Origin of the sequence: Sedimentitalea xiamensis (assembly GCF_030164465.1) — a bacterium.
GTDB classification, from domain to species: Bacteria; Pseudomonadota; Alphaproteobacteria; order Rhodobacterales; family Rhodobacteraceae; genus Sedimentitalea; species Sedimentitalea xiamensis.
Window position 1 is genome coordinate 1 of record NZ_JASNJE010000037.1, and the last position, 43002, is coordinate 43002.

Genomic DNA, 43002 nt, shown 5'->3' on the forward strand with positions numbered 1-43002 from the left:
CGTTCTTTCGCCCTGGTGCTTGGTCAGCCCGTTTTGGACATCCCCAATTGATCCGGACATTGGCGTATGGTCTTGGGATCAGGCACTAAGGATAACGACGGCCAGCGGGACGGGTGATACCCGACGACTTCCCCCAGCACCTCTCCTGCGGCGCCGTCGGGTGGGCGTGTATCTGCGACCGCGGCAAGCGTCAGCGCCAGATCGACCGTGTGCACTCGGCGCGAGACCCGTTGCGGCGCGAGGCCGAAACCGGCAAAGGCGATGGGCACATGGGTGTCATAACGCCAGGGCGAACCGTGGGTAACCGTGACCGAAAGACCGTCGAAATCGTTGATGAACCAGCCGGGACTGGTCACCAGATAGATGTCGCCCGACCGGTCGGGGTTGTAGTTGTTGGCGACCGCCCGCATCAGCGCATTGTCCGGCAGGGCACCGATGCGCAGGCGGGACGACGGCACGGCGAGGGCGATGCCTTCGAAGGCCGACAGTTCTTCGGCGATGGCGGTCTCCAGCGCGACAAGGTCGATGTCGTCGCGGCTGTGCACCTCGTCCGAGAGGGTGAGATAGGGGTGGTCATAGCCCGCAATCAGCGGACCGCTAAGGCCAAAGCGCGCGCGGATGCGGTCGGCGGCAGGCTGGGTGGCCCAGTGCTCGGGGTTGACGTAGCCGCCCATCTCTCCCAACTCGGCCAGGTATCCCGGTGCCTCAGGTGTGCCGTGATCGGCGGAGAGCGCGATCAGGGTGTTCTCAAGCCCGATCTCGGCGTCGATGAAAGCAAAGAGATCGGCCAGGGTGCGGTCGAGCCGCAGCAGGTTTTCCTCGGTCTCCAGGCTGGAGGGGCCGAAACCGTGGCCGACATAATCAGTCGCCGAGAAGCTGACCGAGAGGTAATCGGTGACGTCATCCTGGCCCAGGCCCTCGGCGGTGATCAGCGTCTTGGCAAAATCGGCGGTGATCTCATCACCGGCAGGGCTGAAGGTGAGGAGCGTGGGGAAATAGGGATCGTTCTTCCACGAGAGCGGATCGACAGTCGAATAGGGGTGCGGGAAGGTGCGCCCGAAACCGGCAAGGTCGGTTTCCCATTCCTGATCGTCGCGGTCTCCGAAGAGGTAGCTGTCGATGGGATGGATCAGCTCCCACGAGGTGCCGAGATAGTTTTGCAGAAAATCCTTGGCGTTCCAACCGGTCACCCAGTCAGGGTAGCTGTCGTAGTAATAGCTGGAGGTGACGAATTCCCCGGCGGATTTAGAGAACCAGAACGCCTTGCCGGTGTGACCCGCCATCGAGACGGCGCCGCGATCCTTGACCGAGACGCCAAAGACCTTGGCGCGGCCCTGGGTGGCGATGGTCAGTTCATCGGAGAAGGTGGTGGTCAGGATGGCGCGGGGTGAGCGGCCATCGGAGCTGGCGGCAAGCTGGGTGGGGTCGACCTCAGTATCGGGGTTCACGTCAGCGCCCTGGGTGAGGAGTGGATAGTCGGCGTCCTCGACATTGTAGATGGTGCGCCCGGTCGCGCGGTCGAACCAGAGGTTGCCGACCATGCCATGGGCCGCCGGATGCGCGCCGGTGGCCAGCGTGGTGTGGCCGACGACGGTTTCAGTATTGGCGTGGGCGTGGTGGGCGTTGCCATAGTAGACGCCCTGATCCATCAGATAGCGGAAACCGCCCGGCCCGAATTGGTCGTAGTGGCGGAACGGCAGGTCGCCGCGCAGTTGGTCGACGGTGATCTGGAGGATGAGGTGCGGCTTGTCCTCGGCTATTACACCGTTCGCCAAGGAAAACGCCAGGAAGACGGCGCAACTGGCCGTTTGGACAGGTGGCTTTATCAACATCGAAGGCTCCTTCCTCTCTGCGGTCGGCCCGCCCGGTGCGCGGGCCGTGGCGTTATCAGTTTACGGGCAGGACATCCGGGAAGGTCCAGCTGCCGTCGAGGATTTCGGCGCGCGGCTGGTAGAGCCGGACCGTGTAGTTCCAGCCCGGTGTGAGGGGGATGCAGTTGATCCGGCCGTCATCGCAGCCGCCGAAATGGATGGTGTAGGAGCCGTCCTCATTCGGGGTGGCCGAGGTGTTGTTGTAGCTGTTCCGCCCCAGATCGTTGGGCGCGAGGAAGCCGTCGGCGTCATAGACGGTGATCGACCAGAACGCGTCCACCGGCACGTCGCGCAGCGTCACTGCATGGGGGGTCTCGCCGTCATTCATGTCGACAGCGTCGACAAAGGCACTGGCCGTCGTGGCCGGCTGCCCTGCCCAGCCCGCCATCCCGATCAGATGGCCAAGCGGGTCCACCTCGTCGCGACGGCCAAAGGCGATGTTGGCATCGAGGCCGACGGCAGCGGCGAGGTCGCTGACCGCCTTCCGCGCTGCCGCAAGGGCTTCGAGGTCCCAGTCCGGTGCCTCGAAGGGGCCGCTTCCCCCGCCTTTGAGGCGTATTCCGTCCTGCACGGCATGTGCCCGGGCGGCATCGTCGGGATCGCCCGCGTCGATGAAGGTACGGAACAGGAGCATCGCGAAGCGGGTCCCGACCTCGTCCTCGGTCAGTTCATAGGCGCCGGGTTGGGCATAGGCGAAGTTGTAATGGTCCTGGCTGATCACCAGCACGGACTGGAACCGCCCGTCGCCCTCGGGCAGCGTCACCGTCACTGGCTCGGACAGGTCGATGATGGCGGCCGAATACAAGGTGTCCTGGTTGGGTCGGATGATCGGCTGCGGTTTGTCGGCGGAGGTTACTTCGCGCTCATGGGCGATCTCGCCGACACCGGTTCCGTTGTTCTTCATGGAGAGCCGGAACATCGTGTCGCTCTCGGCGCGCATGAGGTTCTGGATCGTGATGTCCTCGGCGAGGACCGGCATTGGTGCGCAGAGCGCAATGGCAAGAAGAAGATTTCGCATTTTTTCTGTCCTTTCCGTCAGTTCGCCGGCTGGACTTCGGGGAAGGTCCACGACCCGTCGAGGACCTCCGGAGCCGCCCGGTAGAGCCGCACGGTGTATTGCCACCCCTCGACGAGCGGCAGGCAATTCACGCGCCCGTCCTCGCAGCCGCCCAGGTGAACGGTCATGCTGCCGTCCTCATTGTACGCCCCGCTGACGGAATTGACGACATAGGCGCCGAGTGCGTTCGGCGCGAAATAACGGCTCGCATCATAGACGCTGACCGACCAGAAATCCTTGACCGGAACCTCTGCAGGTACCTCGATTTTGTATTCCCCAACCGGCAGGTTCGGCGCGATCCCGAGATAGAGCGCCTCATCCTCGGGCAACCCGCCCCAGCCTCCGGCCGTGCCGATGAAATGCCGCACCGGATCGACATCCTCCTTCCTGCCGAACATGCGGAAACTGTTCGGCAGGTAGGCGCCGACACCGACTGCGGCCTTCACAAGCCCCATGTAGCTCTCTTCGTCATAGGGCGGGACGATGAAGGGCTCGGAAGAGGCGGCCTCGATCGACATCTGGTCCTGGATCAAATGCACGGCGGCCAGATCCGCCGGGTCGTTCGCATCCAGCAGCACGCGCAGGTAGACGGCGACATAGGGCGTGTGGAACGTGTCCATGTCGAGCGCATAGGTGCCGCCGCCGTGGAAGACCTTGTTGAGGTAGTGATCCTGGTTGATGACCATCGCCGACATGTAGCGGTCGCCGACATCCGGAAGGGTGAATGTGGCGCCCTCGCTGGTATCGATGATCGCCGTGCTGTAGAGCGTATCCCGGTTCGCGCTGATGGTCGTCTGATTGTCGACGGGCATCATATCGCGGAAGTGGTAGAACTTGTTCACCCCTCCGGCGAGGGCAACATATTTGCCGAACTCAATGTCTGTCGCGGCACGGATAAAGTTGTCCACCGTGACCGGGATTTCCCTGCTGTCGGCAAGTTGGTCCACTGTGGTGTCGAAGTTCTGGGCGTGAGCGGGACCAGAGACGATCGCGGCCAGGAATGTCAGAACCACAAATGTGCGCATTGCCAATTGTCTACCTTTCATGAGTTGCCTCCCAAGTCTTCGTTTCCCACGCGTTTTATCATAGTGTTGCCGGTCATTTTGTGACAAAGGGACGCCATGAGACAGAAGTTGGTCAACATCATCGAACTGGCGCACGTCGTCGACATTCTCGACGGCTTCGCCCGGAAAGACGTAGTCGACAGTGCGCTCCGATCGGCTGGTCTCGACCGCAAGATGCTGTCAGAAGGAACCGGGTTTGTTTCCTACGCAGCTGAGGCCGTCATTCTGGAGTCCGTCGCCCGCGCGATAGGCGATCGCCATCTGGGTGCCAGGGTTGGCCAAGCCTTCGATTACCTGGCCTACGGAGCCTATGCGAACTACGTGCTGGGCGCACCCGATCTGAGAATTGCGCTCGATCGTGGCCGCCGCGCGTTGTCGCTGACGCATCCTGGCTCTGAAATCGTCATCCGACGGACTGACACGCACGTGGTTGTCGGACGAGACTCGAAGGGCATGTCGGTCGTCGGCCACCGGCATCTCGACGAAGGGGCGCTGTTCGTCATTTCAAAGGTGGTCAGGTATTTCCTCGGGGCGGACTGGCGGCCCGATTGGTTCGAGCTTCCCGATGTGCATAGCGATGACAAGTCAAAGCTGGCAGACCTGCTCGGCGCACCTGTGAGGACGGGAGCCCAGTCACCATATGTCGCGCTTCGGCCTGGCGACCTTGACACGCGAAACCCGCACCCCTTGCAGTCTCGGAAGACTATTACATTGGGGGACCTGGGTGCGCTCATGGGGGTTGAGCCGATTCAGTCCATCGAAGGCGCGGTTCTGCAAATCATGCGCGCTCATCTTCCGACAAGTGTGCTTTCCGAGAGCAAAGTTGCGGCCCATCTTGCGATCGGCCCCAGGTCACTTCAGAGGGCCCTTAGGGCGGAAGGGACGTCATACAGGACAATCCGTTCCATGCTCATCGAGGAACAGGCGCGTGAAATGCTTCAGAAATCTGACATTCCGGTCGAACGGATCGCCGGAATGCTGGGATACAAAGAGCCGAAAAGCTTTCGCCGTGCGTTCAGGGAGTGGACCGGCTCTTCGCCAAAGAGCTTCCGGGGAAACCGAAACGCAAACACTTGAGTCGTTGCCGCTGATCACATTCGCAAATACACATGGATTATCTAGAAACCCAAGGCTTTCCGGAATCTACCAAACAAGATAAATTTCCGAATTCTTTGGACCTCCGCTTCGTCCGCTCTGCCGACCTTTTGCCGTTCTTGAGATTGTGCGGCCGCGGCGAATGGCAGGTCCGGTGACGCCGCACCGCAGAGACTGCAAACGGGGTGAAGATCCGGAAAGGGCCGGTTTCGACGGTCTGAATCCATGCCGCGCGTGTGACATGTCGTTCCCGGACAGCGGCCGAAATGCGCAGCGTGCTGCACTGGTGCCTTCACGCGGGACGCTCGTCGTCTGCTCTCTTCAGCCAGATTTCACGCCGGACCAGAAGCCGAGTTTTCGCGGATGTTTGGCCTTCAGTTCCGCCGCGAATGCCTCGTGGTCGACAAATCGGCCATAGCTCCCGATATCCCCGTCGGCACTGGCGCATTCAGAGAAATGCCGGATCGCGTGCTTGTAGCGGGTGGATTTGGCCTTGTCCAAAGTGTAGCGGATCATGGCGCGGCGGCACAACATGGCGGCGAGCGGATGTTCATGCTGCAACGCGTCCGCCGCAGGGGTGAGGGCGGAATAGGCATCACCGTCCAGTTCATCGCCGCGCGCGGTGATCAGGTCAGCCGCCAGCCCGAGATCGGGCCAGTCCAGGAAGAACGCAAGCGCCGCCTCAAAATCCCGATGCCCAAGGGCAAGATCCTTGGCCTTCTGCTCCATCTCGATATCGTCGAAATCAGGCAGGGCTTTCAGGAGGTCGCGCAGATAACCCGGAGCAAGGACCGTGCTGAACTTCTGCCAGCGAAAGGCGTGCAATTCTTCCTTGCGGTCGAGCGCGCTGAGCGCGGCAACATAGGCTTCATCCCAATCAAGCGGGATGTAACGCCTGCCCGCCTTGTCGCGTGCGGTTTCAAGAATGGGCAAGGCTTCGGCGGCACGGTCCGCGGCGATCAGGCGTGTGGCGGCAGAGGCGGCGAAGGCCGGGTTCTCCAGCCGTTCGACATCGAACTGCGACAGATAGGCATCAACATCGCCTTCCAGATCGGCGATTTCCTGGCGCCAGCGTCGGAGTTCATCGGCTTTGCGTTGTGCCGGCCAGTCCGTGTCGAGCGCATAGCCGGCCCGCCCGACGCCGACAAAGACCGCGCGGCTTTCCATTGTGTCTTCCGGTAAGGGGGCCGCCTCATAGGCGTCAACGGCTTGTTTCAGCGCGGCAATGCCTTCGGGTTTCAGCGCTGATCCGACATGGTCCAGGAGCCCGTCCCATTCGCCATAGCCATTGTCCGACATGGCGGCGAAGATGCGGTCGGCCAGCGCCGGCTGGTTCGGTTGCACGCGCGGAGCCAGATCCGCAAACCGGGTGAGGGCATCGTTGAAGACGGCGCCGATGCTGCCATTGCTGTCATCTGCCCGCTCATGAACCGACGGTGCCAGTTCGATGAACGTCCAGAGAAGATCGAAGGCGGTATCGGGCGCGTCCGGCGCGATCCTGTCGGCGATCATGGTCAGTTGCGTATCCAGATCGCGGACGAGAGGCCGGGTCCGGTTCCACTCGATATAGCTGGTCGAACGCCGGATGGTGGCGATCCGCTTGCGCACCTCATGCGCCAGCGCGTCGGGCCCGGCGGCATGGGTCAACTCCAGCCTGAGCCGGCGCTTGATCTCGGCACTGCCCTCGCCCAGTTCAAGACACAGATCGGCCAGCCGATCGGCACCGAGGGCCGCCAGGTTCTTCTTGTTCAGAGCTTTCCTTGACATGGGATACGGATACGCTGGCGAAACAACCGGTGCAATCGGCTCGGACGCAGCGGATCAGGTCGTGCTGAAAAATTCTTTCAGTGCGGCTTTGGCGGCAGCAAGGCCTTCATCGGTCAGGACAAGCGATTTGGCGCGACCAACCGGGTCGTGAACAAAACCCTTCTCGTGCAGCCGGTCTGTGATCGTCCAGTCGATCCCTTTCCAGACCCGGCGTCCGTCATGCAGCGTCAGGCTCAGAATGGCCAACGCGGCCCGGTCCAGTTTCTCTGTATCAAGCTCCATGGCATCCCTTCCTTCGAAATGTCGGCGCACAACCATCACGCCGCCTGTCCACGTTTCCAGTCATGCGCTACATGGAGCAGGACGGCGTGACGCTCCGGCAGAGTAGCAGAAGAGCCGTACGATCCGGAAGAATCCGATGATATAGAAATAAATCCATAGTATAATATTGTTTCCATCGGTATTTTCTTGCAAGATGGCGTCAGTCCATCACAGCAAGGGGAGCCGTGGGCCGTGAATTCCGAACCCGAACCGAACGTGGTCACCGAGCAAGAGCTACGCAGCCTGGCCGAAGAGGGTCAGCCCGTTGAGGTCGTGTGCAAGGCTGTTCCGGAGCGAAGAGGACCGAGCTGGCATGGCAACTGGATCATGCGGACGGTGAGCGGGGATGGCCGGGAAAGACACCTGGTCACCGCCCGCGGGCGGACCTCTCGCGGCGGCTTCAAGTTACGTGAATTCAAGACCGCATCCGGTGTCATTTCTTTTCTGGTGGGGATCGGTTTCTCACAGGCAAAGATACCACTCAAACAGGAACAGAGGACATCGCATTACATGTCCGAGACCTGACACAGGCGGCTACGGACGTTTCGTTGCGGTCTGGACTTCAGGCTTTCCGGAATGGTTGAGGAAACGCAAAAAGCCGACTGCAGGGTCCGGCTACAGAATCATCACTTCCGACACGCCCCGTCTCCCGTCTGCCCGGCCCAATTGCACGATGACGTCGATCGATTTCCGGATGTAGGTCCGGACCTCGTCGAGGGTGAGTGGCGTGCCGGCCTGCAGAACCATGATTGCCAGGCGGTCGATGGCGAGTTCGGCGGTGTCGGCATGAATGGTCGATACCGAGCCGCCATGCCCGGTGTTGATTGCCTCGAGATAGGTGAGGGCTTCCGCACCGCGCAGTTCGCCCACAACGATCCGATCCGGTCGCATCCGGAGCGACGCCTGCAGAAGCGCACCGGCCGGGCGCGGGCTGTCCTTTCTGCGATCCGCCAGGAGGCAGACGGAATTCGGCTGGTGTGGGAAGAGCTCAAACGCGTCCTCGATCGTGATGAGGCGTTCGGCATCCGGCACATGGGACAGCAGATGCCGGGCAAAGGTGGTCTTGCCGGTCGATGTCCCGCCGCTGACCAGGATATTGAGCCGGTGTGCGACTAGTTCCTTCAGGGCGGTAGGCAGGTTCGTCCCTGCCAGTTCGGTGACCTCGGACAGTTTGGCTGCCCGCATCTCCGCCAGCGATATTGCCTTTCCCAGGAGGTATTCCGGGCGATAGCTGCGGATGTCGGCTCGGCCAAACAACCGGATCGTGATCGAGGCACCCGCCTCGACCGCGGGCGAAACCACAACCTGCACGCGCAGGGGCCGTCCTTTGAACGCGACCTTGCCGGAGACGAGCGGGTTTTTCTCGGAGACTCTGGCCTTTGCATCCCCGACAATCGTCATGCCGAGATTGACCGCATCGGTCGGATCAACGGTGAGAGCGACCGGCTCCATCGCATCCGCCCCACGACGTTCGATCCACACCCGACCGTCGGTGTTTATGGCGAGTTCGATGATTTCATCGTCCGTCAGCCACCGCTCAAACGGTGCGAGATAGCGTTCGAGATAGGAGGCGGGCAGGGTCGTCATCAGGTGTTGGTTTTCTGATGACTCGAGAATTTCTGTCTCTCGCTGACGTTCGAACGCGATTTTCGACAACTTGCTTTTTGTGTGAAACAAATCCCTTGCATCAATAGATCACCACATCTCGGTCCACGAGCACCGTTACGCCGGCGCCCTGGTCCACGTAGATCGTGGGCGCGATCGACACCTGGTCGGCAATGACCGAGCTGGTCGCATCCGCAAGGTCTTCGCCGATATTCTCCAGCACCTCGATTGTGACCTCGTCCTGCGCCTGTTCGGACGCGATGGAGGGGGCCGCCCCGATGATCGAGATGAGTGCGGCTCCCCCGAAGCGTTCAGCGAACTTTGTGTCCACGAAACCGGTGAGGCCCGAGCGGCCGAGCGGGCCGCCACCGACGGCAGCGATGTTCATCGAGGTTCCATCGGGCGTGAGAATCCGCGTCCAGAGGACCAGGATGCGTTTCTGGTTCACCTCGATGCCGGAGCGATATTGCCCGAAGAGGCGTGAACCCCTCGGGATCAGGACCCGGTCTCCGGAGAAGGCGGGAACCGGTTCGGACACCACAGCTACGACATTTCCGGGCAGATCGCTGTTGATCGCCGTCTGGAGGGCGGCCTGGATGACCGACCCTTGCACTAGGGTCCGGTCCGGGAACGCCATGCGGGAAGCTTCTTCGACCTGAAGCGGCCGTGCGGCGCGCTGAAGATAGGCCTCGTTTTCGTCGATCGGTGCGCCCGGGTTTGCCGCGCCCGTGCCGGCCGGGCCGGACGGCGCGACGGTTCCGCCGCGCCCGTCTGCGAATACGATGGCAGGGGAGCGGATCTGGGCGGTCAGGAGTTCCGCCGCTTCCCGTTCAGCCTCGCGTAGACGTTCTGCTTCCTCTTGCCGGCGCCGTTCTTCGAGCAGTTCCTGGTCCTCGATGAGGAAATTTTTCTGAAGTTCGGCTTCGAGGCTCTTCCGCTGCGCCTGTTCGGCCTCGAGCAAGCTCTGGAGGCTCGCAAGCTTCGCATCGTTTTCACGTTCGAGTGCGGTCAGGTCGCGCTCGCGTTCCGCGACTCGTTGTTCCAGTGCGCCGGTCTGAGAATTGAAAGCGGCGCGCAGATCGCGGACCGCCGCCTGGATCTCGGCATTGCGCTCGGACTGGCTGGCAGCCAGGGCCTCGCGGAGCCGGGCGATCTCATCGAGTACTTCGCGGGAGGGTTCCGGGGGCGGGACATCGGGAACTATCAGGGCGTCTTCCACGGCGATCAACGCGTCATTGACCCGCTGTGCGGCTTCATCCGGCGGAAATTCCAGCCGCCCGCCGCCCGGTTGTCCGTCCTGGAAGGGGTCGACCTCGGAAGTTTCGAGCGGGCCGGAACCGTCCTGCCCCGAGCTGGCCAGCCAGAAGGCGACAGCGGCACCGCCCAGCCCGAGCGCGAGGGCCAGGGCGCCGACCCCCATGCCATGGGCGCGGGACTTTTTCCTGCCATTGCTGAAGGTTTCGAGGCGTTTCTGAAGATCGGGATCCGCCATGATCAGTTGCTCACGTAGATCGTGGACCGGTCGCGGGCGACACACAGCGCCTCGTCCCCGATGCGGAGGGTCCAGTAGTCGTTGACCCCGAGCACCCGGACGGTGTTGCCGATCTGGGTCCAGTTGACGGTGCGTTCACGGCCCCGATCATCGGCCTTGAAGATCGTGGGTTGCCGTCCGTTCTCGGGGAAGGTGAAGTAGGTATGGCGCTCGTCGTCATAGACCGTGGCGGGACGGAAATCGCTTTCGCCCGAGACGAGATAGGCGTAGTTGCGCGGAGCCACAAACCCCTTCGGTCCACCGCCGGTCGCGCGCCGCGCGTCATCGGGATACTTGAACCGCACCTCGAAGAACATGCCGGTCCGGTTCGGGATCGATCCTTCGCGCAGATGGAAGGAATAGATCCTGCGATTGGTGATGACGGTCATGTTGGTGGAGGCACCGCTGACATGCGGCTTGATGGTCAGCACGTTGCCGAGCTCGGGGATCGGATCGACCTGGAAACTCTCCGTGTCCCCGACGATGACCGCCTCGAACCGCTCGCCGCGCCCGAAATGGATCGTCGTCGAATGGCGCAGATCGGTCTCGATCCGGAAGACCTGGTTCTCGTTGTAGATGGCATGGCGGATGCGGATATCGAGGGGACCGCCCTGGGGCGTGGTCTCGGCGAGCAGGATGGTCGGCGATGCGCAGGCGATGAGCAGGGAAGCGAGCAGTCTCATATTGGTCAGTCCTCGAGGGTTTCGGCATCGACTCGATAGGAGGTCACAACAAAGCCGAGCGGGTTGGCCCAGACGTCCTGCAGGCGCTGACGGGTTTCGGGGCGGAAGTCATAGGCGAGGGTGGCGACATAGGGCCGGGTCACCGTCCGGGTGTCGCGTTCACGGCGCAGCGTCCGGGTGAAGCGGACCTGGGCGACACCTGGTTCGATCTGGTTCACCGACCGGATCACAACGTCGATCTTCGCCGCGCGGCCGTAGACGCTGATCGGATAATCCGGGTTCGACGAGGACCAGAGATCGCGCAAGGTACGGGCGGCGTCGTCCTCGGAGCGGTCGAGGACCGCGTTGATGCGGCTCTCGCCATCGGTGAGATCGTAGGTCTCCCGGTCATCGACATAGGCCACGAGATTGGCCTGGATGATGGCGTCGCTCTCGTCGAGCGTGAGGGCCGCGACCTGGGCCACGCGATCCATCTCTCCGGTCTCCTTGTCGACGACAACCACGACGGTCTCGACGGTTTTGAGCGGAAAGAGTGTGAGTGCGCCAAGAAACCCGGCGAGACCGACGATGACGCCGGCCGCGGCGATGAACCAGGCGAAGCGCTCCCGCCGCCTCGGCCCAAAGATGAAATCCGCCTCGAACGCATCCCGATCCCGGTTCATGTCTATCAAGCCTGGTTCTGGCCAGCGCCGCGGAGCGCCTTGGTGCGGGCCAGGAGCGCGCCTGGCGTGGTCCGGATCGCCTGACCGGTCCGGACCACGCCACCGCTCGTCGCGCGCCGGAGTTCAAAAGGTGTCATGCCGGTGGCGAGCCGCCCGACGCCGCCGGCGCCGTATTCTCCGGTATTGATGACGCCGCGCCGCGCGAGCCCGGTCAGGCCGATGGCGTTAGAGGCAATGGCGACCACCCCGCTCAGGTTCGAGGCAATGGAGGGAACGGCGGCCATGATGCCGGCGCTCAGGATCAGGATCACGAGGAAGGGCAGGATGAGGCTGATGGTTTGAACGCTGCCGGGATCGGTGGACGCATCCCCGATATTTTCGGCAATCGCGACGATGATGCCGGCGGCGCCGGCGGCCGCGACGGGCATGAGCGCGTAGCCGATGGTGGCCCGGCTCCAGGACTCAAAGAGCGACTGGGTCGGTTTGAAGAGCGACGCCAGGATCATGAAGGGCGCGATCACGATCATGAGGGTGAAGACGATCTTGCCGTAGGCGATGATTCCGGCGGTAACCGCGGCAAAGACGGCAGAGAGCACGAAGAAGATCGCGCCGAGGACGGCGCCAAACACCCAACCCGCACGGTCGCCGATCGCGTCGCCATAGGCGGTGATGCGGTGCACCATCCGGTCGAGGCTCTCGTAGACACCGGCCTCGTCGCCACTATCGGTTAGATCGAGTACGGCCGCGCCGATGCTGTCGGGAACGGCCGTGGCGATGTCATAGATAACCGAGAAGTTGGCCCAGCTTTGCGCGAAGAGTGAGACGAGGATAAATTTCATCCCGAAGGCGAAGCCGCTGCCGAATGTCATGGGGCGAAGCTGCACGACGACATTGATGCCGATAAGAATTAGCAGCACCACGCCACCCGCCGAGATCACGTCGCCCACGACGCCTGCGCCATCGGCAAAGCCCGATTCCGCAACCGTGTCCACCGCATCATCGACCTGGGAGAGGATATCGCGGATGATCCCCATTCAGGGACTCTCGCAGGCAGCAGCACGCTCAGCTTCAAGCGCATCCGCTGTGATGCGCAGGTCGGAGGTGTCGAAGGGGCGGAGGGGGTCGTCGCTGGCAATGAATTTCGCGCCCTGGTTCACGACTTCGTCCCAGGTGATCTCCTGGATCACGCAAGTGCATTCTCCGGTTTCTTGCCAGTGTCGTGCCGCGAGTATGCGCAGGATGGCGCGGTAGCCGTTCCGGATATATGCGGTCTTCGCAAGCTCCCTCGGAGGCCTGGGTGCAACGCAGTCTGCTGCCTGCACGTCCGGTTGAGCCATGCTGCCAAAGCTTTGTCCGTTGTCGAGGGCCTGGGTAAACCCCGGGTTTGCAGCGGCTGTCAGCAAGAGCCCGAGGGCGATATCGATCCGTCTGATCATTCTGGTACCTCCATGGAGCGGAACTTTCGTTCAGCGGCCAGCGTTGCCGCATCGACCACGCCGAGCTGCCCGGCACTCACGCCCTGAGCTGCCTCGAGCCGCCAGATCTGCGTGAGGATGATACCAAGTTCGGCGCTGACGCGGGTGTTGAGATCGACCGCAGCCTTCAGCCCTTCCTGATCGTCGATAAGCCCGACCATGGTTTGCAGGCGATCGAGGCTCGCCCCGGCCTCCGTGTGGGCTTCCTGGGCCGCGACGGAGAGCATGGCGCTGGCCCCTGCCGCGGTGGCGATGCGCCTGTCGGCTGGTTCGTCGGAGTCAGACAAGGTCTTCAGCGTATTTGCGTCCATCCCGGACCCTTCGAGCGCGGCCTTGACCTGACGTTTCAATTCCGCACCTGGATTGAACCCGGAGAGAAAATCACCTTCTGCCAGGGCGCGCGCGGTCTCGATCGGCGTCGTCAGCTTGCCTTTGAGACGCTGGAAGTCCTTGACCGTGGCATAGAGCTTGCCAACCCCGCTGCTCTCGATCAGGGATGTGAGTTGGGCCTCCAGATTGAAGAGCTGCTTCACCTGGGTTTCGAGCTCTTCCTTCATCGTGACCAGCTGCTCGAGCTGAACATTGAGATCCCTGGCCATGTGTTCGATCTGCAGGACGAGTTGGCGCATCTGTTGCCCGTCAAATGTCGGAACCCCCTGGGTCAGGGCGGGGGATGTCGTGAGTGCGAGCGCGGCCGTGACGCCGAGCAGGAGCGGTTTCATTCGGTTACCTCCATGGTCATGAAGCCCCTCTCCTCGATCCGGTCCACCGCGAGATACTGCGCCTGCGCCGCCGCGCGGGTTTCGTTTGCCGCAATCAGCCGGAGACGGAGAGACAGGATGCGTCCAATCTCGGCCCGCGCATAGGTGTTGATCTCGATTGCGGCCTTGACGTCCGGCTGCGCGTCGATCTGCCGGATGATCGCGGCCAGGCGGTTCACGACGTGCTCGGTCGTGGCATGGGCATCCGCCGAATAGTAGAGACTGGCGTCCGAGATGTTCGAATATTCGGCGAGCGCCATGTCGACCGGAGTCAGCGTGCCGAGCGCATCGGCGCCGCCGATCACGGCAAGGTATTCCCCCATGAAGTGCGTGATGTTGCGCACGTAGCCCTGGGTTTCCGGGAAGGGCGGGACACCGCCATATTCCCGCACCCGGCCGGGTCCGGCATTGTAGGCGGCGAGCGCATGGGGGATGCTGCCGAAGGTGTCAAGCTGGGTGGTGATATAGCGCGCACCGCCGCGGAGATTGTCGATGACGTCATGGCGGTCGACCCCCAGATCGGCGGCGGTGCCGGGCATGAGTTGGGTAAGTCCATAGGCGCCAGCGGGGCTTTGGGCGGTGATGCTGAACCGGCTTTCCTGCTTGATGAGCGCCTGGAAGAGGCAGCGCCACTGGGTCGGCGAAAGCCCGGCCCGGGCCACCCCCGGAACGCCGGCATACTCGCCCGCGACCCGGACGATCATCATTTCGATGGTCTCGCGGCCCTCGCCGAAGAGGCGGCTGTCCATCGAGCTCGTGTCCCGGGGCGGATAGATCTCCGGGGCCGGGAAGCCGGCATGGGTTTCGAGCGCGTCGATGTCAAAGCCGTGCCCGGTGATCGCGGTGGTCATGTCTTCGAGAACGCGGAGCTGTTCGGCCTGAACCCGGGCAAGCTCGGTCCCCGTCGACAGCCGGTCCCGCTGTACACCCAGATCCTTGCCCAGGGACTTCAGGAGCGTGGCGAGCTGCGCAATCCCGGAATTATCCCGGGTCGGCACACCCTGCGCCACGGTGGGCGGCGCGAGACCGCAGAACGCCGCGGATATGATAAGCCAGCGTTGCATCACTCCCGCATCACCGGTTCGAACCGGCATTCCAAAGCAAGATCAGGTGGGGTCGGTGAGATGCCAAGTGGCGAGGCCGGACTGCGCGAGACCACCGTCTGGCCGCCCTTCCCGAAACAGGGCGAAGTCCTTTCGGTGTAACGTGCACAGCTGGCGAGCCCGAGGGCGATGAGGATCATGGTTGTCAGGCGCATGCGTGTCTCCAGAACTTCGGGTTGGTTCGCCAATCGGCCCCGACCAGTGCCTCGCCGGTCCGCCCGCCACCCAGGATCGGGAGCAGGGGGCCAAGGGCGGAAAGATCGAGATCGACGAAGAGGCTATCGTCGGCGGAACGCACGAGCGCGATTCTCTGACCGACGGTGGGTTGGGTGAGGAGCGCAGCCTCCTTTTCGGAGACCCGCAGGAATGCGTAATCCTCTGGCGTGGCCCGGTCGTTGGGGAACAGGATTTGGGTGGGAACGGTTTCGACGATGGTCTTGCCGACGCGGGTGTCGCGCAGCTGGCTCGGATATTGCGTCATCATGATCACGACACAGTTCATCTTGCGGAGCGTCACCAGCCAGTTTTCCAGCCGCGCCCCGAAATAGGGATCGTCGAGAAGTTTCCAGGCTTCATCGAGCACGATGAGGGTAGGGCGGCGGTCTTCCACCACCCGTTCGATCTGGCGGAAAATGTAGGAGAGCACCGCCATGCGCTCCGTGGCCATGTCGAGGATTTCGGTCATGTCGAAGCCGACGATGTCGCCCTCAAGCGCGAGCGCCGGTCCGGCGGTCGGGGCAGCGAAGACCCAACCGTAGCGACCGCCCGGCGCCCATTCCGCAACCCGCGCCTGGAGTTCTCCGCCATCGTCGAGCGACCGGAACAGGGTCTCGAAACTCTCGAAAGTTTGCAGCGACGTTCCGGCGTCTGCGTTCTGGCGCACCGCCGCCTGGACATGGCGGGACTGCTCGCCTGTGAACGCCCTCTTGGTGGCGAGAAGCGTTCCGAGCCAGTCCGAGAGCCAGGCGCGGCCGCGTTCATCTATCTCCGTTGCAAGCGGGTTGAGTCCAGTCGGCACACCTGCCCGTACCTCGTGGTAGATGCCGCCGAGGGCCCGCACCGCCATCTCGAGGCCTCGGTCCTTGTCGAAGAAAAAGAGCCGCGTTCCGACGCGTTGCGATTGGGCTGCGAGGAACGCGGTCGTCAGCGTCTTGCCGGTCCCGGTGCGTCCGAGCACGAGGCTGTGCCCGACGGTCGGCTCCTTGGCCGCATCGCCGGCCTCGTGGAAGTTGAATAGGTAGCCCAAGGTCCCGACACTCGGCAGCACCGTGATCGGAGCGCCCCAGGGGCTGTCTGCGCCGCCGCGCCCTTCCACCGATCCATGCAGGGCCGCGAAGTCGGCGAAGTTCACGGACGAGATCGGCGTGCGCCGCGCCCGGTAGCCGAAATTCCCGGGGTGCTGCGCGAAATACGTGGCCTTGAGCGCCATCCTCTCGCGCACGATCACGGCCATGATCTCCTGGCCTGCCCGCTTGATCTGCGCCGCGGCCGTTTCCAGCAGCGCGCGGCTTTGGGCGTAGACCGCGAGGGAGAGGTGATGATTGCCGAAGGCGATCCGGCCGGCCTCCTGGTCGTCGGCGGCGATGGCCAGTTGTTCGCGCAGGGAGACGGCCGCATCGTCGGAGGCCTGCATCTGCCGGATGATCCGCTGGATACGTTCCGCCATGATGTTGGTCGGGATCGGCGTGAAGGAATTGGTGAGCACGATATCGAGTGGCAGGTCGAGCCCGTCGAGCAGCGTGACATCGGTGAGCGCGGGGTAGGACTTGATGCTGAAGAGCGCGCCAAAGCGGCGCGCGCACGTCACGGCGTCGGTGACGACGATGGTGTCGCCCTCGAAGGTCGCCCGCGTGTCGGAGAGTGCATGCGCGAGGGGCAGAGCGCTCCGACCTATGGAAATGGGGACGAATCGGCCCGAGCTGAGCGTGTTCAAAGCCCCGAGCCATGCACCGCCATCGATATCCAGGCGGGTCGGCCGGGCGGCGGCGAGCGCGACTTCGAAGAACCCTGTGACCTCGTTCAGTTCCCGGAGCCGTGCGGCGCGATCCTTCACCCAGGCCCGGGTGGCGAAGCGGCGCAGGACCGGAAGCCGCGCCGAAAGATCCGGGCGCCGCAGGATCGTCAGATAGAGTTGCGGCTTCTTCGGCCACAAGTCGTCAATGTGATGTTGCCAGCGGCGGTCGATCTCGGCGGCGAACCCGTCCCCCTCGACGGGGCGCAGGCGCAAATCCTGCGGCACCGAGATCCGGTGGACATAGAAGCCGAAGAGATCGCCGGTCTGTGCGACGATCGCGGCCACGGCGCGGCGCAGGGCGTCGAGGTCGCCGTCTGGCGTCGTCATCGGATTGAGACCGTCGAGCCGCAGCGTCGCCATCAGGTCACCCTCGCGGGTGATCAGGACGTTCTTCGCGGCCACCGCGAAATAGGGCAGGTGTTCGGCGAGATGGCTTTCACGCGAAAAGTCACGGCCATCGGCGGCGAGAAGGGCCGGGGCAATGTGCCGGGTTCCGTCAGGCGCCATAGCTGTCGCCCCCGTGAAGCGCGCGGTTCTTCGTCGCGCGGACCGAGCCGTGGGACACCCGCAGCACCTCGAAGAAATGCGGCTCCTTGTCGGCCACGAACCAGAGCACCGGGTAGGCGATGATTCCAACCAGGAAAAAGACAGGTGACTTGGTCCAGATGAAGGGCAGAACGATCCCCATGGCGAGAACCACCAGGTATCCGACGGGGAGACCGAGGTACTTCGGTGGGCGCGCAAGCCCGAGAAAGAGCGGAGATCGTTCTGTCACGACAGTAACCCTTACTGCATCCTACGTGAAGCCATCGACGATCGTGCCGGCGGAGAAGATCAGCACGATGCCGATGATGACCGAGGCGAACCATCCCCAGTTCAGACGCCCCATCATGCACATGAACCCGGTGCCGATGACCGCGAGGGTGGCAACCGCTATGCCGATCGGTCCCGTGAGCGCGGCCTCGACCGTCTCCAGCATTTTCTGGATCGGCTTCAAATCCTGCGCGAGTGCCGGGCTGGATAGAACCGTATAGATTGTGGCGGCGAGTAGCAGCTGTCCTGACCTGACTCTGTTCATCATGGGAGGCTCCAAGTATGTTAGGGGAGGTCGATGACGACCGGTGTGCGTGCCTTGCCGCTGGTGGACAGGCGGATGACGGGTTGCTCGACGGGTTTCCCGGAAAGTCGGCTTCGGATGTGATGGATGCGCCTGAGGTAACCGCGCGTCTCGGCGAAGGGCGGAACGCCATCATATTCGCGGACCCGATCCGGGCCGGCGTTATAGGCGGCGAGCGCCAGGTCGATGTCCCCGAAGGTTGACAGCTGCGCGAGCAGGTAGCGTGCGGCGCCTTCGAGGTTCTCGGCGGGATTTCTGCGGTCCACGCCCAGGGCACGTGCCGTTGCCGGCATGAGTTGCCCAAGGCCGAACGCGCCCTTTGGGCTCAGCGCGACCGGGTCGTAGGCGCTTTCTGCCTCTATCAGCGCCCGGAACAGGATATGCCAGTCCGATGGCGACAATCCGTTTGTGGCGAGCACCTGGTTCCTGGCGTGACGATCCGACGTGTCCCGGATGGCTGTCAGGATGTCGCCTTCATTGCGGAGCGACAGGCGCACTGATGTGTCCCTTGCCGTACTCTGCTTGTCTTCGTGAAACGTCCAGTTCGAGGTTCGGACATTGCCGTCAGCTCCGATCACCATCAGGTCCGCTATCGCACCCCGGGGCGTTGCGGATATCGAGATCGAGAGACACAGGACGGCCGTCACCAAAGGCCGTGTGGTGATTGACGAGTCCGGGCCAGAGCGCGAACTGGCGCACTTTCGGTCCATGTTTCTGGACCTTTGAGGCCACCAGCAGGAGCTCTTCGTCCCCCGCGGTGTAGATGCACTGGAAGAGCGGCTTGCCGTCACCCGTGCCCCCGACGAGTTCGTACCGACAGGTAAAATCGACGCCCCTGGCGATCAGATCCTTCACTCCATCGAGCGTGATCAGGCTGAGATGTCTCGCTATCGGCATGGCCCCTCCCTATGAGGAACCTTCTTGCATTAATCAATTGACACGAGAAGAGCATTTAAAGTCAAGATATATAAAACGTAGGAATCAGATAATAAGCTGAAAGCCGCCGAAACTTCCTGTGCGCGCGCTTTCCCGATCCGGACAGGAGGTTTCCGATGCGATTGTTTTTCAAGGGTGCCATGCTCGCCGCGTCACTCTCGTTTCTGCCAGCCAGGCCGGCCAGTGCCTACGACATGGATTGCGCGATCATGCTCTGCATGGCAGGCGGCTTTCCACCCGGCGCGGTCTGCACGGCGGCTTATGCCGAGATGATCCGGCGCATCACCCCCTGGCCGTCGCAACCGCCTTTCGGCATCTGCAGTTTCGCGGCTATGCCGGTCGCAGCGGGCGGGCCCGGTGGGGCGATGGATCTCGACATCTCCGGCCCGGAATACGACTGGCTGAGACGGAGCCGTGTGCTCTGGTTTGACGGGCAATCCCATGAGACACGGGAAGAACCTCGCCAATGGAACTGGAACATCCGATCCTGTGATCATGAGAACAGCACCTGCCATGACCTGGCCCGCGTCCACGGTTCGCACGCGCCATGGCCAGCGAGTTTCCAGAGCGAGAACGATCAGACGCTTGACTATCCCGGCGGCGGCATAAGTTTCTTTCGACGGGCCGTCATGGTCGAATATGGCGACTACAAGGGGACTATGGGCCACTCGCAGTGGATTCACTACTAGCGGGACGTCAACGTCTTTGATTGCAACATGCTTTGGCGTTTGCGGGATATGTCGACTGTGTCGATGGATCGGGATTCGATGTCGTCCGGGGCGAACCTCTCCGGATCGACGAGCCACATCCGCCAGATCTGGCCATTGTTCCATCGGAAGTCGCGCCAGACGATTTCCTCCATTGTGCCGGCTCGAGCTATTCCCTCGGCTATAGGTTGTGCTTTCAGACGAAGTGGTGTCATGTGAAAATCACCTGCTGTCAATGTATCAGCCACCGGACGAGTTCTCGGGTATCCCGATCCAGATTGCGCGCCACGGCCCATGCCTCGAGCCGATCTTCGGTCAGGTCAGTCGATTTGCGTTTCAAAGCTCTGCTCCCACATGAATGCGGCGAAGAAGTTGCGTTTGTTTTCGTGCCCAACACCCCTTCAGGTTGTATTCAGGAGTGAATGAAAAGCACGAATCAATGTGAAACGAGACGAACAGAAACGAAACGAAAGCATTCAAGCAGTTGATCCAGAACGGAAAATTTTTTGTCCCGCCTCCGGCAGGCGAGAATGACGTCAAGACGCTGTTCCAGAAAATGGCGTCCGCGGGCGCCGGCCGACCTGCGGACAGGGACGGCCTGCCCGTGGGTCAATGGACTCCCGAGCTTCTGGCGGATGAAATTTCCAGAATCGACGGGAACCGGGAGGGGATCGAGCTGAGGACGGTACAGCTCTGGTTCCAGGACAACGACAGGGGCATCAGCAGCGACAACATCCGATGGCTGGCCCGGATCTTCGGCTGCGGCGATCCTGAGGCGTCCGGCGCATGGCAGGTGGAACTCAGCGCGGCGAACAGGCGACTTGCCGCGAAGCGGAAATTGATGAAGTCGGGCAGACAGTCCCAATCACCCTCAGCTGAATCGGTGCACGCGGTCGAGTCGGGAAACGCCCGCGTGTGTGCGTCGGTCGTCGACGACAACAGGAACTGGCGAGGCTTCGACCTGGCGCAGAGGACGGAAGCGCTCTTTGGCAGTCAAAGCTCAATGGCTCTGCCGCTCGTGGTATTCACCGGAGCTTGTGCCCTCGCGCTGATCTCATTCACACTGAATGTCCACAGCGTTGTGTATACCCCTGAGAGTGGCCCGCCCAAGCAGGTCGGATTCTTGTGGGCCCCGAATTGGACAATCACGTTCCTGGCTGTCCTGCCTCTGTACCTGGCTCTGGTGATTGACTTTCTGCGCAGCTGGAAGGAGGAGTGGCGGCCCATGCTTGCGGATCTCGGCGATCCAACCTTTCCGGTGGCTGGCTGGGAACTGAGACTTGCAGCGGCTTCCTATTCCTTCTGGGCGATGTTTTTCATAACCGTGATTGTTGCCTCCGGCTACAACTGGACGGCGACACATCTGGTCCCGTTGCTGAAAGGCGATCCGGGCAACTGGCCGGTGGATTGGGGTCGAATAGCCATCCTGCGTTCCGACTTCATTTCGGTCTCGAGCGCGGTTTTATTTACCGGTCTCGTGTTTCTTTACAACGGCATGACGGCCTACCTCTTTTTTTCAGGCCTCATTTTTCTTCACCTGATGAAACACGACTACTTGGATCTGGTGAAGGGTCTCGAGGGCAGATCCAGAAAGGAAGGCAATCCAGATATCGAAGGCATCAGCCTCAAGTTGATGAATGGGATCTTTCGCTGTACTTCCTTGGGAGTCGTGATCACGCTCCTGATGAAGCTTCAATCCGGCTTTCTGCAATCTAACAGCACCAACATGGTGGAATGGTTGATTGCCGATTTTCGATCTCTGTTTGGCAACCCCGGTTCCGTTGCGAAAGACAGTTCGTCATTCGGAACCGCACCGGGGTTCTACTACAGCTTCTTTTGCCTCCTGGCGATCGTGGGCACGTTCATGAATGCGTCGATCAGATTTCGATGGATATTGGCGCGCCTTAATATGCACCAGTCACGCGGCCGGATTCTCACGCCGTCGGTTCTTATGAACGCAGCTATGGCTCTGTTGGTCATCAGCTACTTTCTGATCGGAGTCGTGCAAGGATTTACAATTTTCCTACTGTTTTCGCTGGCCCTGACAGGTTATTTGCACTTCAAACCTGCCTCCACCTGGAATCAGGGATTTCGATAATGGTGTGCAAAGAGGAGTCGTTCTGCCGTGTTGGATGAAGCGCCGTTTTTCCCACATGTCGCCGAGGGTCCGGGGAATGTGTGTGCATACTGGATATACGCCGAAGACAAGGTGCGGCTTCGAATCGCCCACTGGCAGCATGAAGGCATCCCAAAAGGAACCGTTTTCTTGTTCCAGGGACGCACGGAGAACATCGAAAAATACGGTCGCACCGCGGAAGCACTTCATGCGGCTGGCTACGCGGCGTTTGCCATTGACTGGCGTGGCCAAGGACTGTCCGACAGGCTCACCGATGATCGGATGACAGGCCATGTTGTGCAGTTTTCCGACTACCAGAAAGACGTTGAGGCAATGATCAAGGCCGCTGAATCGCTCGATCTGCCGAAACCCTGGTATCTGCTTGGCCATTCGCTCGGGGCCTGTGTCGGCCTGCGCGCCATCATCGAAGGCTTGCCAGTTTCTGCCTGCGTGTTCACGGCGCCCTTATGGGGTATCAACCTTTCCACATTTCAACGCCTCGCGGCCTGGCCTGTGTCCTGGGCGGCTCAATTTGTGGGAAAGGGCCATCTGTACGCCCCAGGTACTCGCGGAGAAAGCTATGTTCTCCATACAGCCTTCGATGACAACAGGCTGACACATGACCCTGATATGTACCAATATTACATCAACATTTCCGAATCTCTGGTTGATCAGCAGATCGGCGGACCGAGCATGGGGTGGCTTTTCCAAGCGCTGAAGGAAACACGGTCTCTGTCGAAATTGCCTTCCCCTGACATACCGTGCATCACCTTCTGCGGTGCGGAAGACAGCATAGTTGCCATTCCAGCTGTCCGGGACCGAATGGCCCGTTGGCCGCGCGGAAGTTTCGAACTGGTCGAAAACGCCAGGCACGATGTTCTCCATGAGATTCCGCATATACGTGACGAACTGTTGGACAAGATAATAAACCTGTTTTCAAACGACAAAGCCATCAATCTGCAGCCACCATCACAGGCCAGGACAGTCGCCCAGAACGGTTGACAGCCCAACGCGCCCTCGGGGAGTATCAGACTTTCCTCGCATGGATCATGCGCATTAGTTCGTGTCATGCGCCGGTTTCAACAGTTCCGCCGTGACCTCATGTCCGATAGTGCCAAATGAAATCCGTGTCGTCCCATCCCAGCTGATCGGTGTTTGGCCTCCCTGGCCAGAATCCAGTGTCGGGTAGGTCGCCGGCTTGTCCGGCGTGTCTCAGAACCCTACTTTACAGCCAATGCTGCGAACCACGGGGCTCGCGGGTACACCTGAACCGGACGTAAGCCAATATGGAACGCGGATCCGATCTCGCGCTGATCGACCAGTTCATCTGGCGGCATTATCGCCTGCCGGGATCGCTCAGATTGCATCGTCATGCCCTTGGTTGGGATCTGCTGCGGGCGCCGGTCAATGTCGTTCTGGCGCCATTGCTCCTGTTGGTTCGCCTGGTGTCCATGGCCGCCCATCTGGTCAGGCTGCGGCGGCTGTCCAAGTTCACCGCCCGTCTTGTGCCGCAGTTCCGGTCCGATGTCGGGGCCGCCATCGAGGCGGATGTCATGGCGGAGGTGATCTCTTTTCGTTCGTCCCGTGTTGCGCCTCCGGTCTCGGAGAATATCCGTCAGCACCTGCGTGACTATGTTGCGGTGCGGGCTGCGGTCTCTGAAATCGGCTCGGTGCTCGTCGTACTGACAATCGGTTTCACATTGTTCCAGGCGGTGACACCGGGCGTGATCTCGCTGACACCCATGGTGACCGAACGTGCGGCACATGCGCGGGATGTCGCGGATTTTCCGCTGGGGCAATGGCTCGGCAGCGCCTGGTACGGGGCTTTTCCCGTCGGGCGGCCGCTCTGGCAGTATATCGCGGTGGGCGCTGGCCTCGCAGGAATGCTTTCGCTCGTCGCTACCTTTTCGGGCATCCTCGCGGATCCGCTCCAGGCGCGTCTCGGCATTCACAAGCGTCGTCTGCGCCGATTGCTGCGACGGATCGATCGCGCGGGGGAGGATCGCCCGCAGATCGAGGGCGAGTTCGTCCTGGCGCGCGGCGCCGACATCGTTGATCTTGCGAACATGCTTGTCCGGGTGTTCAGATCGTGACAGCGGATATCTTGGCGCCTCAGTACCCGCATATTTCCGCGCGGTGCCGAAGCCACGGTGTTCGGATTGAACGAGAACGAGGCGGTCTGGCGGACCGTTCAGGAGATGGCCGATGGCAATCCTTACCGGGCCATTGCGGATTTCTACCTATCGGCACCGCATCTGTCGCATCGTGGTAAAGGGTGCGCCTATGCTGGCCACCGAGGCCCCTGCCACCGGGACGCGGTCCGAAAGGCGTTCGAACATGGCCTTCGCCGCACGCTGGCACTGTTGTCGGAGAAATTGGCGACGGAGCCGGAAGAAGACACGACGGCAATCCGGAACCTCAGCCGTCTGGTCGGCGCCGTGATCCTTGCCCGGGCGGTGGACGATCCGGCCCTGGCCGAAGACATCCTGCGGGCCAACCAGGAGCCGGAAAGCTGAAACCTGCACAGTAATCAGCCTTGGGGAATGATAATCCCTTGGTCAACCAGGTTCTCTGGTGCACCGAGGCTGACGAAAAGCCGCTTGATTCCAATCTGAACTGGATGCCCTGCCGAAGTCAGAGATCGCCTTCCGAAGCAAACTCCGGGTTTACTTTTGTAAGTTCAGACGATGTGAACGACGCTGAAACCGCAACGTTTCCAGAATGGATACGGACAATTTCCAGAAAATTCCATGTTTCCGCCGTCATGTGTGAGCAGGATCACAGCGACCTTGGACAGGCTGCGGCACTGTTCGGTCATGTAACGATGATCCTGGCAACGAGTACGTGAGTGGTGATGGTAGAGAGTTCTTCGCAATTGAGCGAAGCTGTTCACGAATGTTTCAACCAAGTGCTGGGCGTAGGGGAAACCTTACGCCCAATTTTTTTAATCAGAGCCGTGTTGCGTCCCAAACCTGACCTGACTTCGAGCCCGACGTCTCGCGCTTGCGAGGCGCATGCAAACCCGACTGTCTTTCTCTTCGCCTGGCCAGAGATGGTCAGGGTGCCGTCGTCACGCTACCCGAGGAATAGGCCCACTCGCTTCCGGAGCGCTGAAGACCATTGGGAAAAATCGCCCGTTGGCTCAAAACGGATTCAGAACATCGGCGCCGGTCGGTTCAAAGTCTGAAACATTGCGGGTTACGACCGTTGCCTGGTGCGACAGGGCGGAGGCGGCAATCATCAGGTCCGCACCGGCATGCCCGATGTCGGCGGACAGCACTCCCCAGATCTGGGCATCCCGCGACGTGAAGGGCAGTACGCGATCTTGAAACAGCGTTTCGGTCCGGTTCAACCAGTCCTTGAGGTCCGCGGCAAAACCGGGATTGATCTTTTCCTGCTGGCGTATGCCGCGGGAGATTTCGCCGATGGTAATCACGCTCAGAAACAGCTCGTCTTCTCGCTGTGCATGAAGCCAGATAGCCAGCCTATCATGGCGTTCGGGGCGCCGCGCCGCCGAGATGACATTCGTGTCGAGGATGTACATCAGAATTCGACGTCGCGTGGCTTTGCATTGATCCGCTCGACACTGTCAGATGGAAACGCCAGCAGATGATCTGCGAAGCTGCCACGTTCTGCACCTGCGGCGTCCACCAGCCGATGATACTCCTCGGCAGACAGAATGACGACGGCCGGTTTGCCGCGCCTGGACACCTCCTGGGGCTGTCCGGTGAGGGCCGCATCGACAACGGCGCTGAACTTGTTCTTGGCGTCCTGCAAGGTCCACATAACTGCCTCCACGTACCAAGCTAGATAGATGGCTAGATCAAATTTGTCAAGAAACCGATAATGGAGTTTATGGTAAATTAATCTTCGTACAATCAGATTGCACTGCCCGAACCAACCTATGGTAGAATTCTTGCGAGATGATTCTGGGGAGGATAATCATGTCTCAACCTGCCGCCAGCTTGATCGAAACACCCGATACCATCCCGGATCTTGTCGCCGACCGTCTTGCTTGCGGGGAAAGTCCGGTCCGGGTCTTCCGGGAACACAGGGGGCTTAGTGAAACGGAACTCTGCCAGAGATCGGGCATCCACCTCGCCCAGATTTACAGCATCGAGAATGGCCAGCCGATCATGTCCAAAGACGCCCTCTGCAGGCTGGCTGCCGCTCTCGGAGTGGATAGTGGTGTTTTGGCTTCAGAGCAAACTTTCTGAAGGACCCTGTAAAGTTAACTGATCAGGAGCCAATTGGGGCTGTGTGCGATACTCACGCGGCTCCGAGGTTTGTGATTTCGCGCCAGGTATCCAAGGCTGCGGCGCGGAGTTCGCGGAAGTCTTCGGTTGTCATCTCGTGGCGCGGTAGGTGAAACAGATTGGCAATTGGGTCATGGATGGAAACGAAGCGCTGCGATTGTCGTGGCGATTTGAAGCGTTTCATGATACGCTCGCGCCGTCGTGTCGGTTGGTGTGAATTTTCTGCCCGGTTGTTCAAGCCCTTGTGCGAGCGATGCTCTACACCCGGCATGATCTCGCGTTTTGCCGCGGGGTATGAACGAAGCTTATCCGTGATCAGAACCCTCGGTGGGTGGCCTTGTTGGATCAGTAGCTTGCGCATCAGACGCGGGGCGGCGCGACGGTCGCGTTTCGTTTGGACCAGGACATCCAGCACGAACCCTTCTTGATCGACGGCTCGCCAAAGCCAATGTCTGCGACCCCGGATCGAGATGACAACCTCGTCCAGATGCCATTTGTCCCCGAGCTTGCCTGCCGACCGGCGACGGATCGTTTTTTTGCGAAGACGCCACCAAATTTTTCCGCCCATGCCCGCACCGTCTGGTGCGACACGATGATGCCACGCTCCGCGAGAAGATCCTCGACCATCCGCAGGCTCAGGGGAAAACGGAAATACAGCCAGACGGCGTACGCAATCAGGTCGGGTGGGAATGGGTGGCGGCGATAGAGGCGTGCGTCAGTCATACCCCCATGTTGCATCTCAACCGGGCACCCGCATTAACTTTACGGTGCCGTCCCGTCATAACTCAACTATCTCATCCAGTTGTTCACACAGCTGATCCAATTCATGTCGTAGCCCGCAAGTGATCAGCACAAGGCAAGGGGTCAAAGGCAAATCCGCGGGCGTAAGCTGATAGCGAAGCCCAACAGACTGGACCAGAATCCCCGCGCCGCTGGGGGAATCTAGCACATATCCTTTCACGCGGTGCACCCAAGGCGGCAGTGCTCCCAGCACAGTAGCAAGCCGCGCAGAATCCACGCCCCCCCTAGGATACCAAGCCCTGGTTGCAAAATGAAGATGGGCCGAATCCGGCACAGTCGGCGAGCGGCCGTGCCCGGTCACGCCAAGGAGTATTTCGATTGGCACATCACCATTGTCAGCCGCTACGATCCGCGCTTCAGGATGCTGGCCTTGCAGCCAATCCTTCGTCCCGGTCGTACGTTCGGGCCCAACAAGATCGTCCTTGGTCAGTACGATCAAGTCAGCTGCGGCGAGCTGACTACGGACAAGGCGCGCGACGTATTTGTCATTGACTCGCGCTTCAATGGTTTCAGCATCCGCAGCCACGACTACCGCATCAAGTTCGAAGCCTGGCCAATAGCCGGCCGACGCTGCAATGCGCGCAGGCTCGGCCACGCCGGACGCTTCCAGCAGTAGGTGCTGCGGTGGATTGGGCCGGGCTGCAAGCGCGCTCATCGCCTCGCCCAGGTCGTCGCCGATGGAGCAGCAGACGCAACCGTTGGAAAGCTCGACCAGATCGTCACCCTCTGCCGCAATCAGGCTGGCGTCGATGTTCACCGGCCCGAAATCATTGACCAGAACTCCGAGCCGCAAACCATGGTCGCCGGCTAGAGCGCGATTGATGATCGTTGTCTTGCCCGAGCCAAGATAGCCGGAAAGGATGGTGACGGGGATGCGCCGGCTCATTTTTCGAGCGGGAACGGCGTGCCTTCGAAAACCGTTCCCCAGATTGGAATGTTGCGCAGCTCTTCGGGAGGAGTCTCCCACGGATCCTGCCCCAGCACTGTGAAATCAGCCTTCTTGCCAGCCCGGATCGAGCCGACCTCATCCTCCATCCCTATGATATAGGCCGCGTCGATTGTAATCGCCCGCATCGCCGCATCGAGCGAAACGCGTTCCTCGTCTCCCATCACCGCGCCCGATTCCGCGATCCGGTTCACTGCCACCCATGCCGAATTGAGTGGCATCGCAGGAGCCATGGTGAAATCCGAGTGCAGCGCAAAGGGTATCCCCGCCCGTTCCACCGCCCCAAGGCGTGCCATGGTCGAAGCCCTCTCATGCCCGATGGACTTTTTCCAGTAAGCCTCACCCAGTTCGTGCACGTAATAGACATTGGCAGAAACGATCGCGCCGAGATCCTTGATCCGCCGAACCTGCTCGGGGTTCGAAACCCCGAAGTGCTCGATGGTGAAACGGTGATTGAAGCGCGGCTTCTCGTCCTGAAGCTTCTGCAAAACATCGAGCGCCAGCTCCAAGCCCATGTCACCGGTGCAATGGACGTGGATCTGCTTGCCCTCCATCCAGAAGGCGCGGGCGTGGGCCTCGAACGCCTCGGGCGCCATCAGCCATTCGCCGTGATGCCCGTCGATGAAGCCCGGCTCCTGCATCTGCATGAGCTCGGCGAAAAAGCCGCCATCGGTAAAGAGTTTCACGTTGTTGCCGAAAAAGAGCTTTTCTGTGCTGCGGCTGTCGAATGCGCGGATGCGGTCCACGTCTTCCTGCGGGTCACCCTCGAAGTTCCCACGTTGCAGCGCGCGGGGCACGATCTTCATGCGGAACGGCGTTTCGTCATTGTCGAGCACGCGGCTCAGCACGTCCCATTCCAGCTCGTCGTTCATCAACGGATAGGCCAGCTCGCCGATGGTCGTGTGCCCGCCCAGGTGAACCGTCCGTTTCACGAGTTCGAGCCCCTTCATGTAGCGCTCAGGAGCCAGCAAGAAGCGGTTCATTGCTTGGGCCGCAACGGCCAACCCGGTTTCGAAGAACCGTCCCGAGGCAAGGTCGATCTGCGGGTGGCGCTCCAAATCTTTGCGGTGCACACCCATCCAGTCGATTGCCGCGTCATTGGCGATGATCTCGTGAAACGACCGCTGCCACACAAAGATCGGCTTGGTGGCGGACACCTTGTTGAGCGCCTGGCGGTCGACATTGCCATGCCAGATGCGGTGGAAGCCCCAGGTCACGACAATCTCTTCGTCCGCGCCTTCATTCGCCAGGATATTGGAAAGCCTTGCGAGATAGTCCTCATGGCTCGTCACCGGCGCACAGGTCCGGTCAGGCAGCACCCAATCCATCGCGGTGATGAAATGGCAGGGCAGCAGGATTGCGCCCAAGGTAGGATGCAGGTGCGGATCGATGAAGCCAGGCATCAGCACGTGGTTTTCGAATCGCCTGTCGATTCGGTGCGGATGACTTTCGAGCCAGGGCGAAAGCGTCTCGAGCGTACCCGCCTCGACGATCCGACCATCGCGCACCGCGACAGCGGTGGCTTCTGGATGGGACTCATTCATCGTGATGATCTTGCGGGCCGTGAAAACAGTGATTTCAGACATGTCCATGTTTCCCTGTTGACGATGGTTCAAAAATGCGCGTTGCCGAATACCCAGACGACCTGGGTTTCGACTTTTCCGGGGTTGCGGCACCAGTGACGGCCCTCGGCGGGGAGCTGGAAACTGTCGCCGGCCTGAAGAAGGATTTCCTGCCCGTCTATGCGTAGCTCCAGTTCTCCCGACACGAGATAGCCGCCCTCCTCGCCCTTGCGCTGGCGTCCTTCCACGCCAGTTTCCGCGCCGGGAGCGAAGGTGGTGAGAATCATTTCGAGCCCGCCGGTCAGATGCGGGGATAGCAACTCCTCGCGAACGCCAGCGCGGCTGAGGTTCAGCTCACGGCGGCGACCCCGGCGGACGACGATGCCGCTTTCCGGTGTCTCTTCGAGGGTGCCTGCCGAGAAAAACCAACTGATCGAAACATCCAGGCGAACCGCGATTTTGTCGAGCGTGTCCAATGTGATGGGGCTGATCCCCCGCTCCAGCTCACTGAGATGGCCGACCGACCGGCCAATGTCATCTGCAAGCTCGGAAAGTGTTATCCCGCGCGACCTGCGCAACTCCCGAATCTGTCGCCCGACCGGAGCGCTAGGATTTTGCTGAAGCTTCTTGCGGGTCCGCCCTGTCGCGGTTGTGGGTTTCACTGGCATCGTTGATTTTCCACATATTTTTCAATTTGCTGAAAAATGTATTGCATTTTTTCACATTTGGCGCAACCGTAATGAAAGAAGGAGGCGAAAATTTCACTCGCCCATCACCGACCCGTCGAGAGGACGGACAATAGGGAGACAAAACTATGCCAGAAAGACTGACTACGACCCTGAAGCGCGCTTTTCCGATCGCGCTTGCCGCGGCCCTCAGTTTCACTTTGCAGGCGCAAGCCGAACCCAAAGACGGCGGCACGCTGACGACATTCAACGGCAACTACCGCACTCTGAACCCCGCAGTTCAGTCTGGCTCGGGTACGGGTATGCCGGGGTCGCAGATCTTTGCCGGGCTGGTCACTGTCGGGATGGACTACGAAATTCAACCCTACCTCGCAGAAGACTGGGAAGTTTCCGACGATTTCCTGACTGTGACCTTCAAGCTGGTGGACAACGCCCGCTTTCACGACGGTCAGCCGATCACCAGCGAGGATGTGAAATTTTCACTTGAAGCGGTGCGTGAGAACCACCCCTTCGGGCAGGCGATGTTCGGCAGTGTCGAGAGCATCGACGCACCGGCGGCCAATACTGTGGTCATACATCTTTCCAAGCCGGTTCCGGGCCTGCTCGTCTCGCTTCAGCCGCTGCTGATGCCGATTCTGCCCAAGCATGTCTATGACGATGGTCAGCCGCTGAAGACCCATCCGCGCAACATGGAGAACGTGGTTGGCTCCGGCCCGTTCAAGGTGCTGGAAAACAACCCGTCCGAGCGGCTCGTCCTGGTCAAGAACGAAGATTACTTCCTGCCTGGCAAACCGCATCTTGACCGGATTTCATATTCCGTCGTCAAGGATCCTCTTACCCGCGTTCTCATGCTGGAGAAGGGCGAGCTGGATTATGCGGCCTTTTCGGGTATTCGTCCGAACGATGCGAGTCGCCTGGAAAAGGTCGATGGTGTGACCGTTACGACGGAAGGCTATGGCGCGATCGGATATATTCACTATCTGGAACTGAACCTGCGCGACAAACCCTTCAGCGACCGCAACCTGCGCGAGGCATTGGCCCATGCGATCGATACCGATTTCCTGTCGAAGGTGATCTTCGGTGGTCGCACCGTCCCGGGCACCGGACCGCTGCACACCGGCAACCCGTTCTATACCGCCGACGTGCCGAGCTATGCCCCCGACATGGACAAGGCCGCTGCGATGCTCGATGATGCCGGCTATCCCGTTGGCGCAGATGGCACTCGGTTTTCCTTCACCCTCGATGTGCCGAGCTGGAATCCCGCCGCACATGTGCCGATGGCCGAGTATATCCAGGCGCAACTGGCCAAGCTGAACATCAAGGTCGAGCTGCGCAAGGCGCCCGACTTCGGCACATGGGTGAAGCGGATTTCGAGCTGGGACTACCAGGCCACAATGAACGGTTCGTTCAACTACCCTGACCCCACCATCGGCGTGCATCGCCACTTTGCCTGCGACAATATCAAGAACGTGATCTGGTCGAATACCCAGGGGTACTGCGATCCGGAGATGGACGAGATGCTGGCAGCGGCAGCGGTGGAATCCGACTTTTCCAAGCGTAGGGAGATCTACGCCGACATCCAGAAGAAGGCGCAGGAAGACCTCGTTTTCATCTACATGCCGCAGGATTTCTCGGTCACGGTCTACAACGGCAAGGTGAAGGGCCTGCCCGAATCGCCTTTCGGCGCGCTGGCACCGTTCTCTGACGTGTATCTCGACAACTGAGAAGCGAACCGGCGGGCCAGGCGCGCAATCGCCCTGGCCCACCCCCAAAACTCGGAATGGCAACCGGCCCCGATCCCCTTCCCGGAAAGGAATTGACGTGCTGACTGGAGTCCTCAGAAAACTGCTCAATGCGGCGTTTTTGCTGCTGGCGGTACTGGTGCTGAATTTCGCAATGATCCATGCTGCGCCGGGCGATCCGGTAGAGGCGCTGGTCGGCGAGATGGGGGGCGCCACGCCCGAGATGATCGCCGACCTGCGCACGCAATTCGGTCTGGATCAACCCCTCTACATCCAGATCGGAACCTATCTCGGCCGCGTGCTACAAGGCGATCTGGGCCATTCCCTCTACTACGATCAGCCGGTCACACTACTGATCGCAGAACGAATCGGCCCGACCATCCTGCTTGTCGTCACCGCGTTGTTCAGTGCCATCGTGATCGGCACGATGCTGGGTGTCTTTTCCGCGCAGAACCGTCGCTCCGTGCTCAGCCACTTGGTGACGGTGATCGCGCTCGCGGGCTTCTCCGCACCGGTGTTCTGGGTGGGGATCATGCTGATACTGCTGCTTTCCGTCTCCATCCCGCTGCTGCCGATCTCGGGCATGACGGACTCCGGCGGCGCGATGACGGGGCTGGCGCATGTGCTCGACGTTGCACATCACCTCGTTCTGCCCGCCCTGACACTGGCCTTGATCTATCTCGCGTTCTACAGCCGCCTGTCGCGCGCCTCGATGCTCGAGGTGCTGGGGTCTGACTATGTGCGCACCGCGCGGGCCAAGGGCCTCTCACGGCGGCAGGTAATCTACAAGCACGCGCTGCGAAATGCCGTGCTGCCGGTGGTGACCTTTGCCGGACTCCAATTCGGGCAGGTGATCTCGGGTGCGGTCTTGGTTGAAACCGTCTTCGCCTGGCCGGGCCTTGGCACTCTCGCCTTCGATTCCATCCTGCGGCGCGACACGCCCACGCTTCTTGGCATCCTGTTCTTCTCTGCCCTCATGGTGGTGGTGATGAATCTGCTGACCGACATTGTCTATCGTCGTATCGACCCGAGGATCAAAACCAGATGACCGATACCACTCTCCTATCCGCCTCGTCCGCGCCCAGGGCTGTTTCGCCGGGACTTCAGGCCTGGCGAATGTTCCTCCAGAACCGTGCGGCCGTGCTTGGCCTCGGCATCCTGGCGGTGATCGTCCTCATTTCACTCATCGGGCCGCTGGTCTATACTGTGCCGCCGCGCGAGATGGTCTGGATGCCGATGACGCCCCCGGGCGAATCCGAATACATCCTCGGCACGGATTATCTCGGGCGGGACCTGCTGGCCGGGTTGATCAACGGTGGCCGCGTGACCATTACCATCGGCCTCTCGGCGGCGCTTCTGACCGTGCTGATCGGGGTGACGGTGGGCGCACTTGCTGGCTTCTTCGGCGGCTGGATAGACAATGTGCTGATGCGCGTGACCGAGTTCTTTCAGGTGCTGCCCAACCTGCTTTTCGCAATGGTCGTGGTGATGCTGTTCGGCCCGACGCTGGTAAACATCGCCATTGCCATCGGCGCGGTTTCCTGGACCTCGACGGCGCGTCTGACACGGGCCGAGTTCTTGCGCCTGCGCGAAACAGAATTCGTCAAGGCCGAGCGATCCATCGGCGCAAGCAATGCTCGGCTGATCTGGAAGGTGATCCTGCCAAATGCTGCACCACCGCTGATCGTTGTCGCAGCGCTCTCGATCGGTTCGGCGATCCTCTTCGAGGCCGGCCTTTCGTTCCTCGGCCTTTCAGACCCCAACTCGACGAGCTGGGGGCGCATGATCGGAGACAATCGTCCCTATATCCTCGACAGCTCATGGGGCGTCACCTTTCCAGGCCTTTGTATCTTCCTGACAGTGCTGGCGATCAGCCTCGTGGGAGACGGGCTCAACGACGCATTCAATCCGAAACTGAGGCAGCGCTGATGACCGAGTCCCTTCTCTCCGTCCGCGATCTCGAGATTTCGTTTCGCACCGGCGGGCGTGACATTCCCGTGGTCCGTGATCTCTCCTTCGATCTGCACCGTGGCGAGACACTTGGCATCGTCGGGGAGTCCGGTTGCGGCAAGAGCGTCACCGCGCTGGCGCTGCTGGGGCTGGTTCCGAACCCGCCGGGCCGCGTATCCGGCGGACAGATTCTGTTTCAGGGCGAAGACCTGGTTACCGCCAGCGAAAAGCGCCTGAACCAGATCCGCGGCAATGACATCTCGATGGTGTTCCAGGAGCCGATGACCTCTCTCAACCCGGTCTATACCATCGGTGAGCAAATCGCCGAGACGGCGCGCGCGCATTTCGGTCTGTCGCAGGACAAGGCCTGGGAACGCGCAGTCGAGATGCTTGAGCTGGTCGGCATCCCATCTCCTGCGCAACGCGCGACGGACTACCCACACCAGCTTTCGGGCGGGATGCGGCAGCGGGTGATGATCGCCATCGCGCTGGTCTGTGAGCCGAAGATCCTGATCGCCGACGAGCCGACGACGGCACTGGACGTGACCGTTCAGGCACAGATCTTCGATCTCTTCGCGGAGCTTCAGCAAAAGATCGACGCCGCCATCATTCTGATCACTCACGACATCGGCGTGGTTGCCCAGATGACGGACCGCGTGATGGTCATGTATGCCGGGCGCAAGATCGAGGAAGGCCCCGTTGACCGTTTCATCGGCGATCCGCGCCATCCCTATACGCGCGGCCTGATGTCATGCATCCCGCGCCTGATCATGCCGCCGCCTGACGACACTGAGGTTCTGTTCGAGATCCCCGGCGTGGTTCCCGCGCCGGCGGAACTGGGGCGGCCCGGCTGCGCCTTTGCGCCGCGCTGTCCCAGCGTCATGGAGCGCTGCCACAGCGATAGCCCGCGGCTTTCGACGTTCGGGCAGGACCGTGCCGTCTCATGCTGGCTTGAAGCCGCATCGACCGAGGAGAATACCCGATGACGACAGCCCCGAACGTTCTCGAAGTTACCGATCTGAAGGTGCATTTTCCGCTGCCTCATGGAAAGGTCGTCCACGCGGTGGACGGGCTTTCCTTTTCGTTGCCGGCCGGTGTCGCGCTAGGGCTGGTGGGTGAAAGCGGCTCGGGCAAGACCACGGCGGCGCTTGCCTGCGCGCGGCTCAATGACATCACCGCCGGGAGCGTCCGCCTGGAAGGGCGCGACATCACCGCCCTGAAGGGAGCCGAGCTGAAGGCTGCGCGGCGTGATGTTCAGGTCGTGTTTCAGGACCCCTATGCCTCGCTCAATCCGCGCGAGCGCGCGGCTGCCATCGTACGTCGCCCAATGGATCTTCTGGGCGTCGGCACACGCGCCGAACGCGATGCGCGCGTCGATGAGCTGTTTGCGCTGGTCGGACTTCGACCAGACCAGAAAGACCTTTTCCCGCATCAATTTTCCGGCGGGCAGCGACAACGGATCGGCGTGGCGCGCGCGCTGGCGACGCACCCGAAGCTACTTGTGTGCGACGAGCCGGTTTCAGCGCTCGACGTAGCAATTCAGGCGCAGATCCTGAACTTGCTGGCGCGGTTGAAACGCGATCTCGGCCTGTCTTACCTTTTCATCAGTCACGATCTCGCCGTGGTGCAGCACCTTTGCGACCATATCGCCGTGATGTATCTCGGGCAGATCGTCGAGACAGGTTCGCGCCGCGATCTGTTTTCCCGGCCGCGCCATCCCTATACCCATGCCCTGATCTCGGCCGTGCCCACGGCGGAAAACACCGGCGGCGAAAGCACCCGGATACGGCTGCAAGGCGACCCTCCCAGCCCGATCAATCCGCCAAATGGCTGCCGCTTTGCCGGACGTTGCGCACATGCGCAGGACCGCTGCCGCCAGTCAAATCCCCCTCTGCGAGATACCGGCAGAGGCCACGCCGTCGCCTGCCATCGCGCCGATGATCCCGAAGTTCTGGCGGCAGGCGCCGCGCTGGTGCATGGCACACTCTCCGGCTGACGCCGCCCCGTACCCCCCCTACCAGCCAGACCGCGAGTTTGTCCGCCAAGAGCCGGCGAAGGAGAAGACCCATGACACACCCCATCCCAACCCAGGCCAGCGCCGTCATCATCGGCGGCGGAATTGCCGGATGCTCTGTAGCCTATCACCTGGCCAAGCTGGGCTGGAAGGATGTCGTTCTACTGGAGCGCAAGCAGCTCACCAGCGGCACGACGTGGCACGCGGCGGGGCTGATTGCCCAGTTGCGCGCAACCCGCAACATGACCCGCCTCAGCAAGTATTCGCAGGAGCTCTACGGCGAGTTGGAAGAAGAGACCGGCGTCGCCACGGGCTTTCGCCGCAACGGCTCTATCACCGTCGCTCTGACCGACGAGCGGCGCGAGGAAATCTATCGCCAGGCCTCGATGGCGCGGGCGTTCGGTGTCGAGGTGAACGAGCTTGCACTGGCCGATCTTCAGTCGCTTTACCCTCATATAAATCCCGATGGCTTTGCCGGGGCAGTTCACCTGCCGAAGGATGGCCAGGGCGATCCCGGCAACATCGCGCTGGCACTGGCGAAGGGCGCGCGAATGCGCGGGGCGCAGATACGCGAACAGGTCCGGGTGACCGCTATTCATGAAACCGTGCGAAACGGCCGGCGCGCCGTATCGGGTGTCACTTGGGAGAAGGATGAAACAGGCGAAAGCGGCACGATCGGGACCGATTTCGTGGTTAACTGCGCCGGTATGTGGGCCGCCGAGCTGGGCCGGCGCAACGGAGTGTGTGTTCCTCTGCAGGCCTGCGAGCATTTCTACATCGTCACTGAGAACATCGCCGGTCTGACCCAGCTTCCGACCCTGCGCGTGCCGGACGAATGTGCCTATTACAAGGAAGACGCCGGCAAGATCTTGCTCGGCGCTTTCGAGCCGGTCTCGAAACCCTGGGGAATGGACGGCATTCCCGATGACTTCTGCTTCGATCAGCTGCCCGAGGACTTCGAGCATTTCGCCCCGATCCTCGAACAAGCGGTAAACCGCATGCCGCTACTCGAAAGTGCAGGCATCCACACGTTTTTCAACGGCCCCGAAAGCTTCACGCCGGATGATGCCTATCACCTTGGCGAGGCCCCCGAAGTTCGCGGTTATTTCGTCGCCGCCGGCTTCAATTCGGTCGGCATCCAGTCCTCCGGCGGGGCCGGCATGGCTCTGGCTCACTGGATGGACCGGGGTTATCCGCCGTTCGACCTCTCCGATGTCGATATCCGCCGGATGCAGCCCTTCATGGGCAACCGCACCTATCTTGTGGAGCGCGCCAAGGAAACGCTCGGCCTTCTCTATGCCGACCATTTCCCCTATCGCCAGAAAGCCACCGCCCGGGGCGTGCGACGAGCGCCCTTCCATGATCAGTTTCGCGCCCGCGGCGCCGTTTTCGGCGAAACCGCCGGTTGGGAGCGCCCCAACTGGTTTGCTGTGGAAGGCCAGGAGCGCGAATACCGTTATTCGTGGCAGCGGCAAAACTGGTTTGACAATTCAGCAGCGGAACACCGTGCCATCCGCGAGAATGTCGGGCTCTACGATATGACCTCCTTCGGCAAGATCACTGTCGATGGACGCGACGCCGAAGCGTTCCTCAACCACGTCTGCGGCGCCGACATGTCCGTGTCTGTGGGCAAGATCGTCTATACGCAGTTCCTGAACGATCATGCTGGCATCGAGGCGGATGTGACCGTCTCTCGGTTGTCGGAGACCTGCTATCTCGTTGTCACCCCGGCTGCCACAGTAGTCCGCGACATGTCGTGGCTGACGCGCCATCGCGGCGATTTCGCCGTCTCTATCCTCGACACGACCGCCGCCGAAGGTGTGCTCGCCATCATGGGGCCCAGGGCACGCGACCTGATGCAGGCCGCAGCCCCGTGGCAGGACTGGTCGAACGACGCACACCCGTTCGGCACCGCTCGCCAGATCGAGATCGGCCTCGGGCTCGCCCGTGCGCACCGCGTGTCCTACGTGGGCGAGCTGGGTTGGGAGATCTATGTCTCCTCGGATCAATGCGCCCATGTTCTCGATACGGTGCTTGACGCAGGGCGCGCGCTGGACCTGAAGCTCTGCGGCCTGCACGCCATGGATTCCTGCCGGATCGAGAAAGGCTTTCGACATTTCGGCCACGACATCACGGAAGAAGACCATGTTCTCGAAGCGGGTCTGGGCTTTGCCGTCAAGACCTCGAAACCGGATTTCATCGGACGCGACGCCGTGTTGCGCAGAAAGGAAGAAGGGCTTGCCTGCCGGATGCTGCAATTCCGCCTGACCGATCCCGAGCCCTTGCTTTTCCACGCCGAACCGATCCTGCGCGACGGACAGATCGTCGGCCATCTGACGTCGGGCGCCTATGGCCATACGCTTGGCGGTGCGGTCGGCCTGGGCTACGTGCCATGCAAGGGCGAAGATGCTGCACGCCTTCTGTCGTCACATTTCGAGATCGAGATTGCCGGGAACCGCGTTACTGCAGAAGCCTCGCTCAAGCCGCTATACGATCCGGGTTCGGCAAGAACCAAAAGCTGAAAGCCGGATCCTCGAAATCACCTTGGCGATTGCAACTGTCCTGCGTCAGGACGCTTGGGCCATCTGTGTATAATAGAGGTGGTCGCCGGATTTCGGACCAGTTGCTAAGCTGTAGCGACTGACGAAGGAACGACCCCTATGACGAAGCGGAAACGCTATTCGGCGGAGTTCAAGGCCAAGGTAGCGCTTGAAGCCATCCGTGAAGAGCTGACGACGGCCGAGCTGGCTAAGAAGTACGGCGTCCATCCCACAATGATCAGCGGGTGGAAGAGAACGGTGATCGAGAACATGGCATCGGCGTTTGGCGGTGCCGCATCGGCCGAGCCGACGATTTCCGAGAAAGATGTCGAGAAGCTGTACGCCAAGATCGGCCAGTTGGTCGGGAACGCGATTTTTTGTCGGAAGCCTCCAGTCTCACGGTAGCAGCGCGTTGGTGGGAAGGCAGTTCATCCCATTAGCTCACTTCTCCCACGACAACCTGCCTCGATGAATAAAGGGCACCGCTGTGAAGCGGGGCCCTCATCGCGCATCCCTTGAGGAGAGTATGGCGAGATCAGCCTGTCCAGCCGGTGAGTTGCGCGAAGATCACGGAGCCAAGGGCGATCAGAACCCAGAGACCGAAGAGCGGGCCGAAGAAGCGTACCCAGCGGTCCCAGCTCACGCCACCTAACGCCAGCGTCGCCATGAAGTAGCCCGAGGTCGGGTAGAGGATGTTCGACAGCCCGTCGCCCAACTGGTAGGCCAGCACCGCGTTCTGGCGGGTCACGCCTATGATGTCCGACAGTGGCGCCATGATCGGCATCGTCACCAGAGCCTGACCCGAACCCGACGGAATGATGAAGTTGAAGCCCAGCTGCGAAATGAACATGCCGGCGGCCGACAGCGTGTCGGGGAACGAACCCACCAGACCACCCAGACCGTTCACGAGGGTGTCCATCACCTGACCTTGCTCCAGCATCACCGCCACGGCGCGAGCGATACCCACGATGATTGCGCCGACCAGCACGTCGCGGAAACCTTCGTTGAAGGCATCGCAGATCTTGGCGGTGCTCAGACCGGCGATCAGGCCTACGGTAATGCCCATCAGGACAAAAAGACCTGCCATCTCCATCATGAACCAGCCGCGGGTCAGCACACCCCAGACCATCACGCCGAAGAAGGCCAGTGCCGCGATCCCGGCCCAACGCTGGCGCGGGGTGAAATGCATCGCCTCGGCAACCTCGCCATGCTGGTACAGACTCCGTTTCTCCTCCTCGCGGGCGGTGCCGGCCAGAAGGCTGGCGTCGGGGTTGGCGCGGACCTTCAGCGCGTAGCGGGTGATATAGATCACCGCGGAACCCAGCAGAGCCACGAACAGCGCAGCACGCAGACCAGCGCCTGAATACAGCGGCACTTCGGCAATCATCTGTCCCAGCCCGGTGTTGATCGGATTAAGCACGCCGGAGGTGAAGCCCGCGGTCGTCGCTAACAGCGCCACGCCGACGGCGGTAATGCTGTCGAACCTGAGCGCGATCATCAGCGGCAGGATCACTGGCACGTAGACGAGCGCGAGTTCCTGGGTGCCGATTAATGTCGCCACCACCGCGAAGGTCACCATCAGAAGCGGCAGGATCATTACTGACCGCGCGGCGAAGCGCCGGGTCAGCTTGTCCACCGCAACGTCGATGACACCGGTACGGCGGATCACCATGAACATGCCGCCGATGATGAAGGTGAAGAATACCACCACGGAGGCATCCACCAGACCCCGCGGCACCGCCATCATGAAGTCTTCCAGCCCTACCGGAGTGGCCGCCACCTCGCGGTAGCTTTCGGGATCGATCGCCTTGCGTCCGTTGGGCAAGGTGATCCGGTCGAACACACCTGCGGGAATGAAATGCGTTGCCAAGGCTGAAAGCGCGGTGAAAACGAACAGGATTACATAGATATGGGGCATCTTGAACCCCTCGTCGCGGGTCTCCACTGCGTCCTCCCTTTTTGTGGTTTCTGTCATGCTTGCCATCTCGGCCTCCCTACCGATGTTGCACATCATGGCTCGGGAAGCGCCCGAGGATGTGCCCAAAAAATTAACCTTGCACTTAAAATGTTAGAAGATATCATTGATGGGTGATAGGGAAGAATATCAATCAAGTGACTTCAGGTTTTTTTGATAATGTGCAAATATTCTGGCTAAAACGAAAAAAGGCGATCAGATGGATGCAACATCAAAACCACTAGCGGATCAGGCGTTTGACGGATTGCTGACAGCACTCCGTGGTGGGCAACTGGCCTCGAGCGGGTTCTTTTCTATGCCGGAACTGTCGCGGCAACTGGGCTATCCTATCGCTGCGATCCGCGAGGCAACAAAGTTGGCGGCGGCGCGCGGATTGCTTACTATCCTGCCAAAACGAGGGATCACCGTGATGGATTCGGGATCCGAAACCGCGCGCACCTGCATGGACATGCGCGCCGCACTGGAACGGGAAGGCGCGCGGCGAATGATCGTCGGAGGCAAGGATTTTCCGGTCGAAAGCTTGCGCGAGACTCATCGGGATCTGCTTGAAAAGGCGCGTGCCGGAGCCCCTTCAGCCACCGGCCGACGCGCTATCGAAATTGACCTCAGCTTGCACAACGCATTGTCAGACGGGTTGGATAACCGCTACTTACGCCAAGCCTATGCCGAAAACCGCGACCGGATCGCGGTGATACAGCAGAGCCGGCCCTTTCTGCAGGATCGGATCATGTCGGCTATGGAGGAACATCTCCAGATAATTGCCGCGATGGAGGCCCGCGATCTGCCCGGAGTGGTCAAGGCAATCGACGTGCATCTCGCGCAAACGCTGAGGTGGTGGGGCGTGTGAGCGACCGGATATTATTGCCGGCGGGGACTGTTGCGTTGTTTGCCGATTAGCTTGATCCTGAAAGAAGGATTTTCGATGTCCAGCGCTCACCTCGTCAAGCACCACCGGTTGCCGAAGCACCGTGTCATCGCTGACTCCGACGGGCGTTGTTGCAGAACTCTATCGGTGAAGGATTCACACGGTGAATCCAAGCGGTTAGACGACCGGCATGAGCAAACCATCACCTGCCCGCTACCGCACCACGAACTGGTCCAGCTACACTGCTTCTCTGCGCAAGCGCGGGTCACTGTTGATCTGGCTGGACAAGGATATGACCTGGCTCGCGCCGCATGGCGGCAGCCCCGGTCGCCCTGCGGTGTTCTCGGATGCGGCGATCCAGTTCTGTCTGTCGATCAAGGTCCTTTTCAAGCTGCCTCTCAGGCAGACTGCCGGAATGGTCACCAGCCTGCTGCGTCTGGCCGGGCTGGACTGGCCCATGCCAGACTATACTACGATGTGCCGTCGTCAGAAGAACTTGGCTGTCCAGATCCCGTATCACCGCGCCGATGGGCCGCTCCACCTGCTTATCGACAGCACCGGGATCAAGTTCCTCGGTGATGGGGAATGGCAGGCCCGCAAGCATGGTGTTCAGGGGCGACGGCGAGCATTGTCGCGCCATCGGTCCGAGCGACAATGGCGAGCGGCGCAAGGTCCATCTGGCGATGGATAGCGCCACCTCCGACATCCGGGCAGTGGAGTTCACACCCAGCCGAGACGGCGACAGCCCGGTCTTGCCGGACCTGCTGGAGCAAATCCCCGAGGGCGAAGACATCGGCACCGTGACGGCCGATGGTGCCTACGACACACGACTCTGTCATACCGCGATCCTCGAGCGCGACGCCGTCCCGATCATCCCGATCCGCAAGAATGGTCGGTTGTGGAAGGAAAACTGCCCGGCCGCAATCGCAAGAAACGAAACACTGCGGGCCACCCGGTACTACGGCCGGGCCTTCTGGAAGCCCCTCTCGGCAGCATTCTGCGGATGCGCCTGCCGGGCAATGGATGGACAGGATATCACGCCCGCAGCCGGATCGAGGCGAAGATGCGCTGCCTCAAATCCTTTGGCGTGCGCATCGCTGCCAAGGACCCCGACCAACCGCCAAGAGTCATTGGCATAGACGATTGGAGCTGGCGCAAATCACAGACTTACGGAACCATCATCGTTGATCTCGAACGGCGCACCGTTATCGATATTCTGGAGGATCGCACCGTGGAGACTTGCGCGAAATGGCTGCGCCGTCATCCTGAGATCGAAGTCGTCAGCCGGGACCGTTGCGGCCTTTATTCAAAGGCTGCCCGACAAGGCGCGCCACAGGCCTTGCAGGTCGCAGACCGTTTCCATCTCGTGCAGAACTTGCGGCAAGTCATTGAAGAACAGATGAACATGCATGGTCGCGAGACCAGCTGAGCGCTTCTGTCCAATGTGGACAACATCAGCATGGACATACACCTACAACGGTCACGCCTCGCTCATCGGAAGTCTCGCGAAGAGATCTTCACAACAATACATGCGCTTCGCGAAAGGGGGCTGTCTTGCAGCGAGATCGAACGGCGAACCGGATTCAAGCGCCGTAGCGTGGCGAAGTGGCTGAAATCGGAAGTGCCACCTGACCGGCGCAGGGCGACACTGAAGCCGACTGTCAATCGGCATTGAACTTTGACCCCTTATCGGCGTCCAATATTGACCCCCTTTTGCTGAGCAGGCCCGGCGCTGCGTAGCCCTCACATAGCGCAGCGGCGGCGGGCCTGCGGGGTTTCG

Annotated in this window: 40 protein-coding genes and 4 pseudogenes; 19 read left to right on the top strand and 25 right to left on the bottom strand. The window is 61.1% G+C overall.

Features of this window, described 5'->3' with window-relative positions; all coding sequences use genetic code 11:
- Window positions 1–23: 23 nt before the first annotated feature.
- The 3 genes from QO034_RS20165 to QO034_RS20175 all read right to left on the bottom strand — a co-directional run bounded on the left by QO034_RS20165 (window position 24) and on the right by QO034_RS20175 (window position 3953).
- The gene (locus QO034_RS20165) at window positions 24–1775 is read right to left on the bottom strand and encodes an alkaline phosphatase family protein (RefSeq protein ID WP_284487330.1); all 1752 of its coding nucleotides are present in this window, start codon (window positions 1773–1775) and stop codon (window positions 24–26) included.
- A gap of 112 nt (window positions 1776–1887) precedes the next feature.
- A complete protein-coding gene (locus QO034_RS20170) occupies window positions 1888–2889 on the bottom strand; it encodes a DUF1214 domain-containing protein (protein ID WP_284487331.1) in 1002 nt (333 codons plus the stop codon).
- Between the two features lie 17 nt (window positions 2890–2906).
- Window positions 2907–3953, bottom strand: coding sequence for a DUF1214 domain-containing protein (locus QO034_RS20175; protein WP_284487332.1), 1047 nt, complete (start codon window positions 3951–3953; stop codon window positions 2907–2909).
- A gap of 108 nt (window positions 3954–4061) precedes the next feature.
- On the opposite strand from QO034_RS20175, the gene QO034_RS20180 reads away from it, so the two are divergent.
- A complete protein-coding gene (locus QO034_RS20180; RefSeq protein ID WP_284487333.1) occupies window positions 4062–5069 on the top strand; it encodes a helix-turn-helix domain-containing protein in 1008 nt (335 codons plus the stop codon).
- A gap of 339 nt (window positions 5070–5408) precedes the next feature.
- Here QO034_RS20180 and QO034_RS20185 read toward each other — a convergent pair whose 3' ends face one another.
- Window positions 5409–6854: a DUF6880 family protein gene (locus tag QO034_RS20185; RefSeq protein ID WP_284487334.1), complete on the bottom strand. Its 1446-nt coding sequence runs from the start codon at window positions 6852–6854 to the stop codon at window positions 5409–5411.
- 54 nt (window positions 6855–6908) lie between these two features.
- Complete coding sequence (locus tag QO034_RS20190) at window positions 6909–7172, bottom strand: DUF6429 family protein (RefSeq protein WP_284487368.1); 264 nt, start codon at window positions 7170–7172, stop codon at window positions 6909–6911.
- 195 nt (window positions 7173–7367) lie between these two features.
- Between QO034_RS20190 and QO034_RS20195 the strand changes: the two genes are divergently transcribed.
- Window positions 7368–7700 (top strand): hypothetical protein, encoded by a 333-nt coding sequence (locus tag QO034_RS20195; RefSeq protein WP_284487335.1) that lies wholly within the window; start codon window positions 7368–7370, stop codon window positions 7698–7700.
- Window positions 7701–7790: 90 nt separating this feature from the next.
- On the opposite strand, the gene QO034_RS20200 is transcribed toward QO034_RS20195, so the two are convergent.
- The 13 genes from QO034_RS20200 to QO034_RS20260 form a co-directional block, all read right to left on the bottom strand.
- Window positions 7791–8762, bottom strand: a complete 972-nt coding sequence (locus QO034_RS20200; RefSeq protein ID WP_284487369.1) for an ATPase, T2SS/T4P/T4SS family — start codon at window positions 8760–8762, stop codon at window positions 7791–7793.
- A 100-nt stretch (window positions 8763–8862) separates the two neighbouring features.
- Window positions 8863–10272 carry a TrbI/VirB10 family protein gene (locus QO034_RS20205; protein WP_284487336.1) on the bottom strand — a complete coding sequence of 470 codons (1410 nt, stop codon included), beginning with the start codon at window positions 10270–10272 and terminating at the stop codon, window positions 8863–8865.
- 2 nt (window positions 10273–10274) lie between these two features.
- On the bottom strand, window positions 10275–10994 hold the full coding sequence (locus tag QO034_RS20210) for a TrbG/VirB9 family P-type conjugative transfer protein (RefSeq protein WP_284487337.1): 720 nt from the start codon (window positions 10992–10994) through the stop codon (window positions 10275–10277).
- Window positions 10995–10999: 5 nt separating this feature from the next.
- The gene (locus tag QO034_RS20215; protein WP_284487338.1) at window positions 11000–11656 is read right to left on the bottom strand and encodes a virB8 family protein; all 657 of its coding nucleotides are present in this window, start codon (window positions 11654–11656) and stop codon (window positions 11000–11002) included.
- Between the two features lie 5 nt (window positions 11657–11661).
- The gene (locus QO034_RS20220) at window positions 11662–12690 is read right to left on the bottom strand and encodes a type IV secretion system protein (RefSeq protein WP_284487339.1); all 1029 of its coding nucleotides are present in this window, start codon (window positions 12688–12690) and stop codon (window positions 11662–11664) included.
- The gene (locus QO034_RS20225) at window positions 12691–13092 is read right to left on the bottom strand and encodes a hypothetical protein (RefSeq protein ID WP_284487340.1); all 402 of its coding nucleotides are present in this window, start codon (window positions 13090–13092) and stop codon (window positions 12691–12693) included.
- Window positions 13089–13853, bottom strand: a complete 765-nt coding sequence (locus QO034_RS20230; protein WP_284487341.1) for a type IV secretion system protein — start codon at window positions 13851–13853, stop codon at window positions 13089–13091. Before QO034_RS20230 ends, QO034_RS20225 begins: the two co-directional genes overlap by 4 nt.
- Complete coding sequence (locus tag QO034_RS20235; protein ID WP_284487342.1) at window positions 13850–14956, bottom strand: lytic transglycosylase domain-containing protein; 1107 nt, start codon at window positions 14954–14956, stop codon at window positions 13850–13852. Before QO034_RS20235 ends, QO034_RS20230 begins: the two co-directional genes overlap by 4 nt.
- Before the next feature lie 184 nt (window positions 14957–15140).
- Entirely contained in the window at window positions 15141–17516 is a 2376-nt protein-coding gene (locus QO034_RS20240) for a VirB4 family type IV secretion/conjugal transfer ATPase (protein ID WP_284487343.1), read from the bottom strand.
- Window positions 17506–17784: a type IV secretion system protein VirB3 gene (locus QO034_RS20245; protein ID WP_284487344.1), complete on the bottom strand. Its 279-nt coding sequence runs from the start codon at window positions 17782–17784 to the stop codon at window positions 17506–17508. Before QO034_RS20245 ends, QO034_RS20240 begins: the two co-directional genes overlap by 11 nt.
- Window positions 17785–17805: 21 nt before the next feature.
- Entirely contained in the window at window positions 17806–18087 is a 282-nt protein-coding gene (locus QO034_RS20250) for a TrbC/VirB2 family protein (RefSeq protein WP_321170029.1), read from the bottom strand.
- 20 nt (window positions 18088–18107) lie between these two features.
- Window positions 18108–18707, bottom strand: a complete 600-nt coding sequence (locus tag QO034_RS20255; RefSeq protein WP_284487346.1) for a lytic transglycosylase domain-containing protein — start codon at window positions 18705–18707, stop codon at window positions 18108–18110.
- On the bottom strand, window positions 18691–19023 hold the full coding sequence (locus QO034_RS20260; RefSeq protein WP_284487347.1) for a hypothetical protein: 333 nt from the start codon (window positions 19021–19023) through the stop codon (window positions 18691–18693). Before QO034_RS20260 ends, QO034_RS20255 begins: the two co-directional genes overlap by 17 nt.
- Before the next feature lie 155 nt (window positions 19024–19178).
- Here QO034_RS20260 and QO034_RS20265 point away from each other — a divergent pair, with 155 nt between their 5' ends.
- The 6 genes from QO034_RS20265 (at window position 19179) to QO034_RS20290 (ending at window position 24733) form a co-directional block, all read left to right on the top strand.
- Window positions 19179–19751, top strand: a complete 573-nt coding sequence (locus tag QO034_RS20265) for a hypothetical protein (protein ID WP_284487348.1) — start codon at window positions 19179–19181, stop codon at window positions 19749–19751.
- A gap of 502 nt (window positions 19752–20253) precedes the next feature.
- Window positions 20254–21867 carry an RcgA family putative transporter gene (locus tag QO034_RS20270; RefSeq protein ID WP_284487349.1) on the top strand — a complete coding sequence of 538 codons (1614 nt, stop codon included), beginning with the start codon at window positions 20254–20256 and terminating at the stop codon, window positions 21865–21867.
- A gap of 27 nt (window positions 21868–21894) precedes the next feature.
- A complete protein-coding gene (locus QO034_RS20275) occupies window positions 21895–22887 on the top strand; it encodes an alpha/beta hydrolase (protein ID WP_284487350.1) in 993 nt (330 codons plus the stop codon).
- Between the two features lie 284 nt (window positions 22888–23171).
- A complete protein-coding gene (locus tag QO034_RS20280) occupies window positions 23172–23978 on the top strand; it encodes a DUF6635 family protein (RefSeq protein ID WP_284487351.1) in 807 nt (268 codons plus the stop codon).
- 57 nt (window positions 23979–24035) lie between these two features.
- Window positions 24036–24401 (top strand): hypothetical protein, encoded by a 366-nt coding sequence (locus QO034_RS20285; protein WP_284487352.1) that lies wholly within the window; start codon window positions 24036–24038, stop codon window positions 24399–24401.
- 38 nt (window positions 24402–24439) lie between these two features.
- Window positions 24440–24733, top strand: coding sequence for a hypothetical protein (locus QO034_RS20290; RefSeq protein WP_284487353.1), 294 nt, complete (start codon window positions 24440–24442; stop codon window positions 24731–24733).
- Window positions 24734–25027: 294 nt separating this feature from the next.
- Here QO034_RS20290 and QO034_RS20295 read toward each other — a convergent pair whose 3' ends face one another.
- A complete protein-coding gene (locus QO034_RS20295) occupies window positions 25028–25429 on the bottom strand; it encodes a type II toxin-antitoxin system VapC family toxin (RefSeq protein WP_284487354.1) in 402 nt (133 codons plus the stop codon).
- Entirely contained in the window at window positions 25429–25671 is a 243-nt protein-coding gene (locus QO034_RS20300; RefSeq protein ID WP_284487355.1) for a type II toxin-antitoxin system Phd/YefM family antitoxin, read from the bottom strand. The genes QO034_RS20295 and QO034_RS20300 overlap by 1 nt, the downstream gene beginning before the upstream one ends.
- Before the next feature lie 158 nt (window positions 25672–25829).
- Between QO034_RS20300 and QO034_RS20305 the strand changes: the two genes are divergently transcribed.
- Window positions 25830–26102: a helix-turn-helix domain-containing protein gene (locus QO034_RS20305; RefSeq protein ID WP_284487356.1), complete on the top strand. Its 273-nt coding sequence runs from the start codon at window positions 25830–25832 to the stop codon at window positions 26100–26102.
- Window positions 26103–26154: 52 nt separating this feature from the next.
- Here QO034_RS20305 and QO034_RS20310 read toward each other — a convergent pair.
- The 4 genes and pseudogenes from QO034_RS20310 to QO034_RS20325 all read right to left on the bottom strand — a co-directional run bounded on the left by QO034_RS20310 (window position 26155) and on the right by QO034_RS20325 (window position 30118).
- Window positions 26155–26864: pseudogene (locus tag QO034_RS20310) on the bottom strand (IS6 family transposase).
- Window positions 26865–26919: 55 nt separating this feature from the next.
- Window positions 26920–27828, bottom strand: a complete 909-nt coding sequence (locus QO034_RS20315; protein WP_284487357.1) for a CobW family GTP-binding protein — start codon at window positions 27826–27828, stop codon at window positions 26920–26922.
- Window positions 27825–29474, bottom strand: a complete 1650-nt coding sequence (locus tag QO034_RS20320; protein WP_284487358.1) for an amidohydrolase — start codon at window positions 29472–29474, stop codon at window positions 27825–27827. Before QO034_RS20320 ends, QO034_RS20315 begins: the two co-directional genes overlap by 4 nt.
- Before the next feature lie 26 nt (window positions 29475–29500).
- Complete coding sequence (locus QO034_RS20325) at window positions 29501–30118, bottom strand: helix-turn-helix domain-containing protein (RefSeq protein ID WP_284487359.1); 618 nt, start codon at window positions 30116–30118, stop codon at window positions 29501–29503.
- A 146-nt stretch (window positions 30119–30264) separates the two neighbouring features.
- Here QO034_RS20325 and QO034_RS20330 point away from each other — a divergent pair, with 146 nt between their 5' ends.
- The 7 genes and pseudogenes from QO034_RS20330 to QO034_RS20360 form a co-directional block, all read left to right on the top strand.
- Entirely contained in the window at window positions 30265–31860 is a 1596-nt protein-coding gene (locus QO034_RS20330; protein WP_284487360.1) for an ABC transporter substrate-binding protein, read from the top strand.
- A 97-nt stretch (window positions 31861–31957) separates the two neighbouring features.
- A complete protein-coding gene (locus QO034_RS20335; RefSeq protein ID WP_284487361.1) occupies window positions 31958–32926 on the top strand; it encodes an ABC transporter permease in 969 nt (322 codons plus the stop codon).
- A complete protein-coding gene (locus QO034_RS20340; protein WP_284487362.1) occupies window positions 32923–33807 on the top strand; it encodes an ABC transporter permease in 885 nt (294 codons plus the stop codon). The genes QO034_RS20335 and QO034_RS20340 overlap by 4 nt, the downstream gene beginning before the upstream one ends.
- On the top strand, window positions 33807–34814 hold the full coding sequence (locus tag QO034_RS20345) for an ABC transporter ATP-binding protein (RefSeq protein WP_284487363.1): 1008 nt from the start codon (window positions 33807–33809) through the stop codon (window positions 34812–34814). Before QO034_RS20340 ends, QO034_RS20345 begins: the two co-directional genes overlap by 1 nt.
- A complete protein-coding gene (locus QO034_RS20350) occupies window positions 34811–35824 on the top strand; it encodes an ABC transporter ATP-binding protein (RefSeq protein WP_284487364.1) in 1014 nt (337 codons plus the stop codon). Before QO034_RS20345 ends, QO034_RS20350 begins: the two co-directional genes overlap by 4 nt.
- Before the next feature lie 71 nt (window positions 35825–35895).
- Entirely contained in the window at window positions 35896–38364 is a 2469-nt protein-coding gene (locus QO034_RS20355; protein ID WP_284487365.1) for a GcvT family protein, read from the top strand.
- A 138-nt stretch (window positions 38365–38502) separates the two neighbouring features.
- A pseudogene (locus QO034_RS20360) lies at window positions 38503–38745 on the top strand (transposase); the annotation flags it as partial.
- Between the two features lie 172 nt (window positions 38746–38917).
- Here QO034_RS20360 and QO034_RS20365 read toward each other — a convergent pair.
- On the bottom strand, window positions 38918–40327 hold the full coding sequence (locus QO034_RS20365; protein WP_284487366.1) for a YfcC family protein: 1410 nt from the start codon (window positions 40325–40327) through the stop codon (window positions 38918–38920).
- Between the two features lie 229 nt (window positions 40328–40556).
- On the opposite strand from QO034_RS20365, the gene QO034_RS20370 reads away from it, so the two are divergent.
- From QO034_RS20370 to QO034_RS20380, 3 genes and pseudogenes are all read left to right on the top strand, one after another.
- The gene (locus QO034_RS20370; protein ID WP_284487367.1) at window positions 40557–41204 is read left to right on the top strand and encodes a GntR family transcriptional regulator; all 648 of its coding nucleotides are present in this window, start codon (window positions 40557–40559) and stop codon (window positions 41202–41204) included.
- A 208-nt stretch (window positions 41205–41412) separates the two neighbouring features.
- Window positions 41413–42360 (top strand): annotated as a pseudogene (locus tag QO034_RS20375) (IS5 family transposase); the annotation flags it as partial.
- Window positions 42346–42882 (top strand): annotated as a pseudogene (locus QO034_RS20380) (ISL3 family transposase); the annotation flags it as partial. The pseudogenes QO034_RS20375 and QO034_RS20380, both read left to right, overlap by 15 nt.
- Between the last annotated feature and the right edge of the window lie 120 nt (window positions 42883–43002).

Coding starts and splice junctions, on each gene's coding strand:
- QO034_RS20205 (WP_284487336.1), bottom strand. CDS start 10,272: ATGGCGGATCCCGATCTTCAGAAACGCCTCGAAACCTTCAGCAATGGC.
- QO034_RS20305 (WP_284487356.1), top strand. CDS start 25,830: ATGTCTCAACCTGCCGCCAGCTTGATCGAAACACCCGATACCATCCCG.
- QO034_RS20325 (WP_284487359.1), bottom strand. CDS start 30,118: ATGCCAGTGAAACCCACAACCGCGACAGGGCGGACCCGCAAGAAGCTT.
- QO034_RS20355 (WP_284487365.1), top strand. CDS start 35,896: ATGACACACCCCATCCCAACCCAGGCCAGCGCCGTCATCATCGGCGGC.
- QO034_RS20185 (WP_284487334.1), bottom strand. CDS start 6,854: ATGTCAAGGAAAGCTCTGAACAAGAAGAACCTGGCGGCCCTCGGTGCC.
- QO034_RS20215 (WP_284487338.1), bottom strand. CDS start 11,656: ATGAACCGGGATCGGGATGCGTTCGAGGCGGATTTCATCTTTGGGCCG.
- QO034_RS20240 (WP_284487343.1), bottom strand. CDS start 17,516: ATGGCGCCTGACGGAACCCGGCACATTGCCCCGGCCCTTCTCGCCGCC.
- QO034_RS20170 (WP_284487331.1), bottom strand. CDS start 2,889: ATGCGAAATCTTCTTCTTGCCATTGCGCTCTGCGCACCAATGCCGGTC.
- QO034_RS20225 (WP_284487340.1), bottom strand. CDS start 13,092: ATGATCAGACGGATCGATATCGCCCTCGGGCTCTTGCTGACAGCCGCT.
- QO034_RS20280 (WP_284487351.1), top strand. CDS start 23,172: ATGGAACGCGGATCCGATCTCGCGCTGATCGACCAGTTCATCTGGCGG.
- QO034_RS20340 (WP_284487362.1), top strand. CDS start 32,923: ATGACCGATACCACTCTCCTATCCGCCTCGTCCGCGCCCAGGGCTGTT.
- QO034_RS20330 (WP_284487360.1), top strand. CDS start 30,265: ATGCCAGAAAGACTGACTACGACCCTGAAGCGCGCTTTTCCGATCGCG.
- QO034_RS20220 (WP_284487339.1), bottom strand. CDS start 12,690: ATGGGGATCATCCGCGATATCCTCTCCCAGGTCGATGATGCGGTGGAC.
- QO034_RS20255 (WP_284487346.1), bottom strand. CDS start 18,707: ATGGTGATCGGAGCTGACGGCAATGTCCGAACCTCGAACTGGACGTTT.
- QO034_RS20200 (WP_284487369.1), bottom strand. CDS start 8,762: ATGACGACCCTGCCCGCCTCCTATCTCGAACGCTATCTCGCACCGTTT.
- QO034_RS20315 (WP_284487357.1), bottom strand. CDS start 27,828: ATGAGCCGGCGCATCCCCGTCACCATCCTTTCCGGCTATCTTGGCTCG.
- QO034_RS20175 (WP_284487332.1), bottom strand. CDS start 3,953: ATGCGCACATTTGTGGTTCTGACATTCCTGGCCGCGATCGTCTCTGGT.
- QO034_RS20235 (WP_284487342.1), bottom strand. CDS start 14,956: ATGCAACGCTGGCTTATCATATCCGCGGCGTTCTGCGGTCTCGCGCCG.
- QO034_RS20250 (WP_321170029.1), bottom strand. CDS start 18,087: ATGAACAGAGTCAGGTCAGGACAGCTGCTACTCGCCGCCACAATCTAT.
- QO034_RS20260 (WP_284487347.1), bottom strand. CDS start 19,023: ATGCCGATAGCGAGACATCTCAGCCTGATCACGCTCGATGGAGTGAAG.
- QO034_RS20230 (WP_284487341.1), bottom strand. CDS start 13,853: ATGAAACCGCTCCTGCTCGGCGTCACGGCCGCGCTCGCACTCACGACA.
- QO034_RS20345 (WP_284487363.1), top strand. CDS start 33,807: ATGACCGAGTCCCTTCTCTCCGTCCGCGATCTCGAGATTTCGTTTCGC.
- QO034_RS20295 (WP_284487354.1), bottom strand. CDS start 25,429: ATGTACATCCTCGACACGAATGTCATCTCGGCGGCGCGGCGCCCCGAA.
- QO034_RS20350 (WP_284487364.1), top strand. CDS start 34,811: ATGACGACAGCCCCGAACGTTCTCGAAGTTACCGATCTGAAGGTGCAT.
- QO034_RS20210 (WP_284487337.1), bottom strand. CDS start 10,994: ATGAGACTGCTCGCTTCCCTGCTCATCGCCTGCGCATCGCCGACCATC.
- QO034_RS20320 (WP_284487358.1), bottom strand. CDS start 29,474: ATGTCTGAAATCACTGTTTTCACGGCCCGCAAGATCATCACGATGAAT.
- QO034_RS20370 (WP_284487367.1), top strand. CDS start 40,557: ATGGATGCAACATCAAAACCACTAGCGGATCAGGCGTTTGACGGATTG.
- QO034_RS20265 (WP_284487348.1), top strand. CDS start 19,179: ATGCGATTGTTTTTCAAGGGTGCCATGCTCGCCGCGTCACTCTCGTTT.
- QO034_RS20300 (WP_284487355.1), bottom strand. CDS start 25,671: ATGTGGACCTTGCAGGACGCCAAGAACAAGTTCAGCGCCGTTGTCGAT.
- QO034_RS20190 (WP_284487368.1), bottom strand. CDS start 7,172: ATGGTTGTGCGCCGACATTTCGAAGGAAGGGATGCCATGGAGCTTGAT.